Annotated in this window: 49 protein-coding genes and 1 riboswitch (2 of these 50 cut by a window edge); of the genes, 14 read left to right on the forward strand and 35 right to left on the reverse strand. The window is 61.5% G+C overall.

Going from position 1 to position 57,671, the window contains the following annotated elements:
- From hflX to BMZ57_RS24350, 7 genes are all read right to left on the reverse strand, one after another.
- Nucleotides 1–1,067 carry the 5' portion of a ribosome rescue GTPase HflX gene (hflX, locus tag BMZ57_RS24320; RefSeq protein ID WP_010213610.1) on the reverse strand. 235 nt of this gene lie to the left of the window's left edge, so only the first 1,067 of its 1,302 coding nucleotides appear in the window; it begins with the start codon at nt 1,065–1,067; its stop codon lies beyond the left edge, outside the window.
- A gap of 12 nt (nt 1,068–1,079) precedes the next feature.
- Entirely contained in the window at nt 1,080–1,340 is a 261-nt protein-coding gene (gene hfq, locus BMZ57_RS24325) for an RNA chaperone Hfq (protein ID WP_003171355.1), read from the reverse strand.
- A gap of 95 nt (nt 1,341–1,435) precedes the next feature.
- Nucleotides 1,436–2,407, reverse strand: coding sequence for a tRNA (adenosine(37)-N6)-dimethylallyltransferase MiaA (gene miaA / locus BMZ57_RS24330; protein WP_047544056.1), 972 nt, complete (start codon nt 2,405–2,407; stop codon nt 1,436–1,438).
- A complete protein-coding gene (gene mutL / locus BMZ57_RS24335) occupies nt 2,407–4,323 on the reverse strand; it encodes a DNA mismatch repair endonuclease MutL (RefSeq protein ID WP_047544058.1) in 1,917 nt (638 codons plus the stop codon). The genes miaA and mutL overlap by 1 nt, the downstream gene beginning before the upstream one ends.
- Nucleotides 4,323–5,744 (reverse strand): N-acetylmuramoyl-L-alanine amidase, encoded by a 1,422-nt coding sequence (locus tag BMZ57_RS24340; RefSeq protein ID WP_010213615.1) that lies wholly within the window; start codon nt 5,742–5,744, stop codon nt 4,323–4,325. Before BMZ57_RS24340 ends, mutL begins: the two co-directional genes overlap by 1 nt.
- A 15-nt stretch (nt 5,745–5,759) precedes the next feature.
- A complete protein-coding gene (gene tsaE / locus BMZ57_RS24345) occupies nt 5,760–6,230 on the reverse strand; it encodes a tRNA (adenosine(37)-N6)-threonylcarbamoyltransferase complex ATPase subunit type 1 TsaE (RefSeq protein WP_010213616.1) in 471 nt (156 codons plus the stop codon).
- Entirely contained in the window at nt 6,218–7,078 is an 861-nt protein-coding gene (locus tag BMZ57_RS24350; RefSeq protein WP_047544060.1) for an NAD(P)H-hydrate dehydratase, read from the reverse strand. The genes tsaE and BMZ57_RS24350 overlap by 13 nt, the downstream gene beginning before the upstream one ends.
- Nucleotides 7,079–7,141: 63 nt before the next feature.
- Between BMZ57_RS24350 and queG the strand changes: the two genes are divergently transcribed.
- Entirely contained in the window at nt 7,142–8,206 is a 1,065-nt protein-coding gene (gene queG / locus BMZ57_RS24355) for a tRNA epoxyqueuosine(34) reductase QueG (protein ID WP_010213618.1), read from the forward strand.
- Here queG and BMZ57_RS24360 read toward each other — a convergent pair.
- The gene (locus BMZ57_RS24360) at nt 8,203–8,820 is read right to left on the reverse strand and encodes a trimeric intracellular cation channel family protein (protein ID WP_174555606.1); all 618 of its coding nucleotides are present in this window, start codon (nt 8,818–8,820) and stop codon (nt 8,203–8,205) included. The genes queG and BMZ57_RS24360 overlap by 4 nt on opposite strands.
- Before the next feature lie 190 nt (nt 8,821–9,010).
- On the reverse strand, nt 9,011–9,553 hold the full coding sequence (gene orn, locus BMZ57_RS24365) for an oligoribonuclease (RefSeq protein ID WP_010213620.1): 543 nt from the start codon (nt 9,551–9,553) through the stop codon (nt 9,011–9,013).
- A gap of 108 nt (nt 9,554–9,661) precedes the next feature.
- Here orn and rsgA point away from each other — a divergent pair, with 108 nt between their 5' ends.
- On the forward strand, nt 9,662–10,693 hold the full coding sequence (gene rsgA, locus BMZ57_RS24370; RefSeq protein ID WP_003171340.1) for a small ribosomal subunit biogenesis GTPase RsgA: 1,032 nt from the start codon (nt 9,662–9,664) through the stop codon (nt 10,691–10,693).
- A 51-nt stretch (nt 10,694–10,744) separates the two neighbouring features.
- On the opposite strand, the gene motB is transcribed toward rsgA, so the two are convergent.
- Nucleotides 10,745–11,764: a flagellar motor protein MotB gene (motB, locus tag BMZ57_RS24375; protein WP_010213622.1), complete on the reverse strand. Its 1,020-nt coding sequence runs from the start codon at nt 11,762–11,764 to the stop codon at nt 10,745–10,747.
- 3 nt (nt 11,765–11,767) lie between these two features.
- Nucleotides 11,768–12,619, reverse strand: a complete 852-nt coding sequence (gene motA / locus BMZ57_RS24380; RefSeq protein ID WP_010213623.1) for a flagellar motor stator protein MotA — start codon at nt 12,617–12,619, stop codon at nt 11,768–11,770.
- Between the two features lie 166 nt (nt 12,620–12,785).
- Between motA and BMZ57_RS24385 the strand changes: the two genes are divergently transcribed.
- From BMZ57_RS24385 to asd, 3 genes are read left to right on the forward strand one after another with little or no spacing between them, the layout of a single operon-like run.
- Nucleotides 12,786–14,321, forward strand: coding sequence for an HDOD domain-containing protein (locus tag BMZ57_RS24385; RefSeq protein WP_010213625.1), 1,536 nt, complete (start codon nt 12,786–12,788; stop codon nt 14,319–14,321).
- A 57-nt stretch (nt 14,322–14,378) separates the two neighbouring features.
- The gene (locus tag BMZ57_RS24390) at nt 14,379–15,194 is read left to right on the forward strand and encodes a rhodanese-like domain-containing protein (RefSeq protein ID WP_021493248.1); all 816 of its coding nucleotides are present in this window, start codon (nt 14,379–14,381) and stop codon (nt 15,192–15,194) included.
- A 15-nt stretch (nt 15,195–15,209) separates the two neighbouring features.
- Complete coding sequence (gene asd, locus BMZ57_RS24395; RefSeq protein WP_010213628.1) at nt 15,210–16,070, forward strand: archaetidylserine decarboxylase; 861 nt, start codon at nt 15,210–15,212, stop codon at nt 16,068–16,070.
- Nucleotides 16,071–16,193: 123 nt separating this feature from the next.
- Here asd and serB read toward each other — a convergent pair whose 3' ends face one another.
- Nucleotides 16,194–17,408 (reverse strand): phosphoserine phosphatase SerB, encoded by a 1,215-nt coding sequence (gene serB, locus BMZ57_RS24400; protein ID WP_010213630.1) that lies wholly within the window; start codon nt 17,406–17,408, stop codon nt 16,194–16,196.
- Nucleotides 17,409–17,541: 133 nt separating this feature from the next.
- Here serB and BMZ57_RS24405 point away from each other — a divergent pair, with 133 nt between their 5' ends.
- A complete protein-coding gene (locus tag BMZ57_RS24405) occupies nt 17,542–19,044 on the forward strand; it encodes an AhpA/YtjB family protein (protein WP_010213632.1) in 1,503 nt (500 codons plus the stop codon).
- Nucleotides 19,045–19,218: 174 nt separating this feature from the next.
- Here BMZ57_RS24405 and BMZ57_RS24410 read toward each other — a convergent pair whose 3' ends face one another.
- The 8 genes from BMZ57_RS24410 to BMZ57_RS24445 all read right to left on the reverse strand — a co-directional run bounded on the left by BMZ57_RS24410 (nt 19,219) and on the right by BMZ57_RS24445 (nt 28,185).
- A complete protein-coding gene (locus BMZ57_RS24410) occupies nt 19,219–19,929 on the reverse strand; it encodes a PqiC family protein (RefSeq protein ID WP_074900656.1) in 711 nt (236 codons plus the stop codon).
- Between the two features lie 176 nt (nt 19,930–20,105).
- Nucleotides 20,106–22,370 carry a DNA topoisomerase IV subunit A gene (parC, locus tag BMZ57_RS24415; RefSeq protein WP_069672803.1) on the reverse strand — a complete coding sequence of 755 codons (2,265 nt, stop codon included), beginning with the start codon at nt 22,368–22,370 and terminating at the stop codon, nt 20,106–20,108.
- A 73-nt stretch (nt 22,371–22,443) separates the two neighbouring features.
- Complete coding sequence (locus BMZ57_RS24420) at nt 22,444–23,448, reverse strand: esterase-like activity of phytase family protein (protein WP_044286548.1); 1,005 nt, start codon at nt 23,446–23,448, stop codon at nt 22,444–22,446.
- A complete protein-coding gene (gene parE / locus BMZ57_RS24425) occupies nt 23,448–25,355 on the reverse strand; it encodes a DNA topoisomerase IV subunit B (RefSeq protein ID WP_047544068.1) in 1,908 nt (635 codons plus the stop codon). Before parE ends, BMZ57_RS24420 begins: the two co-directional genes overlap by 1 nt.
- Before the next feature lie 45 nt (nt 25,356–25,400).
- Nucleotides 25,401–26,009, reverse strand: coding sequence for a YqiA/YcfP family alpha/beta fold hydrolase (locus BMZ57_RS24430; protein WP_010213640.1), 609 nt, complete (start codon nt 26,007–26,009; stop codon nt 25,401–25,403).
- A 205-nt stretch (nt 26,010–26,214) separates the two neighbouring features.
- Entirely contained in the window at nt 26,215–27,030 is an 816-nt protein-coding gene (cpdA, locus tag BMZ57_RS24435) for a 3',5'-cyclic-AMP phosphodiesterase (protein ID WP_069672804.1), read from the reverse strand.
- A gap of 97 nt (nt 27,031–27,127) precedes the next feature.
- On the reverse strand, nt 27,128–27,577 hold the full coding sequence (locus tag BMZ57_RS24440) for a DUF1249 domain-containing protein (protein WP_003171323.1): 450 nt from the start codon (nt 27,575–27,577) through the stop codon (nt 27,128–27,130).
- A complete protein-coding gene (locus BMZ57_RS24445; RefSeq protein WP_069672805.1) occupies nt 27,568–28,185 on the reverse strand; it encodes an NUDIX domain-containing protein in 618 nt (205 codons plus the stop codon). The genes BMZ57_RS24440 and BMZ57_RS24445 overlap by 10 nt, the downstream gene beginning before the upstream one ends.
- Nucleotides 28,186–28,378: 193 nt before the next feature.
- Here BMZ57_RS24445 and BMZ57_RS24450 point away from each other — a divergent pair, with 193 nt between their 5' ends.
- Nucleotides 28,379–29,125: an RsiV family protein gene (locus BMZ57_RS24450; RefSeq protein WP_042571384.1), complete on the forward strand. Its 747-nt coding sequence runs from the start codon at nt 28,379–28,381 to the stop codon at nt 29,123–29,125.
- Here BMZ57_RS24450 and cytX read toward each other — a convergent pair.
- Nucleotides 29,094–30,383, reverse strand: a complete 1,290-nt coding sequence (cytX, locus tag BMZ57_RS24455; RefSeq protein WP_010213647.1) for a putative hydroxymethylpyrimidine transporter CytX — start codon at nt 30,381–30,383, stop codon at nt 29,094–29,096. The two genes, BMZ57_RS24450 and cytX, sit on opposite strands and share 32 nt — an antisense overlap.
- A 166-nt stretch (nt 30,384–30,549) precedes the next feature.
- Entirely contained in the window at nt 30,550–32,454 is a 1,905-nt protein-coding gene (thiC, locus tag BMZ57_RS24460; protein WP_010213648.1) for a phosphomethylpyrimidine synthase ThiC, read from the reverse strand.
- Between the two features lie 148 nt (nt 32,455–32,602).
- Nucleotides 32,603–32,708: riboswitch (TPP riboswitch) on the reverse strand.
- A gap of 196 nt (nt 32,709–32,904) precedes the next feature.
- Here thiC and BMZ57_RS24465 point away from each other — a divergent pair.
- On the forward strand, nt 32,905–34,344 hold the full coding sequence (locus tag BMZ57_RS24465) for a TolC family outer membrane protein (RefSeq protein WP_010213649.1): 1,440 nt from the start codon (nt 32,905–32,907) through the stop codon (nt 34,342–34,344).
- A 120-nt stretch (nt 34,345–34,464) separates the two neighbouring features.
- On the opposite strand, the gene waaA is transcribed toward BMZ57_RS24465, so the two are convergent.
- Nucleotides 34,465–35,742 (reverse strand): lipid IV(A) 3-deoxy-D-manno-octulosonic acid transferase, encoded by a 1,278-nt coding sequence (gene waaA, locus BMZ57_RS24470; RefSeq protein WP_021493252.1) that lies wholly within the window; start codon nt 35,740–35,742, stop codon nt 34,465–34,467.
- A 23-nt stretch (nt 35,743–35,765) separates the two neighbouring features.
- Nucleotides 35,766–36,656 (reverse strand): LysR family transcriptional regulator, encoded by an 891-nt coding sequence (locus BMZ57_RS24475; protein WP_010213654.1) that lies wholly within the window; start codon nt 36,654–36,656, stop codon nt 35,766–35,768.
- 101 nt (nt 36,657–36,757) lie between these two features.
- Here BMZ57_RS24475 and BMZ57_RS24480 point away from each other — a divergent pair, with 101 nt between their 5' ends.
- Genes BMZ57_RS24480 through BMZ57_RS24495 form a run of 4 tightly spaced genes read left to right on the forward strand, consistent with a single transcriptional unit; the run spans nt 36,758 to nt 40,134 of the window.
- Nucleotides 36,758–37,093, forward strand: a complete 336-nt coding sequence (locus tag BMZ57_RS24480) for a DMT family transporter (protein WP_010213655.1) — start codon at nt 36,758–36,760, stop codon at nt 37,091–37,093.
- A gap of 55 nt (nt 37,094–37,148) precedes the next feature.
- Nucleotides 37,149–38,324 carry an NAD(P)/FAD-dependent oxidoreductase gene (locus tag BMZ57_RS24485; RefSeq protein ID WP_010213658.1) on the forward strand — a complete coding sequence of 392 codons (1,176 nt, stop codon included), beginning with the start codon at nt 37,149–37,151 and terminating at the stop codon, nt 38,322–38,324.
- Nucleotides 38,321–39,133: an aldo/keto reductase gene (locus BMZ57_RS24490; RefSeq protein ID WP_047544075.1), complete on the forward strand. Its 813-nt coding sequence runs from the start codon at nt 38,321–38,323 to the stop codon at nt 39,131–39,133. The genes BMZ57_RS24485 and BMZ57_RS24490 overlap by 4 nt, the downstream gene beginning before the upstream one ends.
- Nucleotides 39,134–39,174: 41 nt before the next feature.
- Nucleotides 39,175–40,134, forward strand: a complete 960-nt coding sequence (locus BMZ57_RS24495) for a hypothetical protein (protein ID WP_021493253.1) — start codon at nt 39,175–39,177, stop codon at nt 40,132–40,134.
- Between the two features lie 40 nt (nt 40,135–40,174).
- Here the strand turns inward: BMZ57_RS24495 and BMZ57_RS24500 are convergent, their stop codons facing one another.
- The 3 genes from BMZ57_RS24500 to msbA all read right to left on the reverse strand — a co-directional run bounded on the left by BMZ57_RS24500 (nt 40,175) and on the right by msbA (nt 44,437).
- Nucleotides 40,175–41,101 (reverse strand): NAD-dependent epimerase/dehydratase family protein, encoded by a 927-nt coding sequence (locus BMZ57_RS24500; RefSeq protein ID WP_069672806.1) that lies wholly within the window; start codon nt 41,099–41,101, stop codon nt 40,175–40,177.
- Complete coding sequence (gene hldE / locus BMZ57_RS24505) at nt 41,094–42,518, reverse strand: bifunctional D-glycero-beta-D-manno-heptose-7-phosphate kinase/D-glycero-beta-D-manno-heptose 1-phosphate adenylyltransferase HldE (protein WP_045791364.1); 1,425 nt, start codon at nt 42,516–42,518, stop codon at nt 41,094–41,096. Before hldE ends, BMZ57_RS24500 begins: the two co-directional genes overlap by 8 nt.
- A gap of 113 nt (nt 42,519–42,631) precedes the next feature.
- Nucleotides 42,632–44,437, reverse strand: a complete 1,806-nt coding sequence (gene msbA, locus BMZ57_RS24510) for a lipid A export permease/ATP-binding protein MsbA (protein WP_010213666.1) — start codon at nt 44,435–44,437, stop codon at nt 42,632–42,634.
- Nucleotides 44,438–44,595: 158 nt separating this feature from the next.
- Here msbA and BMZ57_RS24515 point away from each other — a divergent pair, with 158 nt between their 5' ends.
- Nucleotides 44,596–46,452 (forward strand): O-antigen ligase family protein, encoded by a 1,857-nt coding sequence (locus tag BMZ57_RS24515; RefSeq protein WP_010213667.1) that lies wholly within the window; start codon nt 44,596–44,598, stop codon nt 46,450–46,452.
- 55 nt (nt 46,453–46,507) lie between these two features.
- Here BMZ57_RS24515 and BMZ57_RS24520 read toward each other — a convergent pair whose 3' ends face one another.
- The 6 genes from BMZ57_RS24520 to BMZ57_RS24545 all read right to left on the reverse strand — a co-directional run bounded on the left by BMZ57_RS24520 (nt 46,508) and on the right by BMZ57_RS24545 (nt 53,114).
- A complete protein-coding gene (locus BMZ57_RS24520; protein WP_010213668.1) occupies nt 46,508–47,389 on the reverse strand; it encodes a glycosyltransferase in 882 nt (293 codons plus the stop codon).
- Nucleotides 47,386–48,534 (reverse strand): glycosyltransferase, encoded by a 1,149-nt coding sequence (locus BMZ57_RS24525; protein WP_010213669.1) that lies wholly within the window; start codon nt 48,532–48,534, stop codon nt 47,386–47,388. The genes BMZ57_RS24520 and BMZ57_RS24525 overlap by 4 nt, the downstream gene beginning before the upstream one ends.
- Before the next feature lie 59 nt (nt 48,535–48,593).
- Complete coding sequence (locus BMZ57_RS24530; protein WP_069672807.1) at nt 48,594–49,994, reverse strand: PIG-L deacetylase family protein; 1,401 nt, start codon at nt 49,992–49,994, stop codon at nt 48,594–48,596.
- The gene (locus BMZ57_RS24535; protein ID WP_069672808.1) at nt 49,991–50,887 is read right to left on the reverse strand and encodes an antimicrobial resistance protein Mig-14; all 897 of its coding nucleotides are present in this window, start codon (nt 50,885–50,887) and stop codon (nt 49,991–49,993) included. The genes BMZ57_RS24530 and BMZ57_RS24535 overlap by 4 nt, the downstream gene beginning before the upstream one ends.
- Complete coding sequence (locus tag BMZ57_RS24540) at nt 50,888–52,645, reverse strand: carbamoyltransferase family protein (protein WP_010213673.1); 1,758 nt, start codon at nt 52,643–52,645, stop codon at nt 50,888–50,890.
- Nucleotides 52,646–52,778: 133 nt separating this feature from the next.
- Nucleotides 52,779–53,114 (reverse strand): YceK/YidQ family lipoprotein, encoded by a 336-nt coding sequence (locus BMZ57_RS24545; RefSeq protein ID WP_010213675.1) that lies wholly within the window; start codon nt 53,112–53,114, stop codon nt 52,779–52,781.
- A gap of 206 nt (nt 53,115–53,320) precedes the next feature.
- Here BMZ57_RS24545 and BMZ57_RS24550 point away from each other — a divergent pair, with 206 nt between their 5' ends.
- The gene (locus BMZ57_RS24550; RefSeq protein ID WP_069672809.1) at nt 53,321–55,405 is read left to right on the forward strand and encodes a TonB-dependent receptor family protein; all 2,085 of its coding nucleotides are present in this window, start codon (nt 53,321–53,323) and stop codon (nt 55,403–55,405) included.
- Between the two features lie 118 nt (nt 55,406–55,523).
- Here BMZ57_RS24550 and BMZ57_RS24555 read toward each other — a convergent pair whose 3' ends face one another.
- On the reverse strand, nt 55,524–56,963 hold the full coding sequence (locus BMZ57_RS24555) for a lipopolysaccharide kinase InaA family protein (RefSeq protein ID WP_069672810.1): 1,440 nt from the start codon (nt 56,961–56,963) through the stop codon (nt 55,524–55,526).
- A protein-coding gene (locus tag BMZ57_RS24560) for a lipopolysaccharide kinase InaA family protein (RefSeq protein ID WP_069672811.1) crosses the window boundary here: on the reverse strand, nt 56,963–57,671 show its 3' portion. It continues 44 nt past the right edge of the window; only the last 709 of its 753 coding nucleotides appear in the window; its start codon lies beyond the right edge, outside the window; its stop codon occupies nt 56,963–56,965. Before BMZ57_RS24560 ends, BMZ57_RS24555 begins: the two co-directional genes overlap by 1 nt.

The raw sequence follows: 57,671 nt of genomic DNA on the forward strand, positions 1-57,671 counted from the left end.
TGTTCAAGCAACTCAAGACCACTGCCATCACGCGCCGACAGCCAGACCCGCTGGGGCTTGCCATTCTCATCGCGCTGGATTTGTGGCTCAACGCCTTCAAGCAAATCGAGTTTGTTATAGACCTCGAGGATCGGCAAGTCCTGGGCACCGATCTCGCCCAGTACCAGCATCACCTGTTCAATCTGCAACATGCGATCCGGTTCGGCCGCATCGATCACGTGCAACAGCAGGTCGGAGTTGCTCGACTCTTCGAGCGTAGACCGAAATGCCTCGACCAGCTTGTGCGGCAAGTGACGAATGAAACCTACGGTGTCGGCCAGGACAATCGGCCCCAGGTCGTCCAGATCCAGACGACGCAAGGTCGGGTCGAGGGTGGCGAACAGTTGGTCGGCCGCGTACACGTCCGATTTCGTCACGTTATTGAAGAGTGTGGATTTGCCGGCGTTGGTATAGCCCACCAGCGACACGGTCGGGATATCCGCACGGGAACGACCCCGTCGTGATTGCTCACGCTGGCTGCGGACCTTCTCCAGGCGACCCTTGATCTGGCGCAGGCGAACCCGCAACAGGCGTCGGTCGGTTTCGAGCTGGGTTTCACCCGGACCACGCATGCCGATGCCGCCACCTTGACGCTCAAGGTGAGTCCAGCCGCGGACCAGGCGAGTGCTCATGTGATCAAGCTGGGCCAGTTCGACCTGGAGCTTGCCTTCATGGGTACGGGCGCGCTGGGCGAAAATATCGAGAATCAGACCGGTACGGTCGATCACGCGACACTCGAAGACACGTTCGAGGTTACGTTCCTGACTGGGCGTGAGGACGTGATTGAAGATCACCAGATCGGCTTCTTCGGCGTGCACCAGGTCGCGCAGTTCCTCGACCTTGCCGCTGCCAATCAGGAATTTGGCGGTTGGCCGATGACGCGGTACGTTAAAAAACGCAACGGTCTCGGCGCCGGCCGAATTTGCCAACTCCTGAAACTCCTGCGGATCTTCGCGCGCCTCAGGGTCCTGTCCATCCAAGTGAACGAGGATTACTCGCTCACCACCACCGTGGCGCTCAAAGAACAAAGGAGACTCCTATCAGGCGTTACCTGGCTCAGCGTCAGCTGCATCATCACCTGCTGCGCTAGGCAGACGGATTGGACGAACTGGAACGACTGTCGAGATAGCGTGCTTGTAGACCATCTGGCTGACGGTGTTCTTCAGCAGGATCACGAACTGGTCGAACGACTCGATCGTGCCCTGCAGCTTGATACCGTTGACCAGGTAGATGGAAACCCCCACTTTCTCTTTACGTAAAGTATTCAAGTAAGGGTCTTGTAGCGAATGCCCTTTTGACATGTGCCGCACTCCTTTAAGGATCAATAATAAAAAAATCGGAAAATAGATAGCTTATGGCCGTCACACCCCCAAGGATAGACGGCAATTGCAGGGACTCAGCTCAATATGGAGACCGTTCCCAAGTATTTCAAGGCGCGTGACAGATTGTCGCTGTCCAGACTGTCCAGCCAGTGCAAATCGCTCCAGCTGCGCAACCAGGTGAACTGGCGTTTCGCCAATTGGCGCGTGGCAATGATGCCGCGTTCCTGCATTTCGGCTGACGTCAGCTTGCCATCCAGATGATCCCAGACTTGACGGTAGCCTACAGCACGTATCGAAGGTAACCCTGGGTGCAGGTCACCTCTGGAACGCAGAGCTACGACCTCGTCCACAAACCCCTGTTCCAACATAATTGTGAATCTTTGTGCAATTCGTTCATGCAGCACCTGACGATTTGCCGGAGCGATGGCCAGATTCGCCACAGTATAGGGCAATTGTGATGCGCCAGATGCGCCTGCGTCAGCACTTTGCGCACTTTGTTTCAGCCGGTGTTCAGTCATGGTCTGCCCGCTGACACGCCAGACCTCCAAGGCGCGAGTGAGGCGCTGGGGGTCATTGGGGTGAATGCGCGCGGCAGATATTGGGTCTACCGACGCCAACTGGTCGTGCAAGGCTTGCCAGCCAAGGCGTGCAGCCTCTTCTTCCAGTTCGGCGCGCACCTGGGCGTCGGCCGGCGGCATGTCCGCCAGGCCCTCCTGCAAAGCCTTGTAATAGAGCATCGTGCCGCCCACCAGCAGCGGAATATTGCCTCGCGCGGTGATGTCAGCCATGGCAGCCAGGGCGTTTGTGCGAAAATCCGCGGCCGAATAGCTCTCTGACGGGTCGATGATGTCGATCAACTGATGCGGATACTGGGCCAGCAGCGCTTTTGATGGCTTGGCGGTGCCGATGTCCATGTCCCGGTAAACCAGGGCCGAGTCGACACTGATCAGCTCGCACGGCAGCACCTTGGTCAGCTCGATGGCCAGGTCGGTCTTGCCGGCGGCCGTAGGACCCATCAGGAAGATGGCGGGGGGCAAGGCACTCATCAACGGCCGCGCAGGAAGAGTTTGTCCAGATCGTCCAGGCCCATCTGGGTCCAGGTCGGTCGGCCATGGTTGCATTGCCCGCTGCGTTCGGTGTTTTCCATGTCGCGCAGCAGGCCGTTCATTTCCGGCAAGGCCAGGCGGCGATTGGCGCGAATGGCACCGTGGCAGGCCATGGTGCCGAGCAGTTCGTTGATGTGGGCCTGGATGCGGTCACTGGTGCCGTATTCCATCAGGTCAGCCAGTACGTCGGCCACCAGCCGGTTGGCCTCGGCCTGCTTGAGCAGCGCAGGAATCTGACGGATGGCCAGGGTTTCCGGGCCCAGGCGCTGCAGTTCGAAGCCCAGCTTCTGGAACACGCTGTGGTGCTCTTCGGCACAATCGGCCTCGCGCTGGCTGACTGCCAGCGACTCCGGCACCAGCAGCGGCTGGCCGCTGAGGCCTTCGCTGGCCATGGCAATCTTGAGGCGTTCGTACATGATCCGCTCGTGGGCGGCGTGCATGTCCACCAGCACCAGGCCATGGGCGTTTTCCGCCAGGATGTAGATGCCCTTGAGCTGCGCCAACGCGTAGCCCAACGGCGGGATATCTCCACCGCCTTCCGGCAGGGCAACCGGCGCGCCCGGTTCAGCACCCGGCAGCGGCGCGAAAAACTCGCGGTAAGCAGCCTGGGCCTCAGCCACCGGCACCGCCGACTGTGGACGCGGGGTGTATTGGTATTGATAACCCGAGCCGGCGCCGGCATTCGGCGCGGTATAGGACGGTTGCGACTGCGGCGATTGCAACAGGTTGGCCGCCAGGCTCATTTCGCCCTGGGGGCCAAACTCACCGGCTTGCGGGCCACTTGGGCGGACCACGGCCGTCACAATGGGCGCGGCCAATTGATCATCTGGACGCACATCACCCAGGGTGCGGTGCAGGGTGCCATAGAGGAAGTCGTGCACCATGCGTCCGTCACGGAAGCGCACTTCGTGCTTGGTGGGGTGCACGTTAACGTCCACCACCGCCGGGTCGACCTCAAAAAACAGCACAAACGTTGGGTGCCGCCCGTTGAACAGCACATCGCGATAGGCCTGGCGCACCGCGTGGGCCACCAGTTTGTCGCGCACCGCACGGCCATTCACAAAGAAATACTGCAAGTCCGCCTGGCTGCGGGAGAAGGTCGGCAAGCCGACCCAGCCCCACAGGCGCAGGCCATTGCGTTCGATTTCAATCGGCAGCGCCTGCTCCAGGAACCCCGGCCCGCAGATCGCCGACACACGGCGAGCGCGCGCGGCGTCATCGTGGGCTTCGTGCAAACTGAGGATGGTCTTGCCGTTATGACGCAAGTGAAACGCCACGTCGAAGCGGGCCAAGGCCAGGCGTTTGATGACTTCCTGCAGGTGATCGAATTCGGTTTTTTCGGCCTTGAGGAATTTACGCCGCGCCGGGGTGTTGAAGAACAGGTCGCGCACTTCCACCGAAGTACCGACGGGATGGGCTGCCGGCTGGACCCGAGGTGCCATGTCGCGACCTTCGGTTTCCACTTGCCAGGCCTGCTCGGCGCTGCGAGTGCGAGACGTCAGGGTCAGGCGCGCCACAGAGCTGATAGAGGCCAGGGCCTCACCGCGAAAGCCCAGGCTCATCACCCGTTCCAGGTCTTCCAAGTCGCGAATCTTGCTGGTGGCGTGACGCGCCAAGGCCAGCGGCAAGTCGTCGGAAGAAATGCCGCTGCCATCATCACGCACCCGCAGCAGCTTGACGCCGCCCTGCTCCACGTCGACATCAATGCGCTTGGCGCCGGAGTCGATGCTGTTTTCCAGCAGCTCCTTGATCACCGATGCCGGACGCTCCACAACCTCGCCCGCCGCAATCTGGTTGGCAAGACGTGGGCTCAGCAGTTCGATGCGTGAGCCGTTGTCCAGAATGGATTCGCTCATTACTGTGCCGCCAATTCAGTGCCAGGGATGGTCAACACCTGGCCGACTTTCAATTCATCCGTCTTCAGGTTGTTGGCGCTGCGCAAGGTAGCGGCCGACACCTGGAAACGCACGGCCAGCATGGCCAGGGTGTCGCCGGGCTGCACGCGATGGTCACGCGGGCCCTGAGCGATTTTCCCGGAGTCACGCAGCCAGGCGATATAGGTGCCCGGTGGCGGATTCTGCTGGAAGAACTGGCGAACACCGGCGCTGATGGAACGCGCCAGCGCCTGCTGGTGGCTGCCGGTCGCCAGTTTCGAGGCTTCGTTGGAATTGGAGATAAAGCCGGTTTCCACCAGGATCGAGGGGATGTCCGGCGATTTCAGCACCATGAAGCCCGCTTGCTCTACGCGCTGTTTGTGCAGCGGCGTAACGCGGCCGATATTGCTCAGGACCTTCTGGCCGACGTTCAGGCTGGACGTCAGCGAAGCGGTCATCGACAGGTCGAGCAACACACCGGCGAGCATTTTGTCCTTGTCATCGAGTGATACGTTGCCGGCTCCGCCGATCAGGTCGGAACGGTTTTCACTGTCGGCCAGCCAACGCGCGGTCTCGGAGGTAGCGCCGCGATCCGACAGGGCAAACACCGAGGCGCCAAAGGCTGCGGCCGAAGGCGCAGCGTCGGCATGGATCGACACGAACAGGTCGGCGCCCTTCTTACGGGCGATTTCGGTACGGCCGCGCAATGGAATGAAGTAGTCGCCGGTACGGGTCAGCTCGGCGCGGTAGCCTTTCATCGCATTGATCTGACGCTGCAGTTCACGGGCAATCGCCAGTACCACGTCTTTTTCATGCTGACCGCGTGAACCGGAGGCACCCGGATCCTCACCACCGTGACCAGCATCGATCACCACGATAATGTCGCGCTTGCCGGCCGGAGCCGGTGGTGGCGGAGGCAGCTTGACCTGCGGTTGCGACGGATTGACCGGAACCGCCGGGACAGTCGCAACGCTCGGGGGCGGTGCAGGTGGCGGGTTGGCATCGGCGGCATTGTCGAACAGGTCGACCACCAGTCGGTTGCCGTACTGGGCGTTAGGCGCCAGGGAGAAGCTTTTCGGGGTCACGACCTTTTTCAGGTCGATCACCACGCGCAGGTCGGTCGGTGTCCGTTGGGCCGAGCGCATGGCGGTAATCGGGGTATTGGCGGTGGACACTTTCAACGGCGCGGCCAGGGTCGCGCCGTTGATGTCGATCACCAGGCGATCGGGCGCCGTCAGGGTAAAGACGCTGTGCTGGACCGGCCCAGACAGGTCGAACACCAGTCGCGTGTTATCCGGCGCTCGCCACAGGCGCACACTTTTTACCTGTGAAGCAGCCAGAGCATTGACAGTCATTGCCGCAAGCAACACCCCCACGACAGCAACCAACGCGCGAAAGCGCATACCTAACCCCACCAATTATTTGAATTCCAATGCCAAAGCGGCGCACCACGACTGGCCGCGCGCGCTCTGGGGCAACAACTTCAACTGACGCCCGTGCTCATGCGGCGTAATGGTAATGGTCATGTCAGGCTTTGGCAAAAAGCCTGTGCCTTTATCTGGCCACTCAATCAGGCACAACGCATCGTCATCGAAGTAATCCCGGATCCCCATGTATTCCAACTCTTCGGGGTCCACCAGACGATAGAGGTCAAAGTGGAAGGCGCGCACCGCACCGATTTCGTAGGGTTCGACCAGGGTGAACGTAGGGCTTTTTACTGCCCCAGTGTGGCCCAACCCGCGGATAATCCCTCGGGACAACGTGGTCTTGCCCGCCCCCAAGTTGCCTTCCAGAAAGATCAGCCCTGTCCCCGCCGTCACCTGCGCAAGGCGTTGCCCGAACGCAACGGTGGCCTCTTCATCGGCCAGGAAAAGGATTACTTCAGACACGGCGACTGCTCCTCCAACAATTGACGAATGGCAGGTATCAAGTCGCTGGCAGCCAAGCCACGACCAAAGGTGCCCTGGCGATCGCCCGCCGTGGCGTGCAACCAAACCGCCAGACAGCTTGCCTCATAGGCCTGCATGCCCTGGGCCAGCAACGCGCCCACCAGGCCGGCCAGGACATCGCCCAGCCCTGCAGTTGCCATCGCCGGATGACCTTGTTCACACCGTGAAACACGTCCGTCCGGGCTGGCAATCAAACTGCCAGCCCCCTTGAGGATAGCCACTGCATTGAATGTCTGGCTCAACGCGCGCGCCACCTTAAGGCGATCGGCCTGAACCTCGGCTATCGAAATGCCCAACAACCGCGCGGCCTCCCCCGGATGCGGGGTGATCACGCAGTTGGCCGGCAAGCTGACGCTGCCGCTGGCGAGTTGGTTCAAGGCATCAGCGTCCCAGACTTGCGGCTGCTTGGCGTTGGCGGCTACAGACAGCAGGCTTTTGCCCCAGGACGCGTCTCCAAGGCCAGGCCCGATCACAATGACCGAGATCTTTTCCAGCAGGCCCATCAGTTGGTTGGCTGAGCTCACACCCACCGTCATGACTTCCGGCAAGCGAGCCAAAGCAGCTGGCACGTGCTCCAGGCGCGTTGCCAGGGACACCATGCCCGCGCCACTGCGCAAGGCACTTTCTGCGCTCAGCAAGGCTGCGCCACCAAAGCCGCGGTCGCCACCTATGACCAACAGGTGGCCAAACCGGCCTTTATGGTCGTCCGGGGAGCGCGCCGCCAGCTGCGGCAAATGGCCGTGCAAGAGGGACTGTACGTCGGTTATTGCGTGTTTTGTCTGCGGCATGCGTCTTCGAGCTCCGATGTCTGGCAGAATTATACCTATCTAACCTGCGGTTTCCCTTGTCTCATGCCTGCCATCACCACCGATCTGCCCGCCCTCGCCCAATCGATCAAAGACTGGGGCCGCGAACTGGGCTTTCAACAAGTCGGCATCAGCGGCCTGGACCTCGCCGAGCATGAGCAGCACCTGCAACGCTGGCTCGACGCGGGCTATCACGGCGAGATGGAGTACATGGGCGCCCATGGCAGCAAACGCTCTCATCCCGATGAACTGGTGCCCGGTACCTTGCGCGTGGTGTCGCTGCGCATGGATTACCTACCGGGCGATACACAAATGGCCCAATTACTGGCCAAGCCGGAAAAAGCCTACATCTCGCGTTACGCCCTGGGCCGCGACTATCACAAGCTGATCCGCAAGCGCGTGCAGCAACTGGCTGACCGCATCCAGGCGCAGATCGGCCCTTTCGGTTTCCGCGCCTTTGTCGACAGCGCACCAGTGCTGGAAAAAGCCATCGCCGAAAAAGCCGGGCTGGGCTGGATCGGTAAAAACACCCTGGTACTCAATCGCAAGGCGGGCAGTTACTTCTTCCTCAGCGAGCTGTTTGTCGACTTGCCGCTGCCGATCGACGCGCCCCACAGCACTGAACACTGCGGCCGCTGCACTGCTTGCCTGGACATCTGCCCCACCAATGCCTTCGTCGGTCCCTATGTGTTGGACGCGCGACGCTGCATTTCCTACCTGACCATCGAGCTCAAACACGCGATTCCCGAGGACCTGCGCCCACTGATCGGCAACCGCGTGTTCGGCTGCGATGACTGTCAGATCGTGTGCCCGTGGAATCGTTTCGCCCGCGCTACCGGCGAAAGCGATTTCAAGCCACGCCACAATCTGGATAACGCAGAACTGGCCGAGTTGTTTATGTGGGACGAGGATAAATTCCTCAGCAGCACCGAAGGCTCACCGCTGCGTCGTGCCGGCTACGAGCGCTGGCTGCGCAATCTCGCGGTGGGCCTGGGCAATGCGCCGTCGAGCATTCCAGTGCTGGAGGCTTTGAAGGCACGCCGGGATTACCCGTCGGAACTGGTGCGCGAACACGTGGAATGGGCACTGAACCAGCACGCCAGCCGCTAGTGCACATCGTCGTTGTAGACGAACTTGGGCATTTCCCAGTGAAAACGGATCGCCAGCAGGCGCAGTAGAAAGCCGCTGAACAGGGTCAGCAGGATCGCTTGCTCGCTGGGCAGCTCCAGATAAAGGCACAGCATATAAAACCAGGCGGCGAGGAACGACACACTGGCGTACAACTCGCGGCGAAAGATCAGCGGGATGTCGTTGCAGAAGATGTCGCGCAGGATGCCGCCGAAGACCCCGGTGATCACCCCGCTGACCGATGCCACCAGCATGCCGTGGCCCATTTCCAGCGCAGTCATGCAACCGATCAGGGTGAAGGCCACCAGGCCCACGGCGTCCAGCGCCAGGAACAGCGAGCGCAGGCGGCGCATCAGCGGTGCGATAAAGATCGTCACCAGTGCGGCAATGGAGGTCAGCACCAGGTATTCCGGGTGCTTGACCCAGGTCAGCGGGTAGTGCCCAAGCAGCACATCACGCACCGAACCGCCACCCAACGCCGTCACACACGCGATCAGCACCACGCCGAACCAGTCCATGCCACGCCGTCCGGCCGACAGCGCGCCGGTCATGGCTTCGGCGGTGATGGCGATGAGGTAGAGCATCAGCAGCATGATGGCGATCCTTGCAATGAGGCCGGCAGTCTAATCATTTGCTGATGGCACCAAAAGAGGGCGCTTGGCGAAAGACCGCGTCGACCCTACCGCAGGCGAGCCAGCTCCCCCATTTGTTCCGCGCGCGTCGTGACAAAACGGTCAAGCGTGGGAGCTGGCTTGCCTGCGATGGCGCCGGGCCAGGCGCCACATCTCAGGCCTTGATGAAATGCTTGCGGTAATGCTGCAGCTCGGCAATCGACTCGCGAATATCATCCAGCGCCAAGTGCGTGCTGCCTTTATGGAAGCTGTCTTTGACTTCCGGCGCCCAACGCGCAGCCAGCTCTTTAAGCGTGGACACATCCAGGTTGCGGTAGTGGAAGTAGCTTTCCAGCGCTTTCATATGCGTATAAAGGAAGCGACGATCCTGGCAGATGCTGTTGCCGCAGATCGGCGACTTGCCCTTGGGCACCCACTTTTCCAGGAAGGCGATGGTCTCGGCTTCTGCTTCGGCCATGCTGATACGGCTGTCGCGCACGCGCTGGGTCAGGCCGGAGTTGCCATGAGTGCGGGTATTCCACTCGTCCATGGTGGCGAGGACGGCGTCGCTGTGGTGGATGGCAATCACCGGCCCTTCGGCCAAGGTGTTGAGGTTGCTGTCGGTGACAATCGTCGCCATTTCGATGATGACGTCGGTGTCAGGGTTCAGACCGGTCATTTCCAGATCGATCCAAATCAGGTTCTGTGGGTTTTGCATGGCTTGATTCTCTTGGCACCTTGGCTTAGCTGCGCAGTTTAGCAGGCAGGGGCATGCTAGACTCGCGACCGTTTTACCTAACCTTTGTATTATCGACACGGAACACCAATGGCCAAACGCCAGCTCAACCGTCGCCAAAACTGGCGCATCGAAAAGATTCAAGGTGAACGCGCCGCTCGCGCCGCCAAACGTGAATCCTCCGCCGTGGAAGCGCTTGAAGGCGGCGACCTGGGCCCCGAGCAAACGGGCCTGGTGATCGCGCACTTTGGTGTACAGGTCGAAGTCGAGGCGCTGGAAGGCGAACTCGCAGGCTCTGTATCCCGTTGCCACCTGCGTGCCAACCTGCCTGCGCTGGTCACCGGCGACAAAGTGGTCTGGCGTGCCGGCAACCAGGGCATCGGCGTGATCGTCGCCCAACTGCCTCGCACCACCGAACTGCGTCGCCCGGACAGCCGCGGCCAGCTCAAGCCAGTGGCGGCCAACGTCGACATGATTGTCATCGTGTTCGCGCCACTGCCTGAGCCGCATGCCAACCTGATCGACCGCTACCTGGTCGCAGCCGAGCACGCCGGCATCCGCCCGCTGTTGCTGTTGAACAAATTCGACCTGATCGACGAACAGAACGCCCCGGCGCTCAACGCCTTGCTGGCGGTGTATCGCACCCTCGGTTACCCGGTGCTGGAGGTTTCGGCGCATCACGGTAATGGTATGGAACAGCTGCAACAGCAGTTGGACGGGCGCATCAGCGTGTTTGTCGGCCAGTCAGGCGTGGGTAAATCCTCGCTGGTCAACAGCCTGCTGCCGGAAGTCGACACCCGTGTAGGCCCGCTGTCGGAACTGTCCGGCCAGGGCACCCACACCACCACCACCGCGCGGCTGTTCCACTTCCCCGGCGGCGGTGAGTTGATCGACTCCCCAGGCATCCGTGAATTCGGCCTCGGCCACGTCAGCCGCAGCGATGTGGAAGCGGGCTTCATCGAATTCAACGACCTGATCGGCACCTGCCGCTTCCGCGACTGCAAACACGACCGCGAGCCGGGCTGTGCGTTGCTCAAGGCGCTGGAGGATGGGCGTGTGCAGCAGCAGCGGATGAACAGCTATCGGTCGATTATTGCGAGTCTGCCCGAAAGCAGTTATTAAACTGCTGAAACAACAAGGCCGCGATCATCGCGGCCTTGTTGTATGTGAAGTCTACGAACCCGTACCTGGCACCGTAGGATCCTTCACCCCACCCTCATCAAACAAATTCAGCTTCTGGCGCAGTTCATGCGCCGGCAACGGCTCCTGCCCTGGCGGAATAGCGTTCGGATCGGCCGGCACTTCACCCGGCGCGCCCGCACCTTGGGTGGGTTGCGGTGCCGGCGGCGGGTCACCCTCAATCGCACGCTGGGCCTTTTTGGTCAGCACCACGATATCGATACGGCGGTTGATCGGGTTGAACGGGTCTTTCGCATCAAACAACTGCGAAGACGCAAACCCCACCACGCGCGCGACTTGCGGGTCCGGGTAGCTACCGGCCACCAACGCACGACGAGCTGCGTTGGCACGGTTGGCCGAGAGCTCCCAGTTGCCGAAGTCGCCCTGCCCCGCATAGGGTTTGGCGTCGGTGTGGCCACTGATGCTGATCTTGTTCGGCACCGCCTTGATGGTGTCGGCCATGGCCAGCAGGATGTCTTCGAAGTACGGCTTCAAGCGCGCACTGCCCGAGTCGAACATCGGTCGGTTGGCCGCATCGGTGATCTGGATGCGCAAACCGTCCGGGGTGATCTCGAACGAAATCTGATCCTTGAACTTCAGCAACTGCGGGTTTTCCTCGACCTTGTTCTGCAGCTCTTGCAGCAACAGCTCAAGACGCTCCTGCTCGACCTGTTCAGCCATGGCCTCGACGGTATCGCGCTCGATCGGGATTTTCTCCTGAGGCGATTCGGTCTTGATTTCCGGGTTGATGGTGCGCTCAGGCGCCAACTGCGGTGAGCCGCCCAGGTCGATCACGAAGGGCGTGCCGCTTTCCGAGAAACCAATCGGGTCTTTGAAGTAGCCGGCAATGGCGATCTTCTGTTCCGGCGTGGCAGTGGACATCAGCCACAGCACCAGGAAGAACGCCATCATCGCCGTCGCAAAGTCGGCGAAGGCGATCTTCCAAGCGCCGCCATGGTGCCCCGCAGCGAAGCGCTTGACGCGCTTGATGATTATCGGCTGGTTGTTTTCCATGGCTTAGCGACCGCGAACCGCTTGTTCCAGCTCGGCGAAGCTTGGGCGGTGCTTGGGGTACAGCACCTTGCGACCGAACTCCACCGCCAGCGATGGCGGCATCCCGGAAGCGGAGGCGACCAGGCTGGCCTTGATCGATTCGTACAGGTTGATTTCTTCCTTGGCGTCATGGGCCAGGGAGGTGGCGAGCGGACCGAAGAAGCCGTAGGCCGCGAGAATACCGAAGAAGGTACCGACCAATGCCGCACCCACGTGCATACCGATGGCAGCCTGGTCGCCCTCACCCAGGGATGCCATGGTCACCACGATGCCGAGTACCGCCGCGACGATACCGAAACCCGGCATACCGTCAGCGATGCCGGTCACGGCGTGGGAGGGGTGCTCAAGCTCTTCTTTAAGGCTGAACAATTCCATGTCGAACAGCCCTTCCAGCTCATGGGGGGCCATGTTGCCGGAGGACATGATGCGCAGGTAGTCACAGATGTAGGCGGTCATGCGCTCATCTTTGAGCACGGCCGGGTACTTGGCGAAAATCGGGCTGGCCGCGGCGTCTTCGATGTCGGCCTCGATGGCCATCATGCCTTCGCGGCGGCTCTTGTTGAGGATCTCGTAGACCAGGCCCAACACCTCCAGGTAGAAGGTATGGGTGAAGCGCGAACCGAACATGCCCAGCGACTTCTTGATCACGTGCATGGTCATGTAGCCGGGGTTCGCCTGCAGGAAGGCACCCAGTGCGGCACCGCCAATAATCATCACCTCGAAAGGCTGGATCAGTGCCGCAATTTTACCGTGGGACAGGACGTACCCGCCGAGCACGCTCGCGAAGACGACGATGATGCCGATAATTTTAGCCATAGGAGATGAGTACTTGCGCCGTCGGGTTCATGGACATATTGGGTGTAGCAGAAAACTCTTGTTCTACTTATCGGCAAAACTGCGCCAGACTATAGCCCGTTAAGGCGAAAAGCCAGTTCGGCCCGCTCCGGGCGTGTAGACCGCAAGTGATGATCGCGCCCCTATCATGGCTAATGAAACGACAGTCCCAACTGCAAAACCCAACTCTCTCGCCGCTTGGATCAAGTGCCTGGACGATGTACGGCTGCCTGTCCCCCAGGCCAGTCACGACCGCGTGTGCAAAGGCATCCGCGACAGCCGCAGTTCATTGCGAGATATTGCCGAGCTGATGCAAAGCAGCCCGGCGCTCGTCCTCAGCGTGATGCGCGAGGCCAACAGCCACACCCATGGCAGCCTGGCGGAACCGGCGGAAAACCTTGAAGTGGCGCTCAACCGCCTGGGCCTCAAGCGCGCCGAAGAACTGCTGGCACGTCTGCCTTCGGTGCCGGCCAATGAGATCCCCGTGGCATTGCGCCAACTTCTGCTGATCAGCCAGCACGCGTCGCAGCAAGCCAACGGCTTGTTCGGCAGTCGCCTGGCGCGGCTGTGGCAGGACATTCACTGGGGCAGCCTGTTGTTTCTGTCGCCGCTGTGGCCAATGGCGGTCGCCTATCCCAAACTCCTGGAAGAATGGGAACTGCGGGTGATCCACAAAGGCCAGTCAGCCCGCGAGGTCGAGCGAGAACTGTTCGGCGTGCGCCTGCTGGACCTGTGCGTCGGCCTGACCGAAGCCTGGCACCTGCCGATCTGGGTATCCCAGGGTTACACGTTGCTGATGAGCGAGCAGCGCCTGCTGGTCAAGGCCCTGCACATCGCCCGTGAAGACGACCCGCTGCGCCACCAGCAATTGCTCGATGCCGAACCCAACCTGCGCCGCTGGCTGAACCAGCCGGCCAACACCGTGCTGCTGGCCAACGGCCTGGCAATGTCGGCCCAGGAGTCCTGGACCTGCCCGCACACCGAACGCTGGCAGTTGCTCACTGCGCTGTACCTGCAACAGCCCTTGGGCGAGGTGCAGCAACTGGTCCACCAACAGGCTGTCACCAGCGCCCGCACCACCTTGATGCCTGACCTCTGGCACCCGGCGCTGTCGCTGATCTGGCCGTGGCATGTACAGAAGATTCATCGCGGCCTGCTCCCCGCGCCGCCGCCCACCGCCGAGGCCCTGGCCGTGTGGCGCAAACGCTGTACTGAACTGCTGGTGGAGCCGAGCCGCTTTGCCAACGCCATGCACTTGACCACGTGCGCCAAGGAGGCCCTGGTCGCCAGTGGTATGCAGCGGGTCATGCTGCTGATGGCTGACCGCGCCTTGAGCACGTTGCGTGTGCACCAGGCCGATGGCCTGCCGAAGGATGCAGCCAATTTGAGCCTGGATGTGGTCAATAGTACGTTGCTGCAGCGCTTGCTGGAAAAGTCCGCCCAAGTGCGCCTCAACCCTGAAAACCACGCCCAGTTCTCGGCCTTGCTGCCGCCGGTCCTGCGCCGCCTGTTCACCGGCGAACACCTGTTGCTGCGGTCCCTGAGTTGCAATGGCAAGGTGGTGATGCTGATGGTGGCCGACCAGGGCGGCGGGCCGTTCTCGGAAACCACCGTGCAGGCCTTCGGTAAAACCGCCCAATGCATCGAGAAAGCCCTGCACTGCTTTACCAACCGCAGCGCCTGATGCTTGCGCTACAATCGCCCTCTTTTATCGCCAACATTTGTGCACAGGAGACCTCACATGCCTGACTTCTCTGGCTTGCCGCTGGTGATCGAACCCAGCGACCTGCTTGGTCGCCTCGATGCCGAACACTTGATACTGGTGGACCTCACCAGTGCCGCCCGCTACGCCGAAGGGCACATCCCCGGCGCACATTTCGTTGACCCCAAGCGCACCCAACTGGGCCAGCCGCCGGCGCCTGGCCTGCTGCCCAACAAGGCCGACCTCGAGAAACTGTTCGGCGAACTGGGCCACACCCCGGACGCCACTTACGTGGTCTATGACGACGAAGGCGGTGGCTGGGCCGGGCGCTTCATCTGGATGCTCGACGTGATCGGCCACCAGAAGTACCACTACCTCGACGGTGGCCTGCTGGCCTGGCTGGAAGAAAAACGCCCGGTTTCGACTGACGTGCCCACCCCGGTCGGCAACCCCGTCAGCCTGACGCTGCATGATGGCCCAACAGCCACCCGCGAATACCTGCAAAGCCGCCTCGGCGCGCCCGACCTGGGTATCTGGGACGCACGCGGCCCGCTGGAGTATTCCGGCGAGAAAGTGCTCGCAGCCAAAGGCGGGCACATTCCCGGCGCAGTGAACTTCGAATGGACGTCCGGCATGGACAAGGCGCGCAACCTGCGTATCCGCCGCGACATGCCGCAGATCCTCGAAGACCTCGGGCTGACCAAAGACAAAGAAATCATCACCCACTGCCAGACTCACCACCGCTCTGGCTTCACCTACCTGGTGGCCAAGGCGCTCGGTTATCCGCGAGTCAAAGGTTATGCCGGTTCCTGGGGCGAATGGGGCAACCACCCCGACACCCCCGTCGAGATTTAAGGTTTAAGGACAGTTATGAAAAAGCAGTTGTTTATCCTCAGCCAGTACTTGCTGCCGCACCACTTGCTGTCGCGCCTGGCCGGTTGCATTGCCGAATGCCGCGTGCGTTGGTTCAAGAATGCCTTCACTGCCTGGTTCGCCAAGCGCTATCAAGTGGACATGTCCCAGGCCTTGGTTGAAGACCTGACCGCCTACGAGCACTTCAACGCCTTCTTCACCCGCGCCCTGAAAGACGGCGCGCGCCCACTGGACCAAACCCCAGGTGCGGTGCTGAGCCCAGCCGATGGCGCGGTCAGCCAGTTGGGGCCGATCGAGCATGGTCGGGTGTTCCAGGCCAAGGGGCACAGTTTCAGCGTGCTGGAGCTGCTGGGTGGCGATTCGGCCTTGTCAGCGCCGTTCATGGGCGGTGACTTCGCCACGGTTTATCTGTCGCCCAAGGACTACCACCGTGTGCACATGCCACTGGCCGGCACCCTGCGCGAGATGGTCTACATTCCTGGCCGCATCTTCTCGGTCAACCAGACCACCGCTGAAAACGTACCCGAGCTGTTCGCACGTAATGAGCGGGTTGCCTGCATCTTCGACACCGAACGCGGCCCAATGGCCGTGGTGTTGGTGGGTGCGATGATTGTGGCGTCGATTGAAACCGTATGGGCTGGCTTGGTGACACCGCCGAAGCGTGAGCTGAAAACCTTCCGCTATGACGAGGCTGCACGCGCGCCGATTCACCTGGAGAAAGGCGCGGAGCTGGGTCGCTTCAAGCTGGGTTCGACCGCGATCGTGCTGTTTGGGCCGGGTCAGGTGACGTGGGCTGAAGCGCTGGTGGCGGGTTCGCCGGTGCAGATGGGCCAGGGTATCGCTTTACCTAAAGCCTGACAAAACACCCAATGTGGGAGCGGGCTTGCTCGCGAATGCGGAGTATCAGTCAACACGTCAGTGACTGAACCACCACTTTCGCGAGCAAGCCCGCTCCCACATTTTTTTACCGCATTTATTCAGTTACAGCTGACCGTCGCGGTCGCGGAAGCCCAGCAGATACAGCACGCCGTCCAACCCCAAGGTCGAAATCGCCTGCTTCGCCGATTGTTTGACCAGTGGCTTGGCGCGGAACGCTACACCCAGCCCGGCAATCGCCAGCATCGGCAAGTCATTCGCACCGTCGCCGACCGCAATGGTCTGCTCCAGACGCAAACCTTCCTTGTGGGCCAACTCCTTGAGCAGATCCGCCTTGCGCTGTGCGTCGACAATCGGCTCGACCGCCATGCCGGTCACCTTGCCATCCACCACTTCCAGCTCGTTGGCGAACACGTAGTCGATGCCCAGCTTGGCCTGCAATTGCTTGGCGAAGTAGGTGAAGCCGCCGGACAGGATGGCGGTCTTGTAGCCCAGGCGCTTGAGTTCGGCGAACAGGGTTTCGGCGCCTTCGGTCAGGCGCAGGGAGGCGCCGATGGAATCCAGCACACTCACGTCCAGGCCCTTGAGCAGCGCGAGGCGCTCTTTGAAGCTGGCGCGGAAGTCGAGTTCACCGGCCATGGCGCGCTCGGTAATTTCGGCAACCTGCTCGCCGACGCCCGCAGCCTTGGCCAGTTCATCGATGACTTCGGCTTCGATCAACGTGGAGTCCATGTCAAACACCGCCAGGCGACGGTTACGCCGGAACAGTGAATCCTCCTGGAAGGCGATATCGACGTTCAGCTCCTGGGCCACGCTGAGGAACTCGGCCCGCAAGGCTTGCGGGTCGGCTGGCTCACCGCGCACGGAGAACTCGATGCAGCCCTTGCCCTGGTCGGCCGGGGTATCCAGCGGCATGCGACCCGACAGACGGTCGATATGGTCGATATTCAAGCCATATTGCGCAGTAATGGAGCTGACGCGCTGCAGCTGCTCGGCGGTGACCTTACGGGTCAGCAGCGTCACAATGTGGCGTTTCTTGCCCTGACCAGCCACCCAGTGCTGGTAGTCCTCTTCGGACACCGGGGTGAAGCGCACCTGCTGATCCAGCTTATACGCCGTAAACAGGATGTCCTTGAGTACTGAAGACGCCTGTTCAGTGCTCGGAATCTCGACCAGGATGCCGAACGACAGGGTGTCGTGGATCACTGCCTGGCCGATGTCGAGAATGTTCACACCACCCTGGGCCAGAACGCCGGTAATGGCCGCGGTAAGACCCGGGCGGTCTTCCCCAGTGATGTTAATCAGGACAATTTCGCGCAAGGCGCACCCCCAGGCTGGAAAAAAACCGCATTCTACCCACTTTCAGTGACCATCGGGCACAGCCAGCGCTTTGCCGGTTCTAGGGCTGTCGCTATACTGCGCGTCAACTTCACGGACCAAGAGCCGAGCGCAAGTGAACCGGCCCACGCCAGTAAAAACCGATAACTTCTTCCTGCTGATCTTCCGGGCACTGCGCCACCGCCGTGTACCGATCGCATTACGCATCGCCAGCCATAACGTGATCCTGGTCGCCCTGGCCCTGGTGATCTACGCCTGCGTGATGGGTTTGCAGTTCAAACAGGCCATGCACGAGCAAGCCGACGCCCTGGGCGAGAGCTTGACCACCCAGACCGCCACCTCGGCGACTGAGCTATTGGTGTCCAACGACATTCTCAGCCTCAACGTGCTGCTCAACAACCTGACCAAGAACCCGTTGGTGGCTCACGCCGCTATTTACAGCGTGGACAACCGGATCATGGCCGAAGCCGGGCAGCGCCCGAAAAACGGCCTGCTGGGTGAAGCCGAAGGCCTGTACCAGAGCAATATTACGTTTCAGGACGTGAAGGCTGGCCAACTGCGCATCAGCCTGGACATGCAGCAATTCCAGCAGCCGATGACCATCAGCCTGCAAAGCATGGGCATCTTGAGCGCAATCCTGCTGGCGTTGGCGTTGGCCTTGAGCCTGCGCCTGGGCCGACATATCTCCACGCCGCTGATGCAATTGCGTATCTGGCTGCGCGATATCGACGAACACACCCCGGCCACCGACCGCCAGGATGAGATCGGCGACCTCGCTCGCCAGTTGCACGCCAGCTTCGCCCCGGAGCCGGTGGTGCGCGAAGTGGAGCCAGAGCCCGAGCTCGACGAAACCGACTACGACGACGAGCCTGAGCGTGAAGTGCAAGACGCTCCGGTAGCGGGCCTGAAGCCTGCTACCCGCCAGGCGTTCAAAGCCGAAGAAGACGAGCTGGACGACGAAGATCCCTTCGCCGACCTGCGCGACACCTCGGCCAGCACACCGGCCGTCGCACCGAAACCGGCCCCGGTGAAGAACGCCGAACCCCAGTTCAGCGCGGTATTGGCTGTGCAACTGGGTGCGCAGGATCAGTTGCGTCGGCTGCCCCGTGCACGCCTGACCGAGCTGCTGGAGCGTTACCGCGACTGCCTCGACCAGGCCGCGTCGCTGTATCAGAGCGAACTGCACACCCTGAACGACGGCAGCACGCTGATGCTGTTCCACAGCGAAGACAGTGGCGAAGACTACCTGACCAACGCGATTTGCTGCGGCGAGCTGCTGCGCGCCCTGGGCCACGCCCTGCAGATCGAAGTGGCCGACAGCGGCATTACCTTGCAACTGCAGTTGGGCCTGACGGTGAGCGATGATCTGTTTGGCATGACCCAGATCGACCTGCTGCTCACCGAGAGCGCCCAAGACGCCCTGGCGCTGTCGCAGCACAGCCGCAACCTGCTGCTGGTGGAGCGCAAGATCAGCGAAGACACGCTGATCCGCCAACGCGCACGCATCCGCCCGATTGCCAGCCCAGAGGGCGCCAGTTGCGTGGAGAGATTGATGGAGCCGTACCCATCGATGCTGGAGCGGCAGTTGGCGCGGATGCACGAGACCCGCACCAAATAACCCTGTATGACTCATGTGAGAGCGGGCTCGCCCGCGATAGCGAAGTATCAGTTAGCCCATCAATAACTGAATCCCCGCGCCCCCTCCCACAGTGAAACGGTGCCAGGCCCCAACGCTTGGCCCCAAAAAAAAGGCCCGCTGAGTAAGCGGGCCTTTTTTTGTGCGCGTTTCAGATCAGAACCTGAACACTTCCATATCCGTGCGAATCGGCGTCGCCATCGGCATCTTCGGCTTCTGCGGTTGTGCCGGCTTGGCCTGTACCGGAGCGCTCTGCTTACGCGGCACTTCGGCAATCGGCGGTTGGTTGGCCAATGGCTTGAGTGCCACCGACAACTGCTGTGCCAGATGCTGCAACAACACGCCCTGGGCCTGGACCTGGGACGCGGTGGTGCCGGTATGCTCTTCCTGCAGGTGCACGATGCGGTTATCGCGCACCTGGCCACGACGATCGATCAAGCGCCACTGCGCATCGAGAATCGCCGGTTGCGACGCACCAGAGTCAAGACGGGTAATGGTCAGCAACACCTGCACATCCGGGGTAAACCCGGTCGGCGCGGGCGCCAGCACCACACGCTGGCTATCCAGTTGACCCGCGACCTGGCGCAACATCAATTGGTTGATGTCGGAAGACAAGCTGCCCGCCCAACGACCATCCGTGGAACCTTGCAGGCTGCCGTCGTTCTGACGTTGCAGCAGTGTTTCGCGTTGCAGGTAGTCGGCAACGATCACCGGGCCCAGCAAGACGGCCATGCCAGCCGTCTGTGCGGGTTGAGCCGGACTTCCGCTGTCCAGCTGGTACAGCGACACCGGCTGATGTGTGCTGCAACCCGCCAGCCCCAAAAGGCCAGCGAGCATAAAAAATAAAGGAAGGCGTGGAGCAGTCATCATCCCATCCAGGTGGCTGCCACAAGGCGAACCACAATGTAATACTAAAAATAACCTAAACACGCTCGGCCACGCCGGCGCTGGAAAGGCCATATCATCCGTGAATATGCGCCATGACTCCAGCGCCAAAGCGTCGATCTACGCGTTAAATCGTAGATCGAGGGCTCTAATACGCGTTAAACCGGCGTTTCCACCAGCAAAGCATCCACACGTTGGAAGCCACGTGGCAATTTGTTACCACGCCGGCCACGCTCACCCGTGTAGTGCTCAAGGTCATCGGGACGCAGGGACAACGTACGTTTACCGGCCTGAAGCACCAAAGTCGCGCCTTCCGGGATCACTGCGATGTCAGTCACGTACTCTTCGCGACTGGCCACGCGCTCGCCGGGAATACCGATGATCTTGTTGCCCTTGCCTTTGCCCAACTGCGGCAGATCACTGATCTTGAACACCAGCAAACGCCCTTCGGTGGTCACCGAGGCCAACCAGTTGCCCTCACGGTCATCCACCGGCCGCGGCAGGATCACCTTGGCGTTGTTCGGCAAGCTCAGCAAGGCCTTGCCCGCCTTGTTCTTGGCCTGCAGGTCTTCACCCTTCACCACAAAACCATAACCCGCGTCGGACGCAATCACGTACAGCGCATCATCGTCCGGCAGCAAGACACACTCGAAATTTGCACCTGGCGGCGGCGTCAGGCGCCCGGTCAACGGCTCACCCTGCCCCCGTGCAGACGGCAAGGTGTGGGCCGGCACCGAATAACTGCGCCCGGTGGAGTCGATAAACACCGCAAACTGGTTGGAACGCCCGGCGGCGGCGGTCTTGAAGCCGTCGCCCGCCTTGTACGACAAGCCAGTGGCGTCAATATCATGCCCTTTGGCGGAACGAACCCAACCCTTTTCCGACAGAACGACGGTAATTTTCTCGTTTGGCAGCAGTTCGGTTTCTGTCAGAGCTTTCGCCTCAGCGCGCTGGACGATCGGCGAACGACGGTCATCGCCGTAGGTTTCGGCGTCTTTGATCAGCTCGCTGCGCACCAACTTCTTCAGCTTGGCTTCGCTGCCCAGCAGGGCTTGCAGCTTGGCTTGTTCCTTGAGCAGCGCGTCCTGTTCGTCGCGCAGCTTCATTTCTTCCAGCCGCGCCAACTGACGCAAACGGGTGTCGAGGATGTAGTCAGCCTGGATCTCGCTCAGCTCGAAACGCGCGATCAACTCGGCTTTCGGATGCTCGGCGGTACGGATGATATGGATCACTTCATCCAGGTTGAGGTAAGCAATCAGCAAACCGTCCAACAGGTGCAGGCGACGCTCGACCTTGTCCAGGCGGAATTGCAGGCGACGACGCACGGTCTGCACCCGGAACTCCAGCCACTCCACCAGCAGGTTGCGCAGGTTTTTCAGCTGCGGCTTGCCGTCCAGACCGATGATGTTGACGTTGACCCGATAGCTGGACTCAAGGTCCGTGCTAGCAAACAGATGCTGCATCAGCACTTCGTGGTCGACCCGGCTGTTGGTCGGGATGATCACGATGCGGCAGGGGTTTTCGTGGTCGGATTCGTCACGCAGGTCGGCAACTTGCGGCAATTTCGACGGTTTGGCCTGCATCAGCGCGGCGATCTGCTCCAGCACCTTGGCACCCGACACCTGGTGCGGCAGTGCGGTGACGATAATGTCGCCATCTTCGATGTGGTACACGGCGCGCATGCGCACCGAGCCCTTGCCGGTCTCGTACATCTTCAACAGGTCGGCGCGCGGCGTGATGATTTCCGCTTCGGTCGGGTAGTCCGGGCCCTGGATGTGCTCGCAAAGCTGTTCCACCGTGGCCTTCGGCTCATCGAGCAAGCGCACGCAAGCGGTGGCGACTTCACGCAGGTTGTGCGGCGGCACGTCGGTGGCCATGCCGACTGCGATGCCCGTGGTGCCATTGAGCAGGATATTCGGCAAACGTGCCGGCAACACCAACGGTTCGTCGAGGGTGCCGTCGAAGTTAGGCCCCCAGTCGGCAGTGCCCTGCCCCAGTTCGCTCAGCAGGACTTCCGAATAACGCGACAGACGCGCCTCGGTGTATCGCATGGCGGCGAACGATTTGGGATCATCCGGCGCACCCCAGTTACCCTGGCCGTCTACCAGTGTGTAGCGATAGCTGAACGGCTGGGCCATCAGCACCATGGCTTCGTAGCAGGCGGAATCGCCATGGGGGTGGAACTTACCGAGCACGTCACCCACGGTACGCGCCGACTTCTTGTGCTTGGAATCGGCATCCAGGCCCAACTCACTCATGGCGTAGATAATGCGCCGTTGTACAGGCTTCAGGCCGTCGCCGATATGCGGCAAGGCACGGTCCATGATCACGTACATGGAGTAGTTGAGGTAGGCATTTTCGGTGAAGTCAGCCAGCGACCGGCGTTCTACGCCGTCTAAGCTGTCTGCGAGGATGTCACTCATGCGGGCCTCATCATTGTCGGATAAGGCGCAGCGGAACTGCCGCTGCACCGGGTCAATTCAAAAAAACAGGGGCTCATGGGCGGGCGCTCCAGCCACCGGCAGGGGCGGCGAAACGATAGACCATGGGGCGTTTTTCACCATCGGCGCGGGGGCCGAAATTATTGTCAATGCCAAGCCAGGCCCCCTCCGCGTCGATCAACAGGGCTTCGGCCAAGCCATAAGGCTGGGCGTAGCGCCGCTCGGGCGCCAGGGTCTCGTCGGCAAACGACCAGCACAGCTCGACCTTGGCCGTGGCGGGATCGCGTCGGCAAATCTGGAACGCATTGCGCTCCAGGGTAAACAGTTTGCCGTTGAACAGCGCCAGGTCGGCGAAATCCTTGGATACCGCCTTGGCATTGGTGAACTTGGCTGGCTGCACGTCCTTGCCGGCCTCGCTCAGCAACACGCAGGCGCCCTCACAATCCCAAACGCTCTGCCCACGCTTGATCGAGATCAAGCCCCGTCGCTCACGCTCGGCCGCCAGCCAGATCTGATTGCCGTCCGGGCTGATTGCCAAGCCCTCGAACAAGGCATTGAAATGCAGCAACATGCCACTTGCACGCGCTTCGCGCACCATGCCTGGGGCGATCTTCAACCACTCGGTATCACCCTGCTCGCCGGAAAACGGCACTCTCAGCACCGCCGCATGGGCTTCACTGACAATGTAGCGATTTCCCTCGGCATCGCAGCTGATGCCTTCAAAATCCAGGTCGCCACCGCGAATGAACGACGCGGCCTTGGTTCGCGAGCGCAACCCCCAGGGCAACCCAGACTCAGGCACTGGCGGCACAACGATCCCGTACCTCTCGGCTTTCCACACCGCTGCGCGGGTATCAAGTCGATAGATCTGGTCGTCGTCGCGATCGGAAACCGTCCATAACTCTTTGCCACACAGCGCCAGACCCGACAGGTTGCCACCGCGCATGCCGTCCACTGGGTGTTCGGACACCAGTTTCAGCTCAGCCACGGGCGCGGCAGCCACCTGGGTAGCCGCAAGCCCGCTCAACATCAGGATCGCCAGGGCGAAACCTGTGCGCATCAGCCCAGAACCTCGGCCAGGTTGCCTTTGGATTCCAGCCACGACTTGCGATCCGGCGCGCGTTTCTTCGCCAGCAACATGTCCATCATTTCTGAGGTGGCGGCGAAGTCGTCGCCCAGCGTCAACTGCACCAGGCGCCGGGTGTTCGGGTCCATGGTGGTTTCGCGCAGCTGCGGCGGGTTCATTTCACCCAGCCCTTTGAATCGCGTGACCTGTGGTTTGCCACGCTTCTTCTCGGCCACCAGGCGGTCGAGGATGCCGTCACGCTCGGCTTCGTCCAGGGCGTAATAGATTTCCTTGCCCAGGTCGATCCGGTACAACGGCGGCATGGCGACGTAGACGTGGCCAGCCTCGACCAACGGGCGGAAGTGCTGCACGAACAGTGCGCACAGCAGCGTGGCGATGTGCAGACCGTCGGAGTCGGCGTCGGCGAGAATGCAGATCTTGCCGTAGCGCAGTTGGCTCATGTCCGCCGCGCCTGGGTCCACACCAATGGCCACGGCGATGTTGTGCACTTCCTGGCTGGCCAGGACTTCGCTGCCATCGACTTCCCAGGTGTTGAGGATCTTGCCGCGCAACGGCAGGATCGCCTGGAACTCCTTGTCCCGTGCCTGCTTGGCGGAACCGCCGGCGGAGTCACCTTCCACCAGGAACAGCTCGGAGCGCATCGGGTCTTGCCCGGCGCAATCGGCCAGCTTGCCGGGCAACGCCGGGCCCTGGGTGATGCGCTTGCGCTCGACCTTTTTGCTCGCCTTCAAGCGACGGCCGGCGTTGTTGATCGCCAGTTCGGCCAGGGCCAGGCCCAGTTCAGGGTGCTCGTTGAGCCACAGGCTGAACGCGTCCTTGACCACGCCGGAGACAAACGCCGCCGCCTCGCGGGACGACAGGCGCTCCTTGGTCTGACCGGAGAACTGCGGCTCCTGCATTTTCATCGACAGCACGAACGCGATGCGCTCCCACACGTCTTCCGGCGCCAGCTTCACGCCGCGCGGCAACAGGTTGCGGTACTCGCAGAATTCGCGCATGGCATCCAGCAAGCCTTGACGCAAGCCGTTGACGTGGGTGCCGCCCTGGGCCGTCGGGATCAGGTTGACGTAGCTTTCCTGCACGCTGTCGCCACCTTCCGGCAGCCACAGCAACGCCCAGTCCACGGCTTCTTTATTACCGGCCAGGCTGCCGCAGAACGGCTCGTTGGGCAGACGCTCGAAGTCGCTGACGGAATCTTCCAGGTACGAACGCAGGCCGTCTTCGTAGTGCCACTCGACCTTCTCGCCGGTGCCTTTGTCTTCAAAGGTCACCAATAGGCCTGGGCACAATACAGCCTTGGCCTTGAGCACATGCTTGAGGCGGCTGATGGAGAATTTCGGCGAATCGAAGTATTTCGGGTCCGGCGCGAAGTACACGCTGGTGCCGGTGTTGCGCTTGCCAACGGTGCCAATCACTTCCAGGTCGGTGGCTTTGTAGCCATCGGCGAAGGTCATCTGGTACTCGTTACCGTCGCGCTTGACCTTGACCCGCACCAGCGTGGACAAGGCGTTGACCACGGAAATGCCCACGCCGTGCAGGCCGCCGGAGAACTGGTAGTTCTTGTTGGAGAACTTACCGCCGGCATGCAGTTTGGTGAGGATCAGCTCGACGCCCGGCACCCCCTCTTCGGGGTGGATGTCCACCGGCATGCCGCGACCATCGTCGGACACTTCCAGGGAGTGGTCAGCGTGGAGAATGACATGCACCGACTTGGCGTGACCGGCCAAGGCTTCGTCGACGCTGTTGTCGATGACTTCCTGGGCAAGGTGGTTCGGCCGACTGGTGTCAGTGTACATGCCGGGGCGTTTGCGCACCGGGTCGAGGCCCGAGAGGACTTCGATGGCGTCGGCGTTATAAGAGCTAGCGCTGGGAGTGGCCATGGGGTCTCGTCGTGAGTCGTTCGATTAAAAAGTGACCTGCGATTTTTACAGTGAAGAAAAATCGAAGGATTGATACTGATCTGCGCCAATGCCCGCAAAGCTCAACATCGCCGGCAATTGCCGGGCGAACCCCTGGTAACCGTGGTCGCCGCCGGCCTGGATGCGTAAGGCACAGGCCCGGTAGTACTGCTGGGCGAGGCGATAATCCAGGGTTTCATCCCCGGTCTGCAACCACACCTGATACCGCGCGGCGTCCTGGGGCGCCGGTACTTCCAGCTCGGCCAGCGCCGTGACGTGATCGTGGGTCAGTTCCCAGGTTTCATCGGTGTAGAGGTTCTTCTGGGTGCCCAGGTAACCATCGAACATCCGATGGGGGCTGACCGCCGGATTCACCAACAGCGCCTTGAGGCCATGGCGTTCGGCAAGATGGGTTGCATAGTAGCCGCCGAGTGAGCTGCCGACCAGCAGTGGCCGCCCCAGTTCAGCGATCGCCGCTTCCAACTGTGCAATCGCCTGACGGGGATGGTGATGCAGGGCCGGCACGCGTAATTGGTCGGCCAGGCCGATGGCGCCCATCACGGTGATCAACTGGCTGGCCTTGTTGGACACAGGCGCACTGTTGAAACCGTGGATATACAGGATCGAGGCAGACATGCCAGGCTCTCCGTGACTCAGCCAAAGAGGCGCAGTTTACAGGGATCGGGGTGGTGTGTGAGTCCCTCTACCCTCAATACACTGAAGATCCAATGTGGGAGCGGGCTTGCTCGCGAAGGCAGTGTGTCAGCCAATACCGCCGGTGACTGGAACACTGCATTCGCGAGCAAGCCCGCTCCCACATGTTGATCAGCGTTTACAGCTATTAATAGCCGTTGCTGCCGTAATCCACGGTAAATGCAAAATTTTGAAGCCGCTCCACCCCAGTTTCCAACCGTCCGTCGGCATGCAAGCGCAGCCAGCGATAACCCGGCGCTTGCTCGCTGACCTTGAAATCTTCACTGCCCGGCGCGAACTGGATGCAGGTGGAGGGCGATGCCAGCAGCCGCACGCCGTTGCGCTCGCGGTCGATTTCCTGGTGCACATGGCCCCAGAGCACCGCCCGTACCTGCGGGAAACGGTCGAGCACGGCAAACAACGCATCGGGATTGCGCAAACCGATGGGCTCCATCCAGGCACAACCGATGGGCACCGGATGATGGTGGAAGCACACCAGATGATGACGATTCGGCGCTTCGCTCAGGGCCTGGGCGAGCCGCTGCAGTTGCTGGTCTTGCAGGTAACCCGGCACCGAACCGGGGACAGCGGAGTCCAGCAGAGTGACGCGCCAGTGACCGATATCGACCACCGGCTCCAAGAGATCGCTGTGCACGGCGGCGTGGGCCATGATCTGCGGCTCGTCGTGATTGCCGGGAATCCAACGCGCCGGGGCGTCGATCTGCCGGGTCATGTCTCGAAATTGCTGGTACGACTCCAGTGTGCCGTCCTGGGACAGGTCCCCCGTCGCCAACACCAAATCAATACGCCGCTGCTGCGCGCGCACCAATTCGATGACGCCTTGCAGGCTGTCGCGGGTGTTCATGCCCAACAGCGTACCGTCGGCCTCGGCAAACAAGTGGCTGTCGGACAATTGCACCAGCAATGCAGGCGCATCGGGGCTCACAGTGGATACGCTCGGCAAGGCGCTCTCCCAAGGCAATCACAGGAATGGACGTGTGGCGTGATTATGCTGGGGCAGGACACAAGAGGAAACCTTAGGAAGCAGATGCAGTTCACATCTACCGCACAACTTCGAACTCGTGGCCCAGGGCCAGGCAGTGGCTCAACCATTCACCGAGGAACACATTGAGCTGTGCTTTCTCATCGGGCTGGTGCATGAACACGTTGGGGTAAGGATAGATGCTGCGAAAGCGCCGCGCATGTTCGGCGCTGATCACTTCGGCCATGCGCGCGTCGTGGTACACCTGCACTTCCAGTTGCGGCACCGGCAACCATGGCAGGCTGTGCTCCTGGCGCACGCGCAGGGTGGTGGTGTACGGGCAATTGACGATGACTTCCAGTGCCAGCACGCCAAGCATTTGATCGCCATGGGTCACGCCGATGCGCCGCGCCTCGGGGGCATGGCGCATGTCGGGCAGCAGGCGCATCAGCCGCGCATAGTTGGCCTCGCAGGCCGCTTGCAACCCGATCAGGTCGACTCGATAACGTTCCCGTGCCTTTACTGCCATAACCCCCTCACTTCCGCGCGATTAAGCGCAAGCCATTGCAGGGCGATAATGCTGGCTGCATTGGAAATTTTGCCGTCGCGCACCGCTTGCAGGGCATCTTCGAAGGCCCATACGGTGACGCGGATATCTTCAGCTTCTTCTTCCAATCCATGGACGCCCCCCGCGCCCGAGCTGTCGCAACGGCCCAGGTACAAGTGGACAAATTCGGTACTGCCGCCGGGCGACGGGAAATACTGGGTGATCGGCCACAGCGCCGAGAATGTCAGCCCAGCTTCCTCCTCGGCTTCGCGGTGTGCAACCTCCTCCGGCGCTTCATCCTTGTCGATCAGGCCGGCGACCATTTCCACCAGCCACGGGTTGTCGGTCCGACCCATGGCGCCTACGCGGAACTGCTCGATCAGTACCACTGTATCGCGCTTCGGATCGTAGGGCAGCACGCACACGGCATCGTGACGAACGAAGACTTCGCGATTGATCACCCGGCTCATGCCGCCATCGAACTTCTCGTGGCGCAGTTGCACGCGATCAAGCTTGTAGAAGCCCTGGTAGGCATTGTCGCGCTGAACAATTTCGATAGTGCTCGGCGTCGATTTTGCGATGTTCGTCATATCCCTTCCTCGTTGAGCCTGCGCAATTGGCGCCATCCTAACGCGCTCATGCCTCTGGATGCAGCCCCTTTCCAGTTGCCGGGATAGACGGCGGGCGTCAAACTCACTCTAATCAGCTTAGTGGCGAACTGACTGCCCTGCCGGTAGTCGAAGCTCCACAAATTTCGCTCTTATCGCTAGACGAAGGACATCCATGTCGCTTTTAAAAATCGCCTCCGTGGCCTGCATCGCATTGACCCTCGGTGCCTGCCAAAGCCTGTTCCAGCCGAGTTACAAAACCCCGCTGGACGCCACCCGCGACGCCACCGAGCAGAGCAAGCCAGGCTGCGCCAGCGCCGACTGCCCACTGGTGAATATCGACACCGTGCACTTTGCCAAGGAGCCGAAGCTGGATGCACTGATCGAACAGCGCCTGCTGGAAATGACCCGCACCAGCCCGAACGACCCGCTGCCGACCAGCCTTGAGACCTACCGCGAGCAATTCCTGAAAACGGCCGCCCCACGCAACAGCATGTACCTGCAGGCCAAGGTACGTGAACAGCATGACGGCTTGGTGATCATCGAGTTATCCAGCTACCTGGACCAAGGTGCCACCCACGGCGAACCGGGCCGTGCATTCATCAACTATTCGCGCCAGCAGCAAAAGGCCCTGACCCTGACCGACATGCTGTTGCCCGGCAAGGAAGAGGCGTTCTGGAAAGCCGCCCAGGTGGCTCACAACAGCTGGCTGATCAGCACCCGCCTGAGCCTGGAGCCGGAGTATGTGAAAACCTACCCCTTCCAGAAAACCCCGAACGTGGCGCTGACTTATGGCGGCGTGATCCTCAAGTACCCCACCACCACCATCGCACCGTATGCCCTGGGCCACGTCGAGTTGCAGATTCCGTACTCGCGCCTGGAGGGCATCCTCAAGCCTGAGCTGGTGCCCGCGCGCCGCTGAAGACCCGGCCCAGGATGAGCTGCAACAGCCCTGCCAGCACCAGCGCCGGCAGGGTTGCACCGATGTCCGGATACAGATGGGCCAGCAAGTGGTAAGTGGCGATACCGCCCAGCCAGGCCAGTAGCGCCGGCCAGCGCAAGCTGGCTACTGCACCCCCGCTACGACGGCGCAGGATGAAATGATCCACCAGCACCACCCCAAACAGCGGCGCGAATACCGAGCCGATCAACAACAGGAAGTTCTGGTACTGCGCCAACGGTGCAAAGCAGGCGATAAGCGTGCAGACCACGCCGATGGCCAACGCCAGGTGCTCGACCTTCAAACGCAGCAACATCCCGCTGGATACCGCCGCCGAGTGAATATCGGCGAAGGCGTTTTCCGATTCGTCCAACAGAATCAATAGAAGCGGAATCCCCAGGCCGGCCCCAGCCAACGCCAGCAACAGCGCGTTGACTTCGCCGCTCGGTGCGAACGCCAGGGTGTAGGCCACGCCCAGGCTCATCAGCCAGAAATTACCGATAAAGAACCCCAGCGCCGTGCCACCGAACACGCTGTGGGCGCGCTTGCCGAAACGCGAGTAATCGGCGATCAGCGGCAGCCACGACAGCGGCATGGCGATGGCGATATCAAAACCCACCGCGAACGGCATCGAACCGTCACCCGCCTTGGCCCAGAGTGTGGCGAGGTCGGCTTTGGCGAACAGGTTCCAGGTGAGCCACAGGCAGGCGGCAAGCAACAACCAGATGCCCCATTTGCGCAAGATCTGGCGCACGAAGGTCAGCGGACCACTGACCGCCAGCAGCGTCGCCAGACCGCCGAAGAATAGGGTCCACAGCAATGGGCTGGCCAATAGGCTGCCTTCACTGAACGCCCGCGTACCCAACAGGCTGGCCGCGTCGCGCATCACGATGATTTCGAACGAGCCCCAGCCGATCAGCTGCAGCAAATTGAGCAACGCCGGCAGGCTCGCGCCCTTCGCCCCCAGGCTCAGCTTGAGCGCGGCCATGGCGGACAGGCCGGTGTCGCTGCCGATTACGCCGACAGCGGCCAGCAGCAGGACACCCACCAGGGTGCCGAGGAAAATCGCCAGCAACGAACCGGACAGGCCCAAGCCTGGCGCGAGCAATGCGCCGGTTTGCAGGACCATCAAGCCGATGCCGAGGGAGAACCAGAGGGAGAACAGGTCGCGGGCGCCGAAGACGCGTTTGTCAGCGGACACTGCAATGTCCGGGGAGTAAGTGCTGGGTTGAATGCTCAAGGGTGTTATCTCTGAGGGACACTGTGTTGTTTTGGAGATCGCTATCGCGGGCAAGCCCGGCTCCCACAAGGGAACGGCTGTGGACACAAAAGCTGTGTACAACGCGATCAACTGTGGGAGCCGGGCTTGCCCGTGATGACGGCGGTGCAGGCACCGCCGCCTCGGATCAGACCTTTTTGTACAGCTGACTCCCTTCCTGCTTGAACCGCTGCGCCTGCTCTGCCAAGCCTTTGGCCACATCCACGTCCACCGCCTCAATGCGCTGGTTGGCCGCGTATTCACGCACTTCCTGGGTGATCTTCATCGAGCAGAACTTCGGCCCGCACATCGAGCAGAAATGCGCGACCTTGGCCGAGTCCTTCGGCAGGGTTTCGTCGTGATACGAGCGCGCGGTGTCCGGGTCCAGGCCGAGGTTGAACTGGTCTTCCCAGCGGAACTCGAAACGCGCCTTGCTCAAGGCGTTATCGCGGATCTGTGCACCCGGATGGCCTTTGGCGAGGTCCGCCGCGTGGGCGGCGATCTTGTAGGTGATGATCCCGGTCTTCACATCATCCTTGTTCGGCAAGCCCAAGTGTTCCTTGGGCGTGACGTAGCAAAGCATGGCGCAACCGAACCAGCCGATCATCGCCGCGCCGATACCGGAGGTGATGTGGTCATAGCCCGGCGCAATGTCGGTGGTCAGCGGGCCGAGGGTGTAGAACGGCGCTTCGTCGCAGCACTCCAGCTGCTTGTCCATGTTCTCCTTGATCAACTGCATCGGCACGTGGCCGGGGCCTTCGATCATGGTTTGCACGTCGTGCTTCCAGGCGGTCTTGGTCAGCTCGCCCAGGGTTTCCAGCTCGCCGAACTGCGCGGCGTCGTTGGCGTCGGCAATCGAACCGGGACGCAGGCCATCGCCAAGGGAGAAACTGACGTCGTAGGCCTTCATGATTTCGCAGATTTCGTCGAAATGCGTGTAGGTGAAGTTCTCTTTGTGGTGCGCCAGGCACCACTTGGCCATGATCGAACCGCCACGAGAAACGATGCCGGTCACACGCTTGGCGGTCAGCGGCACGTAGCGCAGCAGCACGCCGGCATGGATGGTGAAGTAGTCGACGCCCTGCTCGGCCTGTTCGATCAGGGTGTCACGGAACAGTTCCCAGGTCAGGTCTTCGGCGGCGCCGCCGACTTTTTCCAGGGCCTGGTAGATCGGCACGGTGCCGATCGGCACTGGCGAGTTGCGGATGATCCACTCGCGGGTTTCATGGATGTGCTTGCCGGTGGACAAGTCCATCACCGTGTCCGAACCCCAGCGAATGCCCCACGTAAGTTTCGCCACTTCTTCTTCGATGGACGACCCCAGGGCGCTGTTGCCGATGTTGCCGTTGATCTTCACCAGGAAGTTACGGCCGATGATCATCGGTTCCAGTTCGGTGTGGTTGATGTTGGCCGGGATGATCGCGCGGCCGCGAGCGATTTCTTCGCGCACGAATTCGGGGGTGATGATTTTCGGCACGCTGGCACCGAAGCTATGGCCGGCATGCTGCTGGTCGAGCAAGCCGGTGGCGCGGGCTTCTTCCAGCTTCATATTTTCGCGGATGGCGACGTATTCCATCTCGGCGGTGATGATGCCTTTGCGTGCGTAGTGCATCTGCGTAACGTTGGCGCCGGCCTTGGCGCGACGCGGGTTCTTCACGTGGGCGAAGCGCAGCGCGGTCAGTTCGGCATCGCTCAGACGCTGTTGGCCGAAGTGCGAACTGAGGCCCGGCAGGCGTTCGGTGTCGTTGCGTACTTCGATCCACGGCGAGCGCACATCGGCCAGGCCTTTGCGCACGTCGATGATCACATTCGGGTCAGTGTAGGGGCCGGAAGTGTCGTACACGGTAACCGGCGCGTTGATTTCACCGCCGAAATCGGTGGGGGTCACGTCCAGGCTGATTTCGCGCATTGGCACGCGGATGTCCGGGCGAGTGCCCTGCACGTAGATTTTTTGCGAGCGGGTAAACGGCTGCACGGAGCCGGAGTCGACCTTGGCCGATTCACTCAGGTGCACGGTGTTTTTCAGTTTTGTACTTTTTATTTCTGTGCTCATCACGGGCTCTCCAACTATCCAGGCGGTGGATTTTTGTCGGAGCGAACCTGGGACGGATGAACGCACTGAAACCAGTGCTGTGCTCTGTGCACGAGGGCTGCTCAATAAATGAACAGCATCCCGGACGAAGCACAAGAGGACTCGCCGGGTGACGAGAAATCTTGTTCCCTACGCAGGCGCTAACCTGATCAGGTTCAACGGGATCCGGTATTTACCGATCTCAGCCTTCCAACAAGGCACCCCGACAAGAACGCGGCCAGTCTAGACCATGCCGCGGGCAAATTGCCAATAGCGGTGCATTCAGCGTGATGAATGGCGTGATTGCGGGATTGTTGCGCCGAGTCAGCACCACTACACTCGGTTGCCGCCACAATGCTTGACGCCAGGAATGGCCCGCCTTAGCCTTGGGCGCTAAATTATCACCGTAATATTTAAACTAGGGATCGCCTCATGCTGCGCAAACTTTCACTGGCTCTCGCCGTGTCTTGTGCGACCAACGGAATGGTCTGGGCAGCTGAAGCGCCCTTGTCCGCCAACACCGACTTGGTCAGCGTCTACCAGGAAGCCGTGGACAACAACGCCGACCTTGCCGCTGCCCGTGCCCAATACGGCGCGCAAAAAGAAGTGGTGCCCCAGGCCCGCGCCGGGCTGCTACCGAACCTGACCGGTGGTGCCGATATCAATAACGTGCGCACCCAGATCGACACGCCCGCCGCCACCGCCAACCGCGACGCGCACTCCTGGCGCGCCACCTTGAGCCAGCCCCTGTTCCGCGCCGACCGCTGGTTCCAACTGCAGGCGGCCGAGGCCACCAACGAGCAGGCTGCGCTGCAACTGTCGGCCACCGAACAGAACCTGATCCTGCAAAGCGCCGAAAACTATTTCGCCGTGCTGCGTGCCCAGGACAACCTGGCCTCGACCAAGGCCGAAGAAAATGCGTTCAAACGCCAGCTGGACCAGTCCAACGAACGCTTTGACGTCGGCCTGTCGGACAAGACCGATGTCCTTCAATCCCAGGCCAGCTACGACACCGCCCGCGCCAACCGCATCCTGGCCCAACGCCAGGTGGAAGACGCGTTCGAAGCATTGATCACCTTGACCAACCGTCAGTACAACTCGATCCAGGGCATTGTCCACACGCTGCCAGTGTTGCCGCCGCTGCCGAACGACGCCAAGGCCTGGGTCGAAACCGCCGGCCGCCAGAACCTGAACCTGCTCGCCAGCAACTACGCCGTCACCGCCGCCGAAGAAACCCTCAAGCAGCGCAAGGCCGGGCATGCACCGACCCTGGACGCCGTGGCGCAATACGAAAAAGGTGACAACGACGCCCTGGGCTTCAGCAACCCGAATGCTTTCGGCACGCCGTACCGTGGCGATGTGGAACAACGCACCATCGGCCTGCGCCTGAGCATCCCGATCTACAGCGGCGGGCTGACCAGCTCGCAAGTGCGTGAATCCTACTCGCGCCTGGGCCAGACCGAGCAGCAGCGCGAAGGCCTGCGCCGCCAGGTGGTGGAAAACACCCGCAACCTGCACCGTGCGGTGAACACCGATGTGGAGCAGGTGCAGGCGCGCCGCCAGTCGATCATCTCCAACCAGAGCGCAGTAGAAGCCACGGAAATCGGCTACCAGGTGGGTACGCGCAACATCGTCGATGTGCTGGACTCACAGCGCCAGCTCTACGCGTCGGTGCGCAACTACAACAACAGCCGCTACGACTACATCCTCGACAACCTGCGCCTGAAACAAGCCGCGGGCACCTTGAACCCAGGCGACTTGCAGGACCTGGCGCGCTACCTCAAGGCTGACTACAACCCGGACCGCGACTTCCTGCCGCCGGACCTGGCCAAGGCCGCCGCCGAACAACTCAAGGCCCGTCCCGGCTATTAAACACAGCGTATAACCAATGTGGGAGCGGGCTTGCTCGCGAATGCGGTGTGTCAGCCAGTGCATCTGGTACTGATACACCGCATTCGCGAGCAAGCCCGCTCCCACAGTTGATTGGTGGTGTCAGCGGGTAAGCAGTTTGTCCAAACCGTCCAGCAGGCGCTTGAGCGCGCCCTGGTTGGCCTGCATCACCTTGAGGCCAGCCTGCGCCATCTTGCGGGCATCCTGCGGCAATTCGAACAACTGGCGCACGGCCTCGGCCAATCCTTCGGCGTCATCCACCTCGCGCAGCGCTCCCGCTTCGCGCATCATCGCCGTGATTTCGAGGAAGTTGAACACGTGCGGCCCCATGATCACCGGCAATGCCAAGGCCGCCGGTTCCAGTGGGTTATGCCCGCCCGTCGCCACCAGGCTGCCGCCGACAAAAGCGCTGTCGGCGAGGGCATACAGAAACAGCAATTCACCCATGGTGTCGCCGAGCAGTACCGCGGTTTGCGCGGTGACCGCGTCGCCGCTGGAACGGCGCACCGTGGCAAAGCCTTGTTGCTGACACAGTTCGAACATCGGCCCGAAGCGCTCCTGGTGACGCGGCACCAGAATCAGCAGCGCATTGGGATAGCTGTCGAGCAGTTGTCGATGCGCCGCCAGCACCACGTCATCTTCACCTTCATGGGTGCTCGCGGCGATCCACACCGGGCGCTCGCTGGCGCCCCATTGCGCGCGTAACGCAGCGGCCCGCGCCGGCAGTTCGGGGTCGATGGTCAGGTCGAACTTGATCGAGCCGGTGACTTCGACGGTTTCCGGGCGAGCCCCGAGGCTCAGGAAGCGCTGGGCTTCGGTCTGCGTCTGCACAGCGAAGAGGCTCATCTGCGACAGCATCGGCGCCGTCAGTTTGGCAAAGCGTGCGTAGCCCTTGGCCGAGCGCGCCGACAACCGTGCATTCGCCAACGCCACTGGAATCCCTCGCTGGGCGCAGGCGTGGATATGGTTGGGCCACAGCTCGGTTTCCATGATCACTGCCAGTTTCGGCTGCACGCGATCGAGGAAACGTTTGGCGGCGCACGGCAAGTCATACGGCAAGTAGCAATGCTGGATGCGCGGCTCGTTGGCGAACAACGCCTGGATGCGCTCGGACCCGGTGGGCGTCATACACGTGACGGTGATCGGCAGCGTCGGATAACGCGCCAGCAACCCGCGCACCATGGGCGCGGCGGCAATGCTCTCGCCCACCGACACGGCATGCACCCAGATCCCGCCCGGCTGCATCACCGGCAAGCCATAGGAGAAGCGCTCGCCGACGCGCTTGGCATAGGCCGGCGCCTTGCGCGCGCGCAGCCACAGACGTAAAGCCACCAAGGGCAGCGCCAGGTAAAACAGACAGCTGTAGAGAGTTCTATTCATGGCGGCGGAGTTTATCGGCTTTTTCAGTCGATCGCCTGCAAGCACTCGGCAAATCGTTTGGCCAGGAAGCGCGCGGCAGGCCCCAGATGCTCGTCGCGCCGCCAGACCAGCTCCACCACCAAGGCCGGCGGCGTCCATTCGCTGTCCAGCTCAACCATTTGTTGCTGATAGGTCGGGTACTGCACGATATGCCGGGGCAGCCAGGCCCAGCCCAGGCCGCTCATCAGCCATTCGGCCAACACGTAGAAACTGTCGGCGCGCCACACCAACGGGCTGGCGGCTTCGCTGCCGGGGTAGACGCTGGTCTGGGTCGACATCAACAACTGACGGAACTGCGCCAGACGCTGGCACGTCACGTACGGTTCCTTGGCCAGCGGATGATTCACGCCGCATACCGTGACCATCTCCACACTGCCGACAACCCGTCGCTCCAGGGCTTCGGGGATTTGATCGTGATAGAACAGCAGACCCAGGTCAGCCTTGCGCTCCACCAGCTTACGGGCCACATCGCCCTGCGCGGCGCTGGACAGCTGCACTTCCAGCAACGGGTACTTGCCCGCCAGCGCCTCCAGGCTATCGAGTACCGGCTGAAACAGCATGGCTTCATCCTGGGCCAGGCGCAGGCAAGCCTCCTCGCCGCGGGTCAGTGACAGTGCCCGGCCATTGAGCCGTTCACACTGGCGCAACACTTCGCGTGCCTCCTCCAGCAATACGCTGCCGGCTTCCGTCAGCCGCGGTTGGCGGCCGCTGCTACGCTCGAACAGGCTGACGCCAAGGTCCGCCTCCAGCATCGCAATCCCATTGCTCACCGCCGACTGCGCCTTGCGCTGCTGACGCGCCACGGCCGAAAACGAACGGTGTTCGGCGACGCTGACAAACAGGCGCATTTGCTCCAGATCCCACTGCACACTCATGGCTCGACCCATCTCTTATTCGGATAGGTAATGACTTTACCCCATCTGACTGAACGCTAGAATGCCAGCCTTATCTGATTGCTTTACCCGAGGATTGACCCATGAACGTCGCTTACTACTACTTGGCCATTGCCATCTGCTCGGAAGTGATCGCCACCGTTTCCATGAAGGCCATCAAGGGCTGGAGCACGCCGATCCCCCTGCTGCTGGTGATCGTCGGCTACGGTGTGGCGTTCTGGATGCTGACGCTGGTGGTGCGCACAGTGCCGGTGGGCGTCGCCTACGCCGTGTGGGCCGGGATGGGCATTGTGATGGTGAGCATCGCGGCGCTGTTCATCTACGGGCAGAAGCTGGATATCCCGGCGATGCTGGGGATGGGCCTGATTGTGCTGGGCGTGGTGGTGATCCAGTTGTTCTCGAAAACCGCCGGGCACTGACCACCCTTCAACACGCTGTATACTGCGCCTCTTGTCTTGAACACTGAGGTTGCCCATGCCATCCGTTATGTCCACCGACGTTCTGATTGTCGGCGCCGGGGTTGCAGGCCTCTGGCTGAATGCGCGCCTGCGCCGCCAGGGGTTTTCCACGGTGTTGGTGGAAAGCGCCACCCTGGGTGGCGGGCAAAGCGTGAAGTCCCAGGGGATCATTCACGGCGGTGCGAAATACGCCCTGCACGGTGCGCTCACCGGCGCCTCCGAAGCCATTGCCGACATGCCGCGCCGCTGGCGTGAAGCGCTGGCGGGTAACGGTGAGCTGGATCTGACCGGCGTGCGCCTGTTGTCCGACGCTCATTACCTGTGGTCCCCCGGCACGCTCGCCGGCAACCTCACCAGCTTTTTCGCCAGCAAGGCCGTGCGCGGCCGTGTCGATCAGGTCAAGGGGGACGACCTGCCGCCTGCCCTGCAAGACCGTCGTTTCAAGGGCAAAGTCTATCGCCTGGCAGAGTTGGTCGTTGACGTGCCGAGCCTGATCGAACGCCTGGCCCAGCTGGCCGGTGATGGTTTGCTCGCCGGACAACATATCGAACCCTTGCGTGAAGGCAACACACTGGTGGGTTTGAACGTGGACGGCCGCGAGATCCGCGCCCAACGTATCGTGTTGAGTGCCGGCGCCGGCACGGCGGACCTGCTGACCGCGCTGGGTCTGAACCAGCCAGCGATGCAAAAGCGCCCGTTGCACATGATCATCGCCAAAGGCCCCGGCCTGAAACCGTTGTATGCCCACTGCCTGGGGGGCGGCACCAAGCCGCGCATCACCGTCACCACTCACCCGGCAGCCGATGGCAACTGGGTGTGGTACATGGGCGGCGACATTGCCGAAGCCGATGGCGTAGCGCGCACACCGGAAGAACAGATCGCCACCGCGCAGAAAGAGCTGGCGCAATTGCTGCCGTGGATCGACATGAGCCAGACCCAGTGGGCCACTCTGCGGGTCGACCGTGCCGAGCCGCTGCAATCAGGCCTGACCCGTCCCGACAACGCCTTCATCGCCGAGGAAGGCCGCCTGCTGGTGGGCTGGCCGACCAAACTGGCGTTGGCGCCGGACTTCGCCGATCGGGTGATCAACCGCCTGGAACGTGACGGGATCCGCCCAACTGCCAGCGAACCTCTGCCCGCCCTGCCAAAACCCGCCATCGGCGTACCTGCCTGGGAGCAATTGTTGCCATGAGCCTGCCCACCCTTCACGACCTGCATCGCCCCCTGGGCAGCACCGGCCTGATGGTCTCGCCACTGGGCCTGGGCACCGTCAAGCTGGGCCGCGACCAAGGGGTGAAATACCCCAGCGGTTTTCAGATTCCTGGTGACGACGAAGCCCGCATGCTGTTGCGACAGGCTCGCGAACTGGGCATCAACCTGATCGACACGGCGCCCGCCTATGGCATGAGCGAGGAACGTCTGGGCCCGCTGCTGCGTGGCCAGCGAAAGGACTGGGTGATCGTCAGCAAGGTCGGTGAAGAGTTCGAGAATGGCCTGTCCAGCCACGACTTCAGCGCGGCCCACACCCGCCTGTCGATCGAGCGCAGTTTGAAACGACTTGAAACCGATTTTATCGACATGGTGCTGGTGCACTCCGACGGCAACGACCTGCACATCCTCAACGACTGCGAGGTCTACCAGACCCTGGCCGAGTTGAAAAAGGAAGGCAAGATCCGTGGTTTCGGCTTCTCCGGCAAAACCGTAGAAGGCGGCGTGAAGGCTCTGGAACAGGGCGATTGCGCCATGATCACCTACAATTTGAACGAACAGACCGAGAAAGCCGTCATTGATTATGCGGCGGCCCATGGCAAGGGCATCCTGGTGAAAAAGGCATTAGCCAGCGGCCACGTGTGCCTGGAGCCTGGAATGGATCCAATTCGGGCGAGTTTCATGCTGTTGTTTGCGCAAACGGGCGTCGCCAGTGCTATTGTCGGGACCATTAATCCGCTGCACCTGGCCCATAACGTGGCGACCGCTGCCCAAGTCATTCGTCAACTCTGATGCCGCCCACGCGGCCGACCCCGTCGCAAGAAGGAGCCGACATGCCGCGAACGCTCATAAGAAAAAACCCCAGCAACTTCAAGACACTGCCGCTGCACGTCGAAGCCACCCCCGAAGGCCTGAGTTACCAGAGCGTCGGCATGCCGCTCAATTTTGCCCAGACCCTGCAACGCCGCAAACCGGTGGAGGTGGCCGACCCGGAACGCTTCGCCCTGGAGCTGGCCAACCTCGGCGTATCCGTACGCCTGACCCTGCATTGGCAGAACCGCGATTATTGGGTGCTGGTACGCCAGCGCCGCCAGGACCGTGGCGACGTGGTCCTCAAGCTGATTTCCGGCTACGTGCCCGCCCACGAACTGAACCTGCCGCTGCACACTGCGATCCAGGAAATTGCCGAAGAGTGCCTGCTGGAAACCCCGGAAGGCTGGCTTGGCGGACGCTTCAACGACACCTGGCTACCGGCGCCTTATTCCGCCGCGCTGCATTATCGTGAAGCCTTGCCCTTTCGCCTCAGCCCGCTGTCCGGTGCCGCCCGCCCGGTACGTTGCGCCACCACTCAATTGATCGAGCGCCCCCGCGCCTACGTGCACCTGCCCACCGCCTCCCTGCAATTGATCTACGACCTGCGCCTGGAAGTGCCCAAGGAAGCCAAGTCCCTGAGCCTGTTCCATGTGGACGAGCGCCTGGAAGGCGATCAACTGGTGGCACGCCTGGACCGTCAGCGCCCCGACCTGTACCTGATGCCGCTGAAAGATGGCCAGCCTCTGGCCGAGTTGTACACCGTCAAGAAAGACCAGCTGTACCCGGCAAGTACTCGCGGCTTGTACCTGGCGGAGAGCTTCGCCCAACAGGAAGGCTGGCTGGTGCGTGAGGAGCGAATTCGCTGGAAGGATTGGCTACGCCAACAGGGTTTGGCTATGCCTGAGAAAGAGTCGAAATTGAAGCGCCTGGCACAGCGGATGTTGCGCAAGATCGTGCCGAAGAAAAAAGCCAAGGCTTGAATGTGGGAGCTGGCTTGCCTGCTCCCACACTTGATTGCGTTCAGCCTTCGAGCAAGCGCTGCAGCCCAACCTTCAACGGCGTGGGCTCCGGCAGCGTGAAGCTCGCCAGCAAGCGCTGGTTATTCGCCCGTGAATGCCGGATATCCCCGGAACGCGCCGGCCCGTAAGTCACCGTTGGCAGCTTGCCGACGATTTCTTCCAAGGCCTGCAACACCTGCTTGAGGGTGGTGGTGCGGTTCCAGCCCACATTGATGGCGCCCAACGGTGCCGACGGCGCTTCAATGGCCTGCACCAGCACGTCCACCAGGTCTTCCACGTACATGAAGTCACGGGTTTGCTCGCCATCGCCAAACACGGCAATCGGCACGCCCTGCTGCGCGCGCTCGCTGAAGATACTGATCACGCCGGAATACGGCGATGAGGGGTCCTGGCGGGGGCCGAAGATATTGAAGAAGCGAAAAATCACCGGCTCCAGGCCATGCTGGCGACGGTAGAAGTCGAAGTAGTGCTCGCCAGCCAGCTTGTCGGACGCATAGGGCGTCAACGGCGCCTTGGTGGTTTCTTCGTCAATCGAAGCGCCTTCGCCATTGTTGCCATAGACCGCGGCGCTGGAGGCATACACCACACGTTTTACGCCGGCCTTGCGCATAGCTTCGCAGACATTCAAGGTGCCGACGAAGTTGCTCTGGTGCGTGCTGACCGGATCATCCACCGACGCTTGCACCGAGGCCACTGCCGCCAGGTGCACCACCGCCGTTGTGTCGACGGCGGCGCGGGCCACCAGCTCGGCATCGGCTACATCACCTTCCAGCAATTCAACGCGCGGATTGTCCAGCGGCAGGTTGCTGCGCTTGCCGGTGGACAGGTTATCCAGCACCCGCACGCCGTAGCCTTTGGCAAGCAGCGCATCGACCAGGTGCGAGCCGATAAAACCGGCGCCACCGGTGATAAGAACGCGTTTACTCATTGTTGCGGATTTTCTCGACAATGGCCGTGGTCGAGCTGTTTTCGACCAAGCCCAGCACTTTGACCTTGCCGCCGTAGGCACTGACGATATCCGCCCCGACAACCTGGTCGACGGAGTAATCGCCACCCTTGACCAGCACGTCGGGCTTGACCTGGGCCAGCAGGTTTTCCGGGGTCGCTTCAGGGAAGCTGATCACCCAGTCCACCGCGCCCAGCCCCGCGAGCACTGCCATGCGACGGTCGACACTGTTGATCGGACGGCCAGGGCCTTTGAGGCGGCTGACCGACGCGTCGTCGTTGACCGCAACGATCAGGCGATCACCTTGGGCGCGCGCCTGCTCCAGGTACGTCACGTGACCGGCGTGCAGGATGTCGAAGCAGCCATTGGTGAACACAATGCTCTCGTTGTGGGCACGGGCGTCGTCAATGGCCAGCAGCAGTTGTTCGATGGTCAGTACACCGCGCTCCGAACCTTCGGAGCGCTGGATCGCACGCCGCAATTCAGGCGCGCTGATGGCAGCGGTACCCAATTTGCCCACCACAATGCCTGCCGCCAGGTTGGCCAGGGCCACAGCGTGGGGCAGTTCTTCGCCCGCCGCAATCGAGGCGGCCAGGGTGGAAATCACGGTGTCGCCGGCGCCGGTCACGTCAAACACTTCGCGGGCACGTGCCGGCAAGTGCATCGCCGGGTGGCCCGGACGCAGCAGGGTCATGCCGTGCTCACCCCGGGTCACCAGCAAGGCGCCCAAGTCGAGATCGGCCATCAGCGCCGCGCCCTTGGTCACCAAATCGTGCTCATCGGTGCAACCGCCGACGATGGCTTCGAACTCACTGAGATTAGGCGTGATCAGGCTGGCTCCGCGATAAATCGAGAAGTCCTTGCCCTTGGGATCGGCCAGTACCGGAATGCCCTTGGCCTTGGCGGCCAGGATCAGTTCCTGGTGATTCTTCAAGGCGCCTTTGCCGTAGTCGGACAACACCAGCACCTTGATGCCTTCGAGCAACTGATCGACCTGGCCACGCAGGGCAAGGGCGTCAGTGGTGAAGGGTTCTTCAAAATCGATACGCAGCAATTGCTGGTGCCGGCTCATGACCCGCAGCTTGACGATGGTGGGCTGGTGGGCGATGCGCTGGAACAGCGCGCGCACGCCAGCACCGCGCAGGCTGTTGGCCAGGCTGTCGGCGGCTTCGTCGTCGCCGGTCACGCCGACCAGGGAGGCTGGGGCGCCGAGGGCGGCAATGTTAAGGGCAACGTTGGCAGCGCCACCTGGACGGTCTTCGATTTGCTCGACCTTGACTACCGGTACCGGTGCCTCAGGGGAAATCCGTGAGGTACCGCCATGCCAGTAACGGTCGAGCATGACATCGCCGACCACCAAGACAGGGGCTTGATCGAATCGCGGCATGGACAACTTCATGGAGCAACCCACATACAAAATGAACAGGGGCGCGATATTAGCACAGGGTTACAGGAGGATTGCGGGAGGGTTTTGCAATGCAGGAGCCGGCAAGCCGGCTCCTGCACAGAAGGTCAGGTGATGTCGGCGGAAACCGGCGCATCCAGTCCCATGGCGTGCAGGCGGGCATAGTAGCCGTTCTGTGCCAACAGTTCGCCGTGGGTGCCACGCTCGACAATCCGGCCATCGTCCATCACCAGGATCAGGTCAGCTTTCTCGATGGTGGACAAACGATGCGCGATCACCAGGGTGGTGCGACCTTGCATGACCTTGTCCAGCGCCGCCTGAATGTGGCGCTCGGACTCGGTGTCGAGGGCCGAGGTGGCCTCGTCGAGAATCAGCAACGGTGCGTTCTTCAGCAGGGCACGGGCAATAGCCAGGCGCTGGCGTTGACCGCCGGACAGCAGCACACCGTTTTCGCCGACCTGGGTATCGAAGCCCTTGGGCAACTGGTCGATGAAGTCCTTGGCATTGGCATCCGCAGCCGCCGCCTCAACCTCCGCACGTGGTGCGCCGGCCAGGTCGCCGTAGGCGATGTTGTTGGTCACGGTGTCGCTGAACAGCGTCACGTGCTGGGTCACCTGGGCGATGTGCTTGCGCAGGTTGAGCAGCTTGTAGTTCTCGATCTCGATGCCGTCCAGCAGGATCTCGCCGCTTTCATGATGATAGAAACGCGGGATCAGGCTGGCCAGGGTCGATTTACCGCTGCCCGAACGCCCTACCAGGGCAATCATCTGCCCTGGCTCGGCGGTAAAGCTGATGTCCTTGAGCACATGGCGCTCGGTGCCTGGGTAGGTGAAATTGAGGTTGCGTACGTCAAGACGACCGCTGACTTTGTCACGCTCGATCGTGCCGCGATCAACTTCGACCTCTTCGTCCAGCTGTTCAAAAATGCTTTCGGCGCCGGCCACACCCTTCTGGATCGTCGAGCTGACTTCCGAGAGCTGACGAATCGGCTTAGGCAACAGGCCTGCCAAGGTGATGTAGGCCACCATGTCACCTGCCGAGGCATCGCCGCGAAGATAAAGAACCAGGAACATCAGCACCGCCATCGCGGTGTAGATCACCAATTGCAGCGCCGGCGTGTAGATCGCGCCGGTACGGGTCATGCGCAGTTGCTTGTTGGTGTTGCTCTGGCTGGCCTTGAGGAAGCGTTTTTCCTCGTAGACTTCGCCACCAAAGCTGCGCACCACGCGATAGCCTTGGATGGTTTCCGACGCGACGTGCGTCACGTCGCCCATGGCCACCTGGATCTTCTTGCTCTGCTTGCGGAATTTCTTGCTGGCCGTGCTCACCATCACTGCAATCAACGGCAGGATAGCGATCATCACCAGCGTCAGGCGCCAGTTCATGAACAGCAGCGAGGCGAACAGAAAGATCACCGTCATGCCTTCACGGATCACCACTTTGATAGCGTCAGTGGCCGCGCCCGTGACCATGGTCACGTTGAAGGTGATGCGGGAAATCAGGTGCCCGGAGTTGTGGTTGTCGAAATAGCGGTTCGGCAGTGTCAGCAGGTTGTTGAACAACTGCACCCGCAGGTCGTGCACCAGGCCCAGGGAAACCTTGGCCAGCAGGTAGTTACCGAGGAACGAACCAAGGCCCTGCCAGGCGGCGATCAGGATGATCAGCAGCGGTACCGCCTGCAGCAACTGCAGGTCCCGCAGGAATGGCACACTGGGGAACAGTACGGCTTCAGGATTGGACAGACCGTCGACGAAGTACTTGAGGATGTACCCCAGCATGGGCTGGGTCGACGCGAAAATCAGAAATCCGAGGATACTCAATGCGAACAGACCCGCATAGGGTCTGACATAGCTGAGCAGACGGAAGTATATTTTCAAGCTCGAAGGGCTTGCGCTCGGACTGGAGTCGGTCATATCACGCGGCGTTTTGAAAAAGGAGGCTGACTTTAGCACAGCTTCTCTGTTGTACTTGCACCCTGCATGACCCACAGCCTGGTCGGTCCCGACCAGCGACATTATATAGCCACTACTTTAAGATGGTCGGCTTTCTCTAAATGGAATGGCTTTTCTGTATGCACTCCAAGCGCCTGATCTATGGCTCAAATCGCGTTTTCGACTTCCTGGTCCTATGGATTTTGCCCATTGGCTTGTTGTTGTTACTGAGTTCGCTGTTCTTCGTATCCAACCGCAACGTGCTGCATCGAATCGTCTACATCCTGTTCAGCGTACCGACCCTGTTCATGTTGTGCATGCGCCCTCGGGAGTTAAAGGAGTTACTGCGTGAGCCCCTGGCGCTCGCATTCCTGGCCTTCTCTGCCTGGGCCCTGGCCAGCCTGATGTGGAGCCCCGAGCCCACCACCGACACCGACCTGTTCAAGCGCCCGCTCAATACCTTCATGCTGTTTGGCGGCTGCGGTCTGTTACTGCATTACCGCAACGAACTGTTCAAACCGATCTTCTTCAGTGCTGCTGTGATTGCACTCGTGGTGAGCTTGTGCAACCTGGTGGCCTTCGTCAAAGGCTTCGAACCGGGCATGCGCATGATCGGTGGGCGTGGCGCCCTCGACAACCCGCTGCTCAGCTCTCATCTATTCGGTTTCTTCTGCGTCTACTGGCTATATGTTTGCATGACCACCCAGCGCCTGAACGTCCTGTGGTTCAGCGCCCCGGCTCTGGCGGTCATGCTCGCGGCGGTTCTGGCCACGGGCTCACGCACACCGTTGGTCGCCCTGACACTGACCATCCTGTGGATGACCTTCGTCAGCCGCAACCGCCGCTCAGCCTTGCTGATAGCCGGCATGATCCTGGGCGGCGTCGGGCTTCTGCTGCTCTACCCCGAACAGATCACCACTCGCGGCAGCTCGTTCCGCTTCGAATTGTGGGGCATGTCCCTGCAGCGCATTGCTGAACATCCTTGGATCGGCCACAGCTATGACTCCGAGTTGTACCTGACCCTGTCCGACGGCTACGAGCTGCGCGAGCCGCACAGCTTTGCCCTGGGCGTGCTGTATTACGTCGGGATCATCGGTTTTATCCCATGGATCTTCATGCTCGGCTGGGGCCTGTATAAAGGCCTCAAAGAACGCGCGCAACCACTGTTTATCCTGGCATCGTCGCTGCTTGCCTATGGCATCGGCGCCGGATTGACCGAAGGCGGTGGCATCCTGTCACGCCCCAAGGAGCACTGGTTCCTGCTGTGGATTCCACTGGCCATCATCACCGGCCTGAGCATGGCCCAGCGCCGTCGCAGCCTGCTGCGCATACCGGTGCAAAACCTGCAGCCTGAAGGCTTCAATCAACTGTGCGCCGATGCCCACGTGATCGAAGCCGACGGCCTGGGCCCGAAGGTCCTGCGCCTGGCCGACGGTCGTTTCCTCAAAGTGTTCCGCCCACGCCGGTGGTATACCTCTGGCAGCTTCAACCCCTATTCCGAACGGTTTGCCAGCAACGCCGAGCAATTGCGCACCCTGGGTATCCCCACACCGCAGATTCTGGGCCTCTACCGTCTGCCCGATGCAAGCAGTGCTGTCAGCTATTCGCCACTGCCCGGCCTGACCCTGCGCCAGGCCCTGCAGAGCCTGGACAACAGCCTGCGCGAATCGCTGATCGAACGCTTCGGCCAGTTCATGGCCCAACTGCATGAGCGCGGCGTGTACTTCCGCTCACTGCACCTGGGCAACGTTCTGCTGATGGACGACGGCGAGTTCGGCCTGATCGATATCGCCGACCTGCGCATCTACCCGTCGCCGCTGCGCAACGCCTTGCGCCAGCGCAACCTGCGTCATATGCAGCGCTACCCGCAGGACCGCGCCTGGTTATTTGAGACACACTTCGAACAGCTGGCCAAAGGTTATGCGTCGGTTGCCAGTCAAGGCGCCACGGCGAAAATCCGCGAACACGTACTGGCGCTGAGCCGCCCCGCCGCCTGATAAAAAAAGGCGACTATCACTGCTGATAGTCGCCTTTTTCACCGCGCCTGCCGCCTCACGCCCTGAGGGGCGCCAGATACAATCGCACCAAGCCACGCAAGGTCTTGCGCCCCCAGAACTTCAACGGGATCTGCTTGAGTATCTCTCGCGCCAGCGGCCGGTCACGGTCGGCGGTCTTCAAGAACATCGAGTTCAGGAAGTTGTAGCGCACCGCGTCGTAGGCCGGATGCTCGCTGAAATGGGCATAGGTCTTGAGAATGTTCTGGATCATGTAGCGGTGGTTCTTGTAGGTGTTGTTCGCGTGCTGCCGGTAGCGCGCCATCACCACGCCAAGAGCGTCGATGGTGTAGCCGGCAGCCGTGATCTTCAGCTGGATCAGCAGGTCTTCCAGAGGAATCAACGGGTCGAAACCACCCACTTCTTCCAGCACTTCGCGGCGAATCAACATGGTCGGCGCTGGCGGGAAAGGCTTGCGGTCCATGAACATGTCGTCGAAATCCAGGCTGCGAAAGGGCACGTCGCGGCGCTGCTTTTTCTCCGGGTGCAGGTTGCCATCACCATCGATCAGCTCGATATTACCGGCGCACATGCCCACCTTCGGCTTGTCCGCCATATAGGCCACCTGGATGGCGAGACGGTCCGGCAGCATGATGTCATCGGAGCCGAACGGTGCGATCAGGCTGCCCTTGGCGCGGGCGATGGCAGCGTTGAGCGTGGCGGTCAGCCCCTGATTCTGCTGCACCTGGAAATCAAAGCCGTGCTTGGCCTGCAAGCGCTGGATGCGTTCGACACTGTCATCCGTGGAGCCGTCATCCACCACCAGCAGTTCGATATTCGGGTACGTCTGGCCGAGCACGCTGAGGATGCTCTCTTCGATATACCGGCCGTGGTTGTAGGACGCGATAATCACTGAGACCAGGGGTTGTTGCGCTGTCATGCTCTACCTACTTCTTTCAAACCGGTTTCGATGAGGTTCAGGTACTTCTGCTGGAACTCGGCCAAGGCGTGGTTCTCTTCCAGGTAACGGAACACCTGCTCACCCTTGGCGCGCAATTGCTCATCGCTCATGGCCAAATAAGTGTCCAGGGCCGTTGTCAGTTGCTCGACATTGCCCGGCTCGTGGGACAAACCGCCCGCCCCTTCTACCAGGGGCAGCATGGCCGGCCCGTTGGAGGCAATCACCGGCAGGCGCCCGCTCATGCCTTCCAGCAGCGCCAGGCCCAGCCCCTCAAGCAAGGAAGGCATGGTCCAGATATCGAAGGCACGCACATACTTGAGGCCATCCTCGCGAAAACCCAGCAGGTGCGCACGGCCGGTGAGACCGAGGCGCTCGATGTCTGCGCGCAAATCCGCCTCGGCACGGCCGGAACCGATGATGCCGACCTGGGCGTTGGGGTATTTGTCCTTGAGGCGGGCGAACGCCTGCAGCAGGTGCGTGTGCCCCTTGATCGGCACCAGGCGCCCCAATGCGCCGATGATTCGCGCGTCGAGCGGCAGCCCGAGCGCCTGGCGCGCCTGCTCGCGCGGCAGCTGCAAGGCTTCGGCCTGCGGAATATCGATGGCGTTGGTGACGAAGGTGGTGTTCTCTCGGGTAAAACCGCAGTTGAGCCCGACGAGGTAATCCCTGACCGCCGCCGACACCCCGACAAAGCGCCAGGCCGGGCTGACCAAACGACGCGTCTGGCGCCGGCGATAGGCGCGCTCGTACTCGCCGAAACCGTGAGAGATACCAATGCACAATGGGATCTTCAACCAGCGGTTGAGCGACAGCATCATGTTCACCGACTTGAAGCGATTGCAGATGACCACGTCGAACTTCTGCTCGCGGCAGTACTTGTAGATTTCCCACATGGCGCCCAGGCGAATGCCCTTGAGAGCCTTCTCGGGAAACTCGAAATACTTGGAATGATCCGCCACGCTCAACGGCTGGCCCGGCTGCGGTCGCCCGCTGAGAAAGGCCGACGTCACCTCGAATCGCTCGGTCGGCAACGCCTTGACGATCTGCTCACCGAGATCGGCGAAATCATTGAGTTTGACGTTGTAGTCAGGCTGCAACTGCAAAACCTTGAAACGAGGCTTCATATCACTCCATGAGGCAATCGGGCTGCTACGCGCACGCAGCCCGACGAAAAAAGTCAATTTCAGTCCTGCTTCAGCACCCAAAGCAGCTCGTGACGACGCACGGCCTTACGGAAAAACTCATTCTCGCCGTAAGGCGATGGACCACGACCAGCCAGCCATTGCTGCAACAGGCGACGCACCCGGCGCTTGAACGGCGCACGGGGCTGCAAGTCATGCATCATGCCCAGCGCCATGGCCTTGTCCTGCTGCTGGCTCTCGCTCAGCACCCGGCAATAAGGTTCAAGCACCTGGCCAGCATCGAACTGCGGCGGCAAAGCGACGCCAGCACCGGAATCACCCATGGGCCAACGGTCGTTATCGTGCAGATGGTTGGCGTAGCCAAGCAACGTGGTCGGTTGCCACTCAAGTCCCTGCAACGCCTGCACCACCGCGGTGTGGGCGCAGATATGGTCAGGGTGGGGGTCGAGCACTGGCGTGGGCAGTACAATCACCTCGGGACGCGCCTTGAGCAACACTGCCCGCAGGTCAGCGATTAGGTTATTCCAAGTCGGCGCACCGTCCACATCCCCCGGCAACGCCAGGGCATTGAACTGGCGGAACAGCCGCGTATCGTCCAACTGCGCTTCGCGCGATGCCTGGGGTTGATCGGGGGCGTCACGCATGGCCGGCAGTTGCAGGCAGAAATACCCCAACTGCACGCAGTGCGCCTCGGGCACGCCGGCCCAGCGCGGCACGGCAATGCTGTCCCAGGCGCGCAGGCGCCCTTTGATCCGCGCCGCTTCAGCCTTGGGCAGGCCCATCTGCTGATAGTGCTCGGCCTCGATCTCACCGGCGGTCAGGGTCACGATCCAGCTTTCATCCGCCTGGCCGTACAGGCCGAAGGCGGCCAGTTCGGCATCGTCGGCATGAGGGGCGATCACCATCACGCGATGGCGCGCAGCATCGGGCTGGCGAAACACCCACAAGACCGGCTGGCCGATCACGCGGCAAAAACGCCCGCGCAGGCGCAGCTCACCCGCGGCCAATGCCTGCGCCGAGCCCGTGAGGTTCAAGTAACGCTTGCCGACCACACCGCGCTCGAACGCCTGGCGATCGTCCAGAAACTCAACCGCAGGATCAAAGAAACGCCCCCACAGGTTGCTTTTGAGCTGTACTTCGACGATCAGCGTTTCATCGCCAGCCAGCTCAAGCGGCGTATCTGCCAGCAACCTGCCGCCCTCCAGACGCAATCCGACCTGTTGGCCACTCGGCGCAAAACTGTATTGGTAGTCATCCTTGGGCGAATAAAACAGGTGGTCGGCAAACCAGGCTTCATGGGCCACCCACAGCAACACCGCCAGGATCAGCGGCAGCCACCAGGCCACCAGCACACCGGCCGCGATCAACAGCAGCAGGCCGATCAGCAGCGCAATGCGTTTATTGCGCCGGTGGCGCTTGAGCAGTTGCTGTTTGCGGCTCATACGCTGAACACCGGCACCGGGTTGCACCAGCGCTCCTTGTACTCGCGGTCGGCACGCCCGAAGGAAAAACGCAGCGGTTTATCCACGGCCCGCGCCTGTTCCCAGGCGCTTTGCGTGTTGAGGAAGCTCAGCACGCTGCCAGGGCTGAACGCACGGGTTTCAGGATCGACACCGCCGTTGACGTACTCAATGCTGATCCACTCTGGCGAATCGACCCGGTACACCAACTGAACGGCAATCGGCGCATCGTTGAGAAACAGCACCGAGCCGATCAGGAACTCCTTGAGCAGCGCCAGCACCTCAGCCAGACGCTCGGCCCCCGTGGCCGGAAAGCCCCAGCGGCGCTGAAACAGATCGCAGTAGATTGCCGCCAGCTCGGTGCTGGAAAACTCGTTTACCGCCCGCACCACACCGCCTGCCTCTTCCAGCAGGCGCAATTCGCGGCGCTGGTTGTAGCGAAACTTCTTCGACAGGTCTTCGGGGGTACGCGCCATGGCCAATTGCTCGGCCTGGGGCTTGAGGGTGATGATGCGGCCCTGGTTCAGTGCTGACAGGTAGCGCCCGCGATGGCGCACCGGCAACTGCGCATCGGCAGCGATCGGCAGGATGATCTCGGCATTGCCCAGGTCAAACAGGCCTTTCTTGCCGCTGCGTTTGAGCACGTCCTTGGACAGGGCCAGGTCGCGCCCCCAGGTGGCAATCGCGCCCTTGAGTTCGCCGTCCTGCTCCCAGCCCAGGTAACGCACAGGAATCTGCGCCAGGCCCGCCAACCGCTCGACCACCTGCGGATGGGTCGCCACGCTGCCGCCAAACCGCTGCCAGGCCTGGGCGTAAACCTCGGCCTCGACAGGCGTCCAGCCACGCTCACGCCACGCCTGGAAGCGGTTCAGCATTTAGACCACGGCGTCATAAGGGTCCACGCCGTCCTTGACGACCAGGATGTCTTCCATGATCAGGTACTGCAGGTCGGAGCCGAAGAACATGTCCAGCGCGTCTTTCGGCGAGCAGATCATCGCTTCGCCACGACGGTTGAGCGAGGTGTTCAAGGACACACCGTTGCCGGTCAACACTTCCAGCTCTTTCATCATGTCGTAGTAGCGCGGGTTGTACTCGCGCTTGAGCACCTGGGCGCGGGAGGTGCCATCTTCATGGACCACTTCCGGCACGCGGGTCTTCCACTCTTCCGCCACTTCAAAGGTGAAGGTCATGAACGGCGCCGGGTGATCGACCTTGATCATCTGCGGGGCCACGGTGTCGAGCATCGACGGGCAGAAAGGCCTCCAACGCTCGCGGAACTTGATCTGGTGGTTGATACGGTCAGCCACGCCGGTCGCACTCGGGCAACCGATGATCGAACGACCGCCGAGGGCACGCGGGCCGAACTCCATGCGACCCTGGAACCAGGCCACCGGATTGCCGTCGACCATGATCTTGGCGATGCGCTGGGGCATGTTTTCGATCTTGCGCCAGTTCGGTTTGCTTTCGTGCTTGGCGCACGCGGCAATCACATCTTCGTTGCTGTAGGACGGGCCGAGGTAGACGTGTTCCATCTTCTCCACCGGTACACCACGGGCGTGGGACACATAGGCCGCGGCACCGACAGCAGTGCCGGCATCGCCGGAGGCCGGCTGTACGAACAGCTCCTTCACGTCGTCGCGGGCAATGATCTTCTGGTTCAGCTTCACGTTCAGCGCGCAACCGCCGGCAAAGGCCAGCTTGCCGGTGTCTTTCAGGATGTCGCCCAGGTAGTGGTCGATCATCTGCAGGGCCAGCTTCTCGAACAGCGCCTGCATGCTCGCGGCGTAGTGGATGTAAGGCTCGTCGGCGATATCGCCTTCGCGCTTCGGACCCAGCCACTCGATCAGTTTTGGCGAGAAGTAGAAACCCTTGCCCTTCTCTTTGTAACGACGCAGGCCGATCACGTTGGCGTAGTCGGTGTTGATCACCAACTCGCCGTTTTCAAAGGAGGCCAGGCGCGAGAAGTCGTACTTGCTGGCATCGCCGTACGGGGCCATGCCCATGACCTTGAACTCGCCGTCAAGCATCTCGAAACCGAGGAATTCGGTGATTGCGCCGTACAGGCCGCCGAGAGAGTCCGGATCGTAGAATTCCTTGATCTTGTGGATCTTGCCGTTTTCGCCGTAGCCGAAGAACGTGGTGGCGTACTCACCTTTACCGTCGATGCCGAGGATCGCGGTTTTCTCCTGGAAGCCGGAGCAGTGGTAGGCGCTGGAAGCGTGGGCCAGGTGGTGTTCAACCGGCTCGATCTTGATTTTCTTCGGATCGAAGCCCAGTTGCTCCAGGCACCAGACGATCTTGTTGCGATAGCGCTTGTAGCGACGGTTGCCCATCAGGATTGCGTCAAGGGCGCGGTCCGGGGCGTACCAGTAACGCTTGGCGTAGTGCCAGCGCGCCTCGCCGAACAGGCTGATCGGGGCGAACGGGATCGCCACCACGTCAACGTCGGAAGGCTTGATGCCGGCCTGCTCCAGGCAGAACTTCGCCGATTCGTAGGGCATGCGGTTCTTTGCATGTTTGTCGCGTACGAAGCGCTCTTCTTCGGCGGCCGCGATCAGCTTGCCGTCGATGTACAAGGCTGCGGAAGGATCATGGCTAAGGGCGCCGGACAGGCCAAGAATCGTCAATGCCACAGGGGTCTAGCCTCTTTTAGTCTGCATACAGGCGGGGTGCGCCTGAAAAAAGTGTGCTTCCCGCCTGGGCAGGAAACAGCTAAAGGGCGGGATTATAGCGTAAAAGCAGCAGGAAACTGTTAGCGGCAAGCGGCTAGCGAAGCTCAATACTGCCGTCGGCACTCTGCCGGTAGACGGTATAGGGCAAGAAGAGTGTATCCAGGACAGCGGATACAGCCACATCGAGATAAGGCCATGGAACATCGTTCAAGGAAAGCCCACTTCCTGAGCTGGGGGGTGCATGCAGCACGCACAAATCATAAGACACGCCGCTGTAGACACGCGGAACCGACTGGCAGTAGGTTTTTTTCGCTTTGAGCGACTGGACCGTGACACGGTCTTCACGCAGCACCGTGGTCATTGTGCCGCAACCGGCCACTATCAAACATACACCCAGCAATGCCAATAACCCTGCAACGTTAGGTTTCATAAGTCGCTCATCCTGTAGAGGGACCAAAAACCTACCATCGCACACCGCCCTTCACAGCCTCCCGACAACGTTAATATGCGTAGGAACCTTCCCATATCCCTGACGTGTCAGAAATTCGGTAAACGAGGGAGGTAGCCGTTAAACTCGCGCTTTTTTTTGCGCCTACGCCACTTACTGACGCGTTGCGCCACGGACCCGGCCTTTCCATGAACACAACCGCCCCCACTCGCCTTGCCCTGTTACTGCTGGGCCTGTGCTCCAGCGCACTGGCCGATGACGGCTCGTTGACCCTCGACCCCAGCGTCGTCACCGGTTCGCGCAGCGCCAGCCCGACGTTCGACCTGCCTTACTCGGTGGACGGCGTCAGCCGCGAACAAATCAGTGACGGCCAGCTCGGCATCAACGCCTCCGAAGCCCTGTCCCGCGTGCCCGGCCTGGTCGTGCAGAACCGCCAGAACTATGCCCAGGACCTGCAGATCTCCTCCCGTGGCTTCGGCGCCCGTTCGGCATTCGGCGTGCGCGGTATCAAGCTGATTGCCGACGGTATTCCCGCCAGCACCCCGGACGGCCAGGGTCAGGCGGCCACGTTCAACCTCGATACAGCCGAACGCATTGAAGTGCTGCGCGGCCCTGCCGCCACTCTGTATGGCAGCAATGCCGGCGGCGTGATCCAGATGTTCTCCCGCGACGGCGAAGGCCCACCGCGCATCGGCGCCGAAACCCTGGTTGGCAGCGACGGACTGAACAAAAACCACCTGACTGCTGAAGGCGCCGCCAACGGTGCCGGCTTCGTGCTCGACGCCTCGCGCATGGACACCAATGGTTACCGCGACCACAGCAGTGCGCGACGCGACCAGACCTTTGCCAAGCTCAACTTCCAGCCGGATGACGACAGCAAACTCGCCCTGATTTACAGCAGCCTGGAACAGAACGGCACGCAGGACCCACTCGGCCAGACTTGGGCAGGGTATAAGGCCGATCCGCGTTCGGTAAGTGCCAATGCACTGACCTACAACACGCGAAAAAGTATCGACCATCAGCAATTGGGCATGAATTACGAGCGCTACCTCGGCGATGCGACGTTGCAGGTGAATGCGTATACGGGGCGGCGGAGTGTGATTCAGTATCTGTCGATCCCAAAAGGCACGCCAGCCAACGAACGCGGCGGCGGCGTGGTGCAATTTGACCGCAAGTTCTACGGCGGCAGCGTGCGCTGGATGCAGCCTATCGAACGCGCACCGGGTGAGCTGATGATCATCACCGGCCTGGACTTCGACCAGAGCGAGGACAGTCGCCACGGCTACAAAAACTACAACGGCAACACCCTCGGCGTGAAAGGCCAACTACGCCGCGATGAAATCGACACTGCCCGCAGCCTCGACCCTTACATCCAGGCCAACTGGGCCCTGGACCGCTGGACCCTGCAAGCCGGCGTGCGGCATAGCACGATGGAACTGGACGTCGATGATCAATTTCTGAGCAACGGTGACGCCAGCGGCAACAAGACTTATCAGAAAAACACGCCATCGATGAGCGTGATGTACGCCTTTACCCCGCAGTTGCGCGGCTATGTCAGCGCCGGCAAAGGCTTCGAAACGCCGACCCAGGCCGAATTGGCCTACGCGCCGGGCAGCGTCGAAGGGTTCAACTTCGGTCTGAAACCGTCAGAAAGCACCCAGTACGAAGTGGGGTTAAAGGCCCAGGTGAAGAACACTAGGATCAATGCAGCCGTATTCCAGATCACCACAGAAGATGAGTTGGTGGTCGCTCAATCCAAAGACGGCCGTACCAGCTACCAAAACGCCGGCCGCACCCTGCGCCGCGGCTTCGAACTGGGCATCGAAAGCCAACTCAGCGACCACTGGACCACCAACCTCGCCTACACCCGCCTGCAAGCCACCTACGACAGCGACTTCGTCAGCGGCGGCAGCACCGCCGTCGACAAGGGCAACTACCTGCCCGGCGTGCCGCAAACCACGCTGTTCGCCGAGCTGAACTGGAAACCCCGGGACTGGGTCAGCACCGCCATCGAAGGCCTGTACCGCAGCAAGGTCTATGTCGAAGACACCAACAGCCAACGTGCCGCGCCGGCCTACAGCATCTTTAACTGGCGCGCACGTTTTGAGCAGAAAGTCGAACACTGGACCTTCCACCAGACCCTGCGTCTGGACAACTTGCTCGACCGCCAGTACGTCGGCTCGGTGATCGTCGGCGATGGCAACAACCGTTACTACGAAGCCGCTCCTGGCCGCTCGTGGTACGCCGGTGCTGGTGCCGAGTACCAGTTCTAAAACCACCACAAGGCTCATGTGGGAGCTGGCTTGCCTGCGAATGCGTTAGGTCAGCAACACATGTACTAACTGACACACCCTATTCGCGGGCAAGCCCGCTCCCACATTTTGACCGCGATCAGACCTGAGCTGGCAAGCGCTGATCGATGAGTTTGTACAACGCACTCTCCGACGGCCAGTTACGCATAAACCGCGCACGATCCTTGGCATACGCTGAGGCAAAGCTGGCGTCGGAGGCGTGTTGGCACATGGCATCCAGGTCGATCAGCGACCAGCGATCCTCGTCCCAGAACAGGTTATGCCCCTTGAAATCGCCATGGCTGATGCGCTCGCGGATCAGTTCAGCGAACAGGTGATCCAGCGCCTGCAGTTCGCTTTCCGGTGCGTCACCGTTTTCAACGTACGGCGCGAAGCGTTCGATGATGTCCGGCCCCGGCAGGTACTCGGTGATCAGGTACGCACGGCTACGCAGCCAGAAGAAGCGTTTTTCCAGCACCGCCAGCGGCTTGGGCGTGGCGATGCCGAGGAAGGCCAGGCGATTGCCTTCGCGCCAGGAATGCCAGGCGCGGCTCGGGCGCCAGAAGCGCTTGAGCCAATGGGCGAAGCCCTTGATGTTGTAGCGCTTGATCACCAGCGGCCGGCCGGCCACTTCGACCTTGGCCACACTGGCCGCACCACCGGTCTTGTACAGGTGGCCCTGGTCGAGTAACGCATCCGCCTGCGCCAGCACCGGCAGCATCGCGGACTCTTCTTCGCGCCGAATCGCGCGCAAGGCAAAGGCGCCACGCACCACGCTGAACAACGTGCACTCGCGGCCGACCTTGTTCAAAAAGTCCTTGAGGCGCCAGACGCTGACCTTGCGCACCTGTTTTTCCAGGGCTTCCAGGGGCAGGGCGTGTTCGCCATTGCTCAGCAGGTAGTACACGAGCAGTTCTTCGGTGAACGGTTCGAGATTTTTCGGCAACTGGGCGAAAAACACCCCGAGGTTTTCCAGCACGCGGTTACGCGACAGTGGCTTGCCAGCCTCTTCGACGCGAATGCCGGCGCCATCGATCAAGTACAGCTTGCCGTCCTTGCGCAGCAGGTTGTCCAGGTGCAGGTCTTCCTGCCACAGGCCTTGGGTGTGCATCTGCGCAATCGCGCCCAACGCTTCGGCGAGCACCGCGGTTTGCTCATCGGCCAGCGGCGGCAAGTGTTCGACAGCCTGCCAGGCATCGGCCAGGCTTTCGGCGCCCTCGATGAATTCGAATAGCAACCAGCCGCCCTCGCCTTCCCGCAAGCCGTCCGCCAGCAACAACGGTGTGGTCAGCCCCTGCTCGGCCAATAGGCGTACGCCGCTGAGCTCACGCTGAAAGTGCCGTGCTGCCTTGCTGCCCACCAGTAACTTGGCCAACACCGGACGGCCACGCCAGACGGCCGCGCCCACATAGCGCTCGCCTGGCAACACGCGCAACAGGCTCAGCAGTTGCAACTGACCAGGGCCCGCCGCATCGGCCAGTTCGAGGGTCAGGGGCAAGTCCGGGGTACGGCCGGCGGTTTTCAGCTCGGACAAACGCATCAACGGTTTTCCTTGTGGCTGCGGCGGGCGGTCAACTTCTGCAGCCAGGTGCCGACCAGCGCGCTGTCTTCCGGCTGGTCGAGATAGGCGGCCAGCAATTGGCGCACTTGCTCATCAGACCACTGCGGCGCACGACGCAACAGCGGCTCCAGATCCTTGACCCGATCACGCCAGCCGAACAGCAACGGGCGGGTTTTCTCCAGGTCGATCAACTGCGCGGCATACCCGTCGCCGGTGGCCTGCAGGAAAATATGCTTGGGATAGAAACAGCCATGCACTTGGCCAACGCTGTGCAACCGACGAGCAAGCTGACCGCAAGCCAGCAGGATCGCACGGTGCTGGGCGTCGCTCAGTTGCGCCCATTGTTCCAGCAACGAATCCAAGTCATTCCAGCCGTCCAGGGCGCGGGTGAGCAGCATCGCGCGGTGTTCGCCATCGACTTTGCGCTCGCCGTAGAACGCCGCTTGCAAGGCCGGAATGCCAAGCTTGCGGTAACGGCTGATATTGCGGAATTCACGGGAGAAACTCGGCTCGCCAAAAGGACGGTGCAAGCTGCGCGTCAGGTAATTGCTCTGGCGCTTGAGGTAGTAACCCTGGCCGTCGAGTTCAAGGCGAAACACGCTGCTCCAACCTCCGCGACTGGTATTGGGTTCATCCACCGCGTCCAGTTGTTTGGCCCACAAGGCGTCGAACGTCGATAGGCCGTGG

It is taken from the genome of Pseudomonas simiae (assembly GCF_900111895.1).
Classification (GTDB): domain Bacteria; phylum Pseudomonadota; class Gammaproteobacteria; order Pseudomonadales; family Pseudomonadaceae; genus Aquipseudomonas; species Aquipseudomonas simiae.

Excerpts from the sequence above, each read along its gene's own strand:
- BMZ57_RS24385 (WP_010213625.1), top strand. The coding sequence starts at position 12,786 with ATGGCTAATGAAACGACAGTCCCAACTGCAAAACCCAACTCTCTCGCC.
- BMZ57_RS24390 (WP_021493248.1), top strand. The coding sequence starts at position 14,379 with ATGCCTGACTTCTCTGGCTTGCCGCTGGTGATCGAACCCAGCGACCTG.
- BMZ57_RS24485 (WP_010213658.1), top strand. The coding sequence starts at position 37,149 with ATGCCATCCGTTATGTCCACCGACGTTCTGATTGTCGGCGCCGGGGTT.
- BMZ57_RS24475 (WP_010213654.1), bottom strand. The coding sequence starts at position 36,656 with ATGAGTGTGCAGTGGGATCTGGAGCAAATGCGCCTGTTTGTCAGCGTC.
- miaA (WP_047544056.1), bottom strand. The coding sequence starts at position 2,407 with ATGAGTGCCTTGCCCCCCGCCATCTTCCTGATGGGTCCTACGGCCGCC.
- queG (WP_010213618.1), top strand. The coding sequence starts at position 7,142 with ATGCCTGCCATCACCACCGATCTGCCCGCCCTCGCCCAATCGATCAAA.
- mutL (WP_047544058.1), bottom strand. The coding sequence starts at position 4,323 with ATGAGCGAATCCATTCTGGACAACGGCTCACGCATCGAACTGCTGAGC.
- BMZ57_RS24420 (WP_044286548.1), bottom strand. The coding sequence starts at position 23,448 with ATGCGCACAGGTTTCGCCCTGGCGATCCTGATGTTGAGCGGGCTTGCG.
- BMZ57_RS24515 (WP_010213667.1), top strand. The coding sequence starts at position 44,596 with ATGCACTCCAAGCGCCTGATCTATGGCTCAAATCGCGTTTTCGACTTC.
- BMZ57_RS24450 (WP_042571384.1), top strand. The coding sequence starts at position 28,379 with ATGTCGCTTTTAAAAATCGCCTCCGTGGCCTGCATCGCATTGACCCTC.
- motB (WP_010213622.1), bottom strand. The coding sequence starts at position 11,764 with ATGGAAAACAACCAGCCGATAATCATCAAGCGCGTCAAGCGCTTCGCT.
- BMZ57_RS24430 (WP_010213640.1), bottom strand. The coding sequence starts at position 26,009 with ATGTCTGCCTCGATCCTGTATATCCACGGTTTCAACAGTGCGCCTGTG.
- BMZ57_RS24545 (WP_010213675.1), bottom strand. The coding sequence starts at position 53,114 with ATGAAACCTAACGTTGCAGGGTTATTGGCATTGCTGGGTGTATGTTTG.
- BMZ57_RS24490 (WP_047544075.1), top strand. The coding sequence starts at position 38,321 with ATGAGCCTGCCCACCCTTCACGACCTGCATCGCCCCCTGGGCAGCACC.
- BMZ57_RS24410 (WP_074900656.1), bottom strand. The coding sequence starts at position 19,929 with ATGACTGCTCCACGCCTTCCTTTATTTTTTATGCTCGCTGGCCTTTTG.
- asd (WP_010213628.1), top strand. The coding sequence starts at position 15,210 with ATGAAAAAGCAGTTGTTTATCCTCAGCCAGTACTTGCTGCCGCACCAC.
- waaA (WP_021493252.1), bottom strand. The coding sequence starts at position 35,742 with ATGAATAGAACTCTCTACAGCTGTCTGTTTTACCTGGCGCTGCCCTTG.
- BMZ57_RS24350 (WP_047544060.1), bottom strand. The coding sequence starts at position 7,078 with ATGCCGCAGACAAAACACGCAATAACCGACGTACAGTCCCTCTTGCAC.
- orn (WP_010213620.1), bottom strand. The coding sequence starts at position 9,553 with ATGCAAAACCCACAGAACCTGATTTGGATCGATCTGGAAATGACCGGT.
- parE (WP_047544068.1), bottom strand. The coding sequence starts at position 25,355 with ATGGCCACTCCCAGCGCTAGCTCTTATAACGCCGACGCCATCGAAGTC.
- BMZ57_RS24500 (WP_069672806.1), bottom strand. The coding sequence starts at position 41,101 with ATGAGTAAACGCGTTCTTATCACCGGTGGCGCCGGTTTTATCGGCTCG.
- BMZ57_RS24440 (WP_003171323.1), bottom strand. The coding sequence starts at position 27,577 with ATGGCAGTAAAGGCACGGGAACGTTATCGAGTCGACCTGATCGGGTTG.
- BMZ57_RS24480 (WP_010213655.1), top strand. The coding sequence starts at position 36,758 with ATGAACGTCGCTTACTACTACTTGGCCATTGCCATCTGCTCGGAAGTG.
- BMZ57_RS24465 (WP_010213649.1), top strand. The coding sequence starts at position 32,905 with ATGCTGCGCAAACTTTCACTGGCTCTCGCCGTGTCTTGTGCGACCAAC.
- motA (WP_010213623.1), bottom strand. The coding sequence starts at position 12,619 with ATGGCTAAAATTATCGGCATCATCGTCGTCTTCGCGAGCGTGCTCGGC.
- hfq (WP_003171355.1), bottom strand. The coding sequence starts at position 1,340 with ATGTCAAAAGGGCATTCGCTACAAGACCCTTACTTGAATACTTTACGT.
- BMZ57_RS24525 (WP_010213669.1), bottom strand. The coding sequence starts at position 48,534 with ATGAAGCCTCGTTTCAAGGTTTTGCAGTTGCAGCCTGACTACAACGTC.
- BMZ57_RS24550 (WP_069672809.1), top strand. The coding sequence starts at position 53,321 with ATGAACACAACCGCCCCCACTCGCCTTGCCCTGTTACTGCTGGGCCTG.
- BMZ57_RS24535 (WP_069672808.1), bottom strand. The coding sequence starts at position 50,887 with ATGCTGAACCGCTTCCAGGCGTGGCGTGAGCGTGGCTGGACGCCTGTC.
- BMZ57_RS24555 (WP_069672810.1), bottom strand. The coding sequence starts at position 56,963 with ATGCGTTTGTCCGAGCTGAAAACCGCCGGCCGTACCCCGGACTTGCCC.
- BMZ57_RS24530 (WP_069672807.1), bottom strand. The coding sequence starts at position 49,994 with ATGAGCCGCAAACAGCAACTGCTCAAGCGCCACCGGCGCAATAAACGC.
- BMZ57_RS24340 (WP_010213615.1), bottom strand. The coding sequence starts at position 5,744 with ATGCGCTTTCGCGCGTTGGTTGCTGTCGTGGGGGTGTTGCTTGCGGCA.
- parC (WP_069672803.1), bottom strand. The coding sequence starts at position 22,370 with ATGAGTGACATCCTCGCAGACAGCTTAGACGGCGTAGAACGCCGGTCG.
- rsgA (WP_003171340.1), top strand. The coding sequence starts at position 9,662 with ATGGCCAAACGCCAGCTCAACCGTCGCCAAAACTGGCGCATCGAAAAG.
- BMZ57_RS24495 (WP_021493253.1), top strand. The coding sequence starts at position 39,175 with ATGCCGCGAACGCTCATAAGAAAAAACCCCAGCAACTTCAAGACACTG.
- BMZ57_RS24445 (WP_069672805.1), bottom strand. The coding sequence starts at position 28,185 with ATGACGAACATCGCAAAATCGACGCCGAGCACTATCGAAATTGTTCAG.
- msbA (WP_010213666.1), bottom strand. The coding sequence starts at position 44,437 with ATGACCGACTCCAGTCCGAGCGCAAGCCCTTCGAGCTTGAAAATATAC.
- BMZ57_RS24520 (WP_010213668.1), bottom strand. The coding sequence starts at position 47,389 with ATGACAGCGCAACAACCCCTGGTCTCAGTGATTATCGCGTCCTACAAC.
- hldE (WP_045791364.1), bottom strand. The coding sequence starts at position 42,518 with ATGAAGTTGTCCATGCCGCGATTCGATCAAGCCCCTGTCTTGGTGGTC.
- thiC (WP_010213648.1), bottom strand. The coding sequence starts at position 32,454 with ATGAGCACAGAAATAAAAAGTACAAAACTGAAAAACACCGTGCACCTG.